This is a genomic window from Mucilaginibacter sp. (assembly GCF_039207105.1).
Taxonomy (GTDB): Bacteria; Bacteroidota; Bacteroidia; order Sphingobacteriales; family Sphingobacteriaceae; genus Mucilaginibacter.
Map to the genome: position 1 here is coordinate 1 of NZ_JBCECK010000010.1, position 56,459 is coordinate 56,459.

Consider the following 56,459-nt stretch of genomic DNA (forward strand, 5'->3'; position numbering starts at 1 on the left):
CGTTAACACCTATGCAGCGCTCAACCATCATTAAAGGTGCATCAGAACTGGAACTGGTAAACTCCGGACTGGAAGATACCATGATCCGCTCATACCACGAGATCAGGGAGATCTATAAAAACAATCCTAAGATTGATACCCTGCGCAGCGCAGCTATGGTAGGTGCTATCAACAAAATAGCGGTATCGTACCAGAATTTGGGTATCTGGCCGTAAGTAAAAATAAAAACCTGTCATTGCGAAGAACGAAGCAATCGGGAGGAGTACAATTCTCTCTGTAAAGTTTGCTATTGCCACGCTATCGCTCGCAATGACAAAAGTTTATAAAACAGGGTTGGGTTCATTAAACCCAACCCTGTTTTTTTTATTATGTAAATAAAAAGACTGTCATTTGTATCCCTTATTTTAAAAATGAATCGGTTAATAGAGCAAAAAAATAAAAATCGCCAGGAACGGAAAAAGCAACAAGCCAGGAGACCCTGGTTAATATTGATTCAAATAAGTTTGTGGGTATTAGGAATAATTTCTTTCTTTTATGTGCTCTGCGAATTGAATAATATCTTGATAAGTAACAAGATACCTTTATTACTGGGTGGGCTTTTCGGTTTAGCAGTGGCTGTTTTTATTATAAAGGATCGGGATTTGTATGTGGTGGCAGTTCTTTGTTTTGGTAGTTTATTTATAGCAGTTCCTTTGTTGATCAATGACGTTTTTGCCGATGCTAAAGTTGAGGAAATGAAACAAATGATTAATGTCAAAAATCATTCTCATCGTAAATCGGGCCCATCTGTTGAGATTAGGTACAACGACCTGGAGAAGAAAATTGATATTAACGAGAATGAAGAATTACAAATGGACAGCGCCTCCTACATCGTTTTAAAGGTCAATAAAGGACTTTTGGGCTATTATATTATAAGAGACAAAAAACTGGTTAGGGAATAGTTAAAATTTCCCCCACCATTGCAAACGTCTCTTTTGTGGTAATTTAATTGTTTGCCCGTTTTTTGCTCTTTAACGCAAACCCTCCCTTTGATATCAATAAGCTTTTATATATCAAATCAGAGTTCCTGTGGGTAACTGCTGCTTGCAAAGGCTCAGCAGGCTCCTTATCCTCTTTATACGCCTCAGGTACCCATTGCGGTCTGATCATCTTTTTATCGTTCATCACAAATAAATATACAAAAAAGTTCTTCATCTTTTGTCCCAAAGTCCAACGTCCAATAGTCTCCAAATCCACTAATCAAGAATAATTCTAAATAACACTTATGGCTTGCGATAAACTTTATTAGCCGTATGTTTTGTATTTTTGCTTTCTGATTTATAAATATATAAACCGCAGATGAAAAAAAGTGCAATTTTTGGTCTTGTTGTTATAGCGGTAGCTATAGCGGTTATCATTAGTGTTTACTCCAACTCAAGTACTTACGGCTCTTTTGATGATGCCCTGAAAACTAAAAGCGAACTTCATATTGTTGGTCATTTAAACAAATCAAAAGAGTTGTTTTATGATGCCACCAAGGATGCCAACTATTTTTCATTTTACATGAAAGATAATAATGGCGAGGAACGCAAAGTTGTTTTTACCGGTACCAAACCTGAAGATTTTGAGCGTTCTGAGCAATTGGTACTTACTGGTACTATGGTTGGCAATGAGTTTCATGCCAAAAAAATACTCATGAAATGTCCGTCGAAATACACGCAGGATAAGTTAGAAGTTACAGAAGCTACGGCCAAACAAGCCAGCATATAATCATTTTGATGGATACAGTTTTTAAAGGTGAACACCTTTTGCCCGGGCAAATTGGCCAGTTTTTTATCGTACTTTCATTTGGAGCCGCCCTATTATCATTCCTGAGTTATTACTTTGCAACCAAAGATGATGCTGGTAAAGCTGATAGCAGCTGGCAGCTTTGGGGGCGTATCGGGTTTTTCATCAGCTCAATATCTATACTGGGTATGGGCGTGTGCCTGTTTTATGTAATATACAATCACTACTTTGAATATCATTATGCCTGGGCTTATACCTCACGTTCGTTACCGGTTTATTATATAGTTTCCGGTTTTTGGAACGGACAGGAGGGAGGCTTCCTGCTGTGGAGTTTCTGGCAGGCGGTTTTAGGTAATATACTCATCTGGCGTGCAAAATCATGGGAGCGCCCGGTAATGACCTTTGTGACCTTATCGCAGGTAGCGTTAGGAACAATGGTTTTAGGCGTGGAGATATTTGGCGTTAGGATAGGCAGTTCGCCGTTCTTACTGTTAAGGAACGCGCTGGAGGGCCCTATCTTTTCAAACCCAGATTACCTGTCGTTCATAAAAGACGGTCAGGGTATGAACCCATCCCTGCAAAACTACTGGATGATCATTCACCCGCCAACCTTGTTTTTGGGCTTTGCATCAATGGTGGTACCATTTGCTTACGCGATGGCTGGCCTTTGGCAAAAAAAATATAAAGAGTGGGTTCCACAGGCTATTCCGTACGCCCTGTTTGCTTGTATGATATTGGGTACCGGTGTTATCATGGGCTCGTTCTGGGCCTATGAGTCGCTTAACTTTGATGGTTTCTGGGCCTGGGATCCGGTAGAGAACGCCTCCATCTTCCCGTGGATCACGATGGTGGCTGCGGTACACGTACTTGTTGTTTATAAAAATACAGGTCACTCTTATTTTACCGCTACCTTCTTGGTGCTCGTAAGCTTTGTACTGGTTTGGTATTCATCTTTCTTATCGCGCAGCGGTATCCTGGGTGACACTTCTGTACACTCCTTTACAGATAACGGTATGTTCTGGCAACTGGTAATAAGCGTGCTGCTGTTCTTGGTACTGTCTGTAGTGCCGTTAGTAGCCCGCTGGAAAGAACTACCAATAACCAAAAAAGACGAAGAAACTTACTCACGCGAGTTCTGGATGTTTGTTGGCGCCGTATTTTTAGGCTTATCATGTTTTCACCTGGTGGTGGTAACCTCGGTGCCGGTTTGGAACGCCATGTTTAAAACCAAGATAGCGCCGCCATCAAATATTATTAAACATTATAACGTAATACAATCGTCGTTTGCTTTTATAATAACGATACTTACTGGCGTAGCCCAGTTTTTAAAATACAAAAAAACAGATGTTACCCGCTTTTTTATTACCACAGGTATCTACCTGCTTTTTGCTGCTTTAGTTACCGCGCTGGTAGTTTATGCTACAGGTATTTATAAGCTCAATTTTATATTTGTGCTGGTGATGTGGGGATCGGTATACTCAGTTATCGCTAACGGTAAAATACTGGCCGACGCGTTTAAAGGTCAGGTGAAACTGGCTGGATCGGCGGTAGCACATATTGGTTTTGGTTTGCTGTTGGTAGGCGCGCTGATAGCGGCCGGTACTACTAATGTTATCTCGATCAACAACACCGGCGAAGGTTTTTCGCCTGAGTTTGCTAAGGAGCAAAATCCGCGTGAAAACATATTGGTTTATCAGAACCAGTCGGTAAAAATGGGTGACTATCTGGTAACCTACACCGGAGATTCCATATCTACCCCAAACATTTATTTCAAAGTAGATTACAAAAAGCTTGATGCCGCTGGAAAGGTAGAGAACGAGTTTGTATTAAAGCCTAAAGCGCTCATCAACCGCGGACAAATGTCGGCCTCGCCGGATACCAAGCATTATCTGCTGCATGATATGTATACACACATCACCATGTTTTACCCGGTGCCACCTGCTTTGGGCGGACCTAATGGTGGTGCAGAATCTGCTCATGATGAGGCCGATGATGATAAAAACTATGATGCTCCCGTAAGTCATGAGGTTGCCCCTGGCGATACCATTAAATACCGCGATGGTTATATTTTACTGAAAAGTCTGAATAAAGAAGCCAAAGTGCAGAATATCCCGCTTACCGATAGCGATGTAGCCATCGGCGCCAAGCTCGAAGTTGTAACGCATGGTAAAACATATGAAGCCACCCCGGTTTACATGATCAAGAACGGCAACGTATTTGATTTTGCCCGCAAGGTTGAAGATGCCGGCTTAAAATTGCGTTTCAGCAAGGTGATACCTGAAAATAAAAAGGTGGAGATCATTGTTTACCAGCAACCTGAAAGCAAAAAGAAATTTATTGTAATGAAGGCCATCCAGTTCCCTTACATCAACTTCTTCTGGTCGGGAACCATTATCATGGTGATCGGTTTCTTCCTGTCAATCAGGCGCCGGAAAAAAGAGGTGAAGGTGGTATAAGAGAATAACTTCAGATTATTCCTGTTTTTACGAATATATAAGACTTACGAAGTTTTTAAAACTTCGTAAGTCTTCCCGTTTCTCGCAATGATGTGTTTAAGATATTCCATATCATAAAACACTATTCCTGTTTTACGCTCTACATCAATTAAATTTTTTCTCTTTATCATTGTAGCTGCAAATACCAGAATACATGCGCATAACTATTATAGGATCGGGAAATGTGGCTACTCATATGGCTGCCGCGTTTAAAAATGCAGGTCATCGCATTATTCAGGTTTATAGTCGTCAAATTCAACATGCTGCTATGCTGGCCTATCATGTAGGGGCAGAGGCTACAGACGATTTAGAAGCCATTTTCCCCGATACCGATATATTTATTATTTCGATTAAGGATGATGCCATTGCCGGCATGGTTGAGGCTTTAATCAAACATCAAAAACTTATTGTGCATACCTCCGGTGCTACAGGACTAAGTACTGTGCGCGCTTTTACAGATTATGCCGGGGTTTTATATCCGCTGCAAACCTTTAGCAAAAGCAAAGAGGTTGACTTTTTTACCGTTCCATTGTGTATTGAAGGTGCTGATGAAAGCATCACTAAGCTGTTAAAAGAGCTGGCAGCCACTATTAGTAATAATGTGTATGTCGTAAGCTCGGCCGATCGTAAAATATTGCACCTGGCAGCTGTATTTGCCTGTAATTTCCCAAATTATTTATACGGTATAGCCCAGCAGTTGCTGGCTGATCATGGTATGGATTTTAACATGCTCAGGCCGCTGATCATGGAAACAGCGCAAAAGGTACAGACGCAGTTACCGGCATTAGTACAAACGGGCCCGGCAGTGCGTAACGACCGTGTTACGATGGATGCGCACCTGCAATTGCTTAGCAATCAGCCGCAATTACAGGAGATATATACCTTGTTAAGTCAAGCTATTATCAAAAACAATAATGAACCGCACAGGGACAAGTAATTTTGTTACTTTTGCCTAAATGAACATTTTTAAAGTAAAGATAAATTTTGAGGAAAAAGGGCACGAAAGTATTGAACTGCCTATAGCCGAAGGTGAATCTGTATTGGATGTGTGCCTGGAAAATGGTATCGAATTGCAGCATAACTGCGGCGGTGTTTGCGGATGCAGTACCTGCCATGTTTATGTAAACAAGGGGATGGATAACATTCAGGAGATAGCCGATAAAGAGGAAGATTTTATTGACAGGGCTGTAAACCCACGCATCAATTCAAGACTTGGCTGCCAGTGTGTAATTATCAATGGTGATATCGAGGTAACATTACCTGACCAGTCGCAATTTTTGGGACACTAATGAGGGTTTTACGTTTAACGTGATACGTTCTACGTGAAAAACAACAACTAAAAATAAAAACGTACTACGTAAAACTTATTACGTACAACATACCAATATGACAGACAATAAATTTGCCTTACCGATTCACTGGAACGACTACGAAGATATTGCTATTGAACTTTATGAAAAGTTTGGCGACGATTTTGACGAATCGAAAATATACCGTATCCGCTTTACCGAATTGTTGGAGTGGGTATTAAGCCTGCCAAATTTTGCCGGTACCAAGGCAGAGTCAAACGAAGGTCATCTGGAGCAGATCCAATCGGCCTGGGTTTATGAATGGCGCGATAATCAATAATTGGCAGTTAGCTGTTTTCAGTAGTCGGTTTATATTTAAGCTGACTAATTCTAATCATTCACTAACTCACTAATTAAATTAGCTCAGTGGAATCATTTCTACATAAATTAAAAGATATTACCACACTTATTTTTGATGTGGACGGCGTGCTGACCGATGGTTCTGTTTTTGTGACGGATAAAGGAGAGCAAAGCCGGGCCTTTAACATTAAAGACGGCTATGCTCTGCAGTTGGCCGTAAAGTGTGGTTATAATGTTTGCGCTATATCTGGCAGCCGCTCAAAAAGTGCCATGTACCGCCTAAACAGCCTGGGTATACAGGATGTTTATATGGGTACTCACACCAAATCGCAGCGTTTCAAATTATATCTGGAAGAAAAAGCCATTATTGCCACTAATGTACTATACATGGGCGATGATATTCCCGATCTGGAAGTAATGAAACTTGCTGGTCTGCCCGTTTGCCCAGCCGACGCGGTTGAGGAAATAAAAGCCGTAAGCGCCTATGTATCGCCTTATGGTGGTGGCAAAGGCTGCGCCCGCGATATCATTGAAAAAGTACTTAAAGTACAAGATAAATGGATGAGCAAACAGGCCTATAGTTGGTAGGTCAAGGGTATAAGTCAAAATTCAAAAGTTAAAATTCAAAATCTTATCTTTTGTCCCTAAGTCCATCGTCTAATAGTCCCCAAGTCATAAAAAATATGCATAACAACATCCCCAAGATCATTCTGGCATCAAAATCACCGAGGAGACAAGAGCTGCTCAGGCTTATGGATATGGAGTTTGAAGTTGTTTTAAAAGATGTGGACGAATCATATCCCGAAGGTTTATCCCCGCAGGAGGTTGCTGTATACATAGCCCGCAAAAAGGCCGAAGCCTTTGATCAAACTGTAGGAGATGATGTTGTGGTACTAACAGCTGATACCATTGTTTGCATAGATGGGCTGATATTGGGTAAACCGGAAAGCCCGGAGCATGCGGTCGAAATGCTGAAAATGTTATCTGGCAAGGTACACCAGGTTATTACCGGGGTTTGTCTGCTGAATAAACAGTATTATAATAACTTTTTTGATGTATCGGAAGTGTTTTTCCGTAACCTCACTGATCATGAGATCAGGAGTTATGTAGAAGAGTATAATCCGCTTGATAAAGCTGGTTCATATGGCATCCAGGAACGCATCGGATTAATAGGTATTCAACGTATAAACGGCTCTTATACCAACGTGGTAGGTCTGCCTACCGAAAAGTTATATGCCCAGCTCATTAATTTGAATAAATAATTATTTAAATTAAACCTTTCTTTATTATATAGTCTAATATAATAAATTATAAAGGGAGTTAATTGATCATGAAAAGAGCTATCTATACGGGGCTGGCAATATTGCTGGTTTCAGCCCTGTCTGCTTGCAGCAGCTACAATTATTACACAGCAGCCCGAAACAAAACCGATCTTTCCTCTTACCGCACATTTGCCTGGTTAGCACCCGAAGCGAGCAACAGAGCCGGTGGCGTCGTGAAAAAAGAAGTTGCCGACGAGCGCGTGAAAGAAGCGGCCATTGCGGCCCTACAAACCAAAGGTTTACGCTTACAGGAAAACAATCCCGATTTACTGGTGAGTTATTCTACCGTAACAGGTCGTGGTATGAAAACTGAATTTTACCCCTCTTACTATGGCGGCTTCGGTTGGGGTGGCTGGGGAGGCTGGGGCTGGGGTTGGGGCTATGGATATCGCCCATTTTATGGCGGCTTCTACGGTGGTTGGGGCGGCTGGGGTGGTTGGGGTTACCCATACGGCGGCGGTTATGCCCGTGTACCGTACAAGGAAGGTACGCTAATCATTGATATCATTGACAACAACACCCGCAGACTGGTGTGGAGAGGCTTCGGAGTAGGTGAACTACACAACCCAAAAAGAACACTTGACGAACTACCAAAAGTGGTTGATGGTGTGTTAAAACAACTTCAAATAAATCAACTAAGTCAATTACAGATCAAAAGAGGATAAGCTTTAATCTCCCTGCAAAGAAAAAAGATATCTCACAGATCCCTTCAACGCTCGTTAAGCCTGAAGGGATTTTTGTTTTTTACGAAGATGAAAAAAGGTAAAGGCGAGTGCGATTAGAACGAGGATGATTACCCAGGTATCGAGGGGGCAACCATCAGGTCCTCCATCATTACCATCACAAAGCCCACCGCCATCGGTAGGCACGCCCTGAGCAAAACAATCACTGACAATGAGTGAAAGACAAAATCCCAATAAAAAGTTATATTTGTTACTTACAAGTTTCATTTAAGTTATTGTTTAAAAAATTTAGCACTACCTATCTTTATCCCTGTAGCTTCGTCAATGGCTTCAACGATATAAAGTCCTTTAATTAAATTATCAACATTTTGTTGGATAGAATCAATATTGCTGGCGTTTATTGTTTTTACAAGTCCTCCTGATGCACTCACAATATTAACTTTTACGTTATTACTATAAGTTTTACCTAAATTAATATTAATACTTTGTGAAGTAGTACTGGGATAAACAATGAATTTTATAGCGCTTTCATTCAAATAGTTAAAAGCTAAATTGTTTGAAATGTTTATATCTCCTGTAACTAATTTTTGTACTAAACGATAAATGATATGCCCTTTGTCTGGAGCTATATCAACATAGCTATAATTCCCTTCACCGTTTGACTGAAGACTATCTATAGCAGTAAAAGAGGTACCATTGTTTATACTTTTTTCTAAAATAAATGTTGTGAAATTACTTTCGTTGTCAGCTTTCCATGTAAGTTGTATTCCAGAGGTTATTTTTTCTCCATTAAAACCTAATAATTTATATTTATTACCTGGGGTAATGCCAATACTTAAATAAAAGCGATCCGTGGCATAGCTTGCGGGAGTTGCAGAAACATTAAACGTGTATGTTAAATTATGTACGATGTCTAATGAATCGCCTGTAAATTTATCTTTTAAATATATAGTATAGCGCTCGTCAATGTTTTGTTTAATTGGCGATGTTAATTTATAGGTGCCAAATGTGGAAAAAGCTACAAAGAGATTTACCTTTTTTATTTTTTCAAGGCTTGCCGTATAATTTGCGAAACACCCAACAGAGTCTGCAGTTTGCGAGAAAAAGAAATTTCCTTGGCCAGATGATGCCAAATAAGGGGCATCTTCACCTGGAACGAAATTATTTTGAGCATTTTTATTAAAGTATATATCAGTAGTGCTGAAAGTGCTTGAATCCTGCATCATATCTAATCGCAACCAAGGTAAAGTATTAGTATTAGATGCTGCTGAAGTTTCAGCTTCGATATTTGTTGTTTGTTGAGTACTAATATTTCTATTTGAGTTTACCGTCATAGTCTTTACAGCGGCAGGGCCATCTTTTTTAATATTGAAAATTGGAGGTGTGGTATTAGTATAGGTTGTATACGGTACCTTTACGCCTTCATCAAATTTGATAGAGGTATTTGCAGCTGGCGCAACTACAAAAAAACCCTGCCCGGATAACACATATTGGCTACCGCCTGTACCAATGGTAGGTGTTGTTGTATTGGTTGTATTGCACAATACAAACCTTGTAGACGAACTGTTGGTACCCGTTGCCGCATTCTTAATAAGTAAATAATAAAATTTTAAGGATGTATTAAGTGCGCCAACTTTTGCTAAATCAATAACGGATGCATAAGGATTACCCACTAAATTATATCCTTTTTTTGAAGAAGCTGTACTTCGCCATGATAAAATAGTGGGGTAAGTTGTACCCGCTAACGGGTAAGTTGACGCGTCTGTTGAGGTCGTTATTGGTAAATTAATAATATTGGGTGTCATCGGAGAGTTTGTAGCTGTAGTGCCTTTAATAACCCCTCCAAAAAAGGTTAAGGTGGCATCATCGGCAGCTGGGAAGGGTCTTACAAAAGGTGCGCCGGTAGCCGTATTAATCATATCCCTGCTTCCCCTGAAATAAAGTAATATACCGTTACCCATTGGGATAGTTGCACTGGTATTCGTAAAGGCTTTGTACTCGTTTCCGGCAATTTGATTTTTATCAGTTGTTGAGGGGGCGGCTTCATTATACACAAAAACTGAAGGACTATTTCCTGTAGCCGGAGCATTATCAAAACCAGCTGCTGAGCCGTTTGGCCCAGTGACAATAGTGCTTAATTTCGATCCTGCTGCACCCGGCAGTATAATAGGCTTTAAGCTGTAACTATTTGATAGAGAGCTAATAGTAGCGTTTGTTGTATCAGCAACAGGCGATGAAATCAGCATATATCGCCGAGCCCCTCCTTTAATATAGCGCTGTACTTCAATTTTACCGGCAATACTACCAGCCGTAAGGTTGCCTATACTGGCGTCACCGGTTGCGTTTGAGATGAGTGTTAATGCAGATGTATAGGTGGCGGGTGTATTTTCAACAGTAAGGATACCTGAGTTAGTTACATTTAACGTATAAGTTGGATTAACAAAAAAGTTACTGCCCAATTTCATGCGTTTACTGGTTGCGCCTGTAGTCCCTGCCGAAAATGTTACATTGTTAAATTTTGTTCCTGCAGCAGTATTATCAATCAGTGTTTGTGCTGTTGTTCCATCAAATGTAATAAGTGCTGTTGTGTTAGGAGTAAATACACCAGTATTGGTATAATTTTTTGCAATAGTTAAGTCCCCTGTACCCATAGTCATGGTGCCTGCATTGCTCAAACTTCCATTAATATCCGTAGTTCCTTGTCCCCCGTTTACTGTGGTGCCGGAGTTGTTTGTCCAATCTGTACCTATGGTTGTAGTTGTGTTGTTTGCAAAAGAAACTATACCCGTTTTAATCGTTATAGCAGAGTCGGTCTTTAATACTCCTGTGCCTGTGCCGATAGTAGAAGTACCAGTAGCATTAATTGTTAAATTATCGTAGGTAGCGTTAGCAGCGTTAATAGTTCCACCTCCTGTGCCAAAGCCCTGAGTAGATGTAGTATATATTGTTGGATTAGACGCTGTATATACTACAGTTATTTTACCCCCGGATAAAGAAGTGCCATTGAAATTCACAGTAGATAAATTGCTGAGATTTGTTGTTGAAACTGTTAAAGGTAAGTTTCCTATGGCATTTGGATTGCTAAGAGTTAAAGTTACAGTGCTTTTGTTACCTGCTAAATTTTTTGCATCTATAGTAAAATAGCCTGAATTGAGTGCTGTAACACCACCTGTATTTTGAAATAATATTTGTCCAGCTATTGACATATTACCTTGCTGCAATCTAAATCCGCTTCCATTTGCAAGTGTTGAACGAAGATTAACATTAACGTTACCAGTTACATTCAAGTTGCTTACTTCAGAAAATAGGTAATAGTTTCTTGCAGCGGTTCCAGTGCCACCGCCTACGATAATATTACCGCCACAATTAATAGTTCCTGTACCTTTTAAATAATTAGATTGAGTTGCGTTAGTACCTCCACCAGTAAAAACATTTAAAGTAATATTGCCAGTTACAGTTAATGTTGCCCCAGTTACAGTCAATACAATTCCAGTGGGCGTACTTGTCGAGCTATAAACATTTGTTCCTAACGTAATTGAATTCCAAGTTGTATTTGAGGTGACCGTTGGAGCAAAGTTGTATGGGATGTTGCTCGGCAGTACATTTAGTGCACATAGTCCATTATTTACATTTAGAATTGAAGGAAAATATGTTGTGGCTACACCTATTCGGATATCGTCATCAGATCCGGGAACATCAGGGCATTTAGGAAATAAAGCACCGGGTTGTAACAATGACCAATTCCGCGCATCATTAACATCAGAACTAACAGCCCCCAACCAATCATAAGTATCCGCCTTCACGCTACTCCCCAGACAGTAGATCATTAAAAATAGCAAGCCAAATTTTTGTAAATGTGTTTTCATATTTTGGGAAAGCTGGTTATAGGTGAGAGTAAAAATATTATCATAAATGGTATTTACAGATTGCTAATAATTATTGATTCATAGTAGACAAATCATAAATATCAAACCATGAATCAGAAATTATCAATGATTTTTACGTGTTTTTTCGCTTTTTGTTTCAATAACTGGCTGTAGTTGGTGATATATTCACTTTATTTATTTATAATAAAAGCGCACAATATTAGTAAGTTAAGCTTTTTAAATACAGCATATTAGCAAACGTTGATGGGTGTATAACAATGAATAAACTGAATGAAAAACGCATCAAGTTTATCTAAAACGAAGCCGTTTAACTAACCACTTTCCCTTTATCCAGCCTTAATACTTTGTTAACGCTGTTGGGTATTTCGTGTTGGTAGTGAGTAACGTAAATGAGGGTCACGTTGCTGAGGCTGCAGATGGTGTCAACCAGATTTTTGAAATGCAGTTGTTGGTGGTCGTCCATGCCCTGGCAGGGCTCATCAAATATGAGCAGTGATGGGTTTTTGATCAGGGCGCGAGCCAGCAGACATAAGCGCTGAGCACTGGCCGGAATGTTTTTAAGTAAGGTGCGTGCGTAACGATCAATTTCAAGAGCTTTCATCCAGCGCAGGGCAATCTCGGCTCGGTCTTTATTGCTGGGCCTGAAAAGGCCAAGGGTGTCATAATAGCCCGATTCTATTACCTGTAGGCAGCTGTTGTCGGTTGGGAAGTATTGATGTAGTTCTGGTGATACAAAACCAATTTTCTTTTTTATATCCCAGATACTTTCGCCGGTGCCTCGTTTTTTATCAAACAAAACAATGTTGTTGGCATAGGCTTGCGGATTATCGCCGTTGATTAAGCTTAGCAAGGTTGATTTTCCTGCTCCATTAGGGCCAAGCAGGGCCCAGCGTTCACCTGTTTTTATCTGCCAGTTTACATGGTCAAGTATGGTTTTATCACCGTATTTGATATGTACGGAGTCCATATATACAATCTGGTTGTACTTAATTGGGTTCTTATCAATATTTAGCAAGTTGCTGAGTTCGACAGTGTCTATGCTATCATCAACATTGGGTTTAAATAGGGCAGGGGTAAATTCAGCTTTGGGTATGTGATGTATAATTTCACCTTGTTTAAGCACCGCAATGTGGGTAATAATATCCGGTATCTCATGAACAGAGGTAGCTATGATGAGGCTGATACCTGAATCATTAATTTGTTTAATAATACCATTAAACTCTTCGCGGGTTTTAACATCAAGGCCGGTTAGCGGGTTGTCTAACAATAATAACACCGGATTTTTAAGCAGGGCGGCTGCCAGCATAAGTCGTTTGGTTTCGCCATTTGATAATTTAATGAGCTGTTTATCACGCAGGTGATGCAGGTTCAATAGTGCAAGTGCTTTATCAAAGGTCCAATATAAGTTTGGCCGGGGAAGACTTTTAATGGTTTGTAAATAATCGTCGACGGTCAACGCATCCTCAGAATCCGACGAATTATAACGTTGCTGGTAATAAAAATCGGTGGTGTTTGATAGATTACGGAAGTGGTGTCTGGGTTCAACAAGGGCAATCAGCTTATTGTTTATGCCAATGGATTCATTGACATTTGCTGAATAATTGAATTCCTCATGTAAATAATAGTTAACCGAGCCTCCGGTTATGTTAAACCGCCCGGCTATAGTTTGTAACAAGGCACTCTTACCCGATCCGCTTTCGCCTATCAAAGCCCAGTTTTCGCCTTGGTTTATTTTAAATGTAAGATTTTTAAACAAGGTGTTGGTCAAAAATCTTACAGTAGCATTATTTATAGAAAAAAGTGTGTTTGACATATCTTTACTGTAGCTGGTAAAAATAATCATCTGCTACAAAAAAGGTTTACACTTTATGGTAACATTTTAGTAAGGAAAACTAAGCTGTTTTCTTGAAATCTTGTTTTTGGTTTAAACTGGTATTGGGTTTATTAATTTTATTCCAGCCCTCTATGTTTACAAGCTCCCCCTTTACAAAGTTTTTGCAGTCTTTATTGGGACAGGTAACTATCCAGAATTTTTTTTGTTGCTCAACGTGTGGACGACGACCACATTTGCTGCAATTTTCACAATGGATGTTCGGTTGTATTTCTAAAATCATACTGTAAAATATAAGATAGTGTAAAATTTGTAAAAATATATTGATACAATACTACGAAATTTTTTTTAGTATAAGTTAAATTTTATCAGATTCTGCACTATTAGTATGTATTTGTGAATTTTTTAACCTGTAAAATGTAAAATTCATAACAAACTACCCCATTGAACATTTAATATTTTTAAATGTTTTAATGGCTTATGATAAAATCATCAATGAATGAAATGGATATTTAACTAATACGAAATTATTGGGGTTCAAATACGAAAATTAAATTCTTTATTCATATCGAAATACAGCGTATTATATAGTTTGCTTTTCAAATGATGTATAATTTATTCACAACATGTAAATATGTAGTAAACATTATTTATTAAAAGCTAAAACATCACCATGTAGGTGGTGTTCAATAACTATCTACTTAAAAGAGAAATTATTATGAAAAAAGTACATCTGTTATTAATTGCTTTAGCCTGGTTCACGTTTACCATGAGCGGTTGTTCTGTAATTACCGGTATATTTAAGGCAGGGGCTGCCGTAGGCATTATATCGGTTATTGTTGTTATACTCATTATCATCTGGATCATTTCCATGTTTAGGGGGAAATAGGTTTTGTAATTGGGATTGTTTATAAATAAGATAATTTTTAATTTTTAAATTAAACAATTTATTTTTACTGCTGTTGCTTTTATATAAATCATACAACTATGGAAAATACACAAGCAACAGCAGAAGTACTAAACGACCTGGTACAGATCAATAATGATCGGATAGAAGGATATGAGCGGGCTTTGAAAGATTTAAGAGATGATAACACTGATCTTAAATCGTTATTTACTACCCTAATTGGCGATAGCCACCGGTATAAGTTGGAACTGGGAACCGAAATAGGAGCTTTAGGAAAGGATATAGAAACCGGCACAACCACCAGTGGTAAAATACACCGCGCCTGGCTTGATGTTAAAGCCGCCTTTACCTCACACGATGCTCATAATATATTAGAAGAGTGTGAATTTGGGGAGGATGCCATACTAAAGGCCTATAAGGAAGCTTTAGAAGAAGAATATCTTCCCGCTTATCTGCGTGATTTAATTACCAGGCAGCAAAATGAATTGCTTGACGCGCATGATGAAATAAAAGCACTGCGTGATAGCGTTCATTAAGCCAAAAGCCTATAAACAAAGAAGGGCAGCTGTTTACAGCTGCCCTTCTTTGTTTATAGAATGGATCACTTAATTTTTTAAAGATATATTCACCGACTCAACCTTCCAGCTTGTTTTTTCAGACCAATCTCCGCCGGTATAGTGCATGTTGATCACCCAATCAGCTTTTTCCATTTTTCCATCGGCATTTATGGCTTTTACAGTTGATTGTAGTTGGTAACTATTTTGAGCGGTATCAATGGCGGGTTTAAAGTTATGATCTGGAAATACCGCTGTTGAAGGCTGCTTTAAACGTTCCTTCACAAAAACTTTGGCTATGTTAAAAGCTTCCTGAGCAGTAGGTTTGCGGTTAAGGTGTACAGTAGTGTTCTTGCTGATGCCCAAAATTACAATAATAAACACTACTATAAAGGCAATAATAAATAAAGTAGCGGTTTTAATGTGTGGGTGCCGGTGCCAGCCTGCGGCTTTTCTATCCGCTTCATTTAGTGATTTCCAATCAGAATATTTCATATACGATATAACTTATACATTAAGCGATATCCATACAAATTGTTTGGGGAAACAACAGGATTAGGGGCAAAAAAAAACGTACCGGCAAAGCCGGTACGTTTTTTTATTACTGATAATAGTCAGATTACTTTTTAGTAGTGTCAGCTTTAGCTGAATCAGTTTTAGCTGAATCAACAGCAGCACCCATTTTAGAAGCAGTATCCATTTTAGCTGAGTCCATTTTAGCTGAATCCATTTTAGCTGAATCTGCGTTAGAAGCAGAAGAGTTACCTTTACAAGCTGCAAATGAAGTAGCCATAGCTAAGGCTAAAAAGCCAAGTTTGAATGAATTTTTCATGTTTAATTTTTAAAAGTGATTTAATAGTTTTTATGTTAATACCATAAACGAGAAAAGGTAACCCATAAATATTAAAATATATTTACGGGTTACCCTTTATAAATTAACGAATAACTAAAAAATCAATAAAAGGACATCAAAGTTTATACTTTTAATAACCTTTTACTATGCGTAGCAATTATTTTTTAGTTGTATCAGCTTTAGCTGAATCAACAGCAGCAGCGCCAGTTTTTGCAGTAGAATCAACTTTAGTAGCAGAATCAACTTTAGCTGAATCAACTTTTGCAGAATCAACTTTAGCTGAATCAGCAGCACCAGATTTTGCAGCACCACCGCAAGCAGAGAAAGAAACAGCAATAACTAAAGCTAATAAACCGGTTTTGAATGAATTTTTCATTTTGTAAGTTTTAAAATTTTTATTGTTTGTGATCGTTTTTCATGTCTTAATACAGCATACTTAAAAAGGTAACCCATGAAAATAATATTTTTTTAAAATTTCTATAGGCGTTGTAGTCTTTATAGCTGTAAGGAATGTTTTTTGAACCCGGCTTTTTGTTGCAGATTTGCGGCCGCGATAAAACAAGGGGTAACCTTGTTGGTTTGCTGTATACAAATGACATATTAATAATTATGATGTATAATTGTTGCATTGTATTACTTGGAGGTCAAAAAATGAATAATTTACTACCGGTAAATTATTTTTAATTAAATGGGTTACAATTTCGCATAAATAGTATTAAGAGTGAATAAAGAGTTAAAAGCTTCGGCGCCAACAGATAGCGAGATAGTTCTTGGTATACTTAACAATTCAGAAATTGTATTAAAAAAATTATATACCACTTATTTCCCGATGGTGTTACAGTTAATTATTAACAACAACGGGAATGAGGATGATGCCAAGGATATTTATCAGGAAGCCATCATAGTTCTTTATAATAAGGTTAAATCGGGCCAATTTGAATTAAGCAGCAAGCTTAAAACTTATATTTATTCGGTTTGCCGCAGGCTATGGCTCAAAAGGCTTAGCCAGCTGAACAGGTATGGAGGTGATATCAGGGATTTTGAGGAGTACCTGCCTGTTGATGACGAGATTGACAACCATAGTGAAAGGGATATACAATTTGATAAAATGGAAAACGCGCTCCAGTTATTAGGCGAGCCCTGTAAAACCATTATGGAAGATTTTTATATACATAACAGATCAATGCAGGATATCTGTGAGCGTTTTGGCTATACTAATGCGGATAATGCTAAAACACAAAAATATAAATGCCTGCAAAGGCTGAAAAAGCTGTTTTTTCAGCAATAATAAGGAGTGAAAAAGAGATGAGTGATAACCAACTTACAGAATTAATTGAACGTTACCTTAATGACGAAATGAGTCATGATGAGCGTATACAGTTTGAACTGCTCCGCAAAAATGATGCAGCTGTTGATAGCCGGGTCACCGAGCATAAACAGTTTATTGGTTTGCTGAAGCAATATGGCGAACGTTTGGAGCTGCAAAAGCGCCTGGATGCCATCCATAATGAAATTGACGTACATGCCTTAAAAGAAGAAGTAACTATTCATCCTGCCTGGATCGTGCAGCTATGGAGGCATCACCACTCCAAAATATCGGTTGCGGCTTCTATTGCCATATTTGCCATATTGAGCACCTTGTTTTTTACAGGTAAGCTTAATAGCCATGATTCGCGCTTTGTAGAATTGAGGGATGAGGTAAACAGGATCAAAGTTTCAAATGATCAGCTTAAAAAAACGGTTAATACCAGTCTTATAGTAGCTAAGCCAAGCAAGCCAAAGCCATCTAACCCGGGTAATTTCAGGGGGACAGGTTTCGCGCTGTCATCAAACGGGTATATAGTTACCAATTACCATGTAATTAAGGATGCCGATTCGGTATATGTGCAAAATGCTATGGGCGAATCTTTCCATAGCAAGGTGATCTATACCGAGCCTCAAAATGATATTGCCATACTGGAGATCAATGATTCGACCTTTAAAAACTTAGGTGCAGTACCTTACAACTTCAAAAAATCGTCAAGCGACCTTGGTGAGAATGTGTTTACATTCGGCTATCCGGGCGGCGAGGTTGTTTTTGGACAGGGTACGCTGGCCTCAGCAAATGGTTACCAGGGCGATACTACCGAGTACCAGGTTTCTGTACCGGTTAATCCGGGCAATAGCGGTGGTCCGCTGCTTGATGATAAAGGAAATGTGATCGGTATCATTAACGGGAAGCAAACCCAGGTTGCAGGCGCTGCCTTCGCGGTAAAATCAAGCTACCTGTTAAAGGCGATACAGAATATCCCTTCAGACTCATTAAGTAAAGCATTAATATTAAATAGCAAGAACACGCTGGCTGGCCTGAGCCGCCCGCAACAACTCAAAAAACTTAAAAACTATGTTTTCATGGTTAAAGTTTATAATCAATAATTTGCCCAACCAATAAAAATTAATAATTGAAGGAGCTACCGTAATGGTGGCTCTTTTTTTGTGCCCCATTGTAAGGGACAAAGTAGTATCTTAAAATTGACGTAATAAAAAATATGTCATTGCGAGGAGGAACGACGAAGCAATCGCGAATTGTGCAAGTTTCCGCTGTACAGTTCGCGATTGCCACGCTACGCTCGCAATGACAAAAAATCGGATCATTGCTTCATTCTCGCAGTAACAACGCATGGAAAGATGAAGATAATTAATCAGAAACGAAAGCTACCTATCCACCTCTCCCAAAACAAAATCGATAGAACCAACAATAGCTATCAGATCGGCAATGAGTACGCCTTTAGAAATTTCGGGTAGAACAGAAAGATTATTAAAGCTTGGTCCGCGTGATTTTACGCGTGTTGGTATCTCCGATTTACCATCGGCCATAAAGTAAAAGCCAAGCTCCCCTTTGGCACCTTCACAACGTACGTAATAATCCTGAGCTTTGGGGATGGTTTTGCGGGGCATTTTGGCGCGAGGATCAAAGTCGGGTGTGCGTTTCAGTTCTTTTTGCAGGCGGTCAAGGCATTGTTCAACCATTTTTAATGATTGTTCAATTTCATCCACACGCACTTTATATCGATCCCAGCAATCACCTACGGTACCCATAAGTCCTCTGCCAACCGGGATTTCAAAATCAAGCTCAGGGTAGGCCGAATAATTGTCTATACGCCGCAAGTCCCATTTTAGGCCAGATGCACGCAGCATAGGGCCCGAGCAGCCGTAATTGATAGCCACATCAAGCGGTAATACGCCAACATTGGCCGTGCGCGATATAAACACCTGGTTATCGGTAAGCAGCTGGTTAAGCTCCACCATTTTGGGTTTAAAGTATTCCACAAAATCGCGACAACGCTCTTCAAAACCTACCGGCAGATCATAGAACAAACCGCCAACCCAAATATAGTTATACAGCATGCGCGATCCCGAGGCCCACTCCAGCATGCCCATAATATGCTCACGATCTCTAAAACACCATAAAAATGGGGTAAAGGCCCCAATATCAATGCCATAAGTGCCAATAGCAATCAGGTGTGATGCAATGCGGTTTAGCTCGCACATTAGCACACGTATGTATTCTACCCGTTTGGGGATATCCTTATCAATGCCCATCATACGTTCAACACCCATTACAAAAGCATGGCTGTTGTTCATGGATGCCAGGTAATCCAGCCTGTCGGTAAAGGGGATGGTTTGCTGATAGGTTAACGATTCGGCATGTTTTTCAAAACAGCGGTGCAGGTAGCCAATATGGGGGATAACCTCCTTTACAATTTCGCCATCGGTTATCAACTCCAAACGTAAAACACCGTGGGTAGATGGATGCTGCGGCCCCATATTGAGCACCATATCCTCTACGCTGGCCTCAGCAATCTTTTTATTATAGTTATTAAGCGCCTGTTCGTATTTAGAATTTGTGATAACCAATGTTGTATGCTGTTTTTAGTAGATTTCAAAAATCAACATTTTTTTGTTTTATCAGGCCAAATAGATGTAAAAATCTATAAAAATTGTAGTCTTTAGGTTACTCACCCGCCCATTGCTTCGCTTGGGCACCCTCTCTCCGGCTTTGCCGTAAAGAGGGGCTTGGAAAGTTTGTTATTTTCCGGCCCTCTTTCCAGCGAAGCTGAAGAGAGGGCCGACGAGCGAAGCGTTGTTGGGGTGAGTAAAATTCTATTTTCCCCTCAAAGCTTCGCTTATTTTTGAGGTTTGGGTTGCTACTGCGGCGTAGGCATACATGGCCACTGCTTTTAATTTACTGTCGCGGCTTTTAAAGGTCCACACATCCTTCATAAACTCTTTGTGATTTTTGCTGTTCAGGGTATCAAAAGCAACAGAGATGGTTGGCGTTAATGAATATGCTGTGTGCCAGGTGCCAAAAGGAATAAACAAAGTTTCGCCGGGGCCTACTACAAAATTAATGGGAGTGGCGTCTTTAAACAGTGGATACTTTTCATAATCGGGTTCAAAAACATTCAGTTCAGAGCGCCACGGGTCATCGGGACGCGGGTAAAGCATATGCTCCTGTCCGCGTGGGAAAACGGTGAAACGTTTTTGACCGTATAGCTGGGTTATCCAGGCATTAAGGTGATAATAATCAATGTGCATGTACGGGAATTTGCCGCCCGGGCCGCCCACAAACATTTCTGTTGCGCCTCCCCATTTACCCATCCTGAACTTTTTATGTTTAAGCCAGTTGGGCGATGAGTAATTCAGATCAAGCGGATCAAGCAGAGGTAACAGCTCGGGTATGGTAGTCGGGATATCATAAATGATAGGATATGGCGCCGGGGCATCTTCCGTAGCGGCTTCAACCATATCCATTACCTGTTTCATAGTATAAGTGTTGCCACGGCACTCAGTTTTGCGGTCTGGATAGTTTTTCCTGAACCAATCGGGAGTAAAAAGGCCGTTAGCTTTCCAAACTTTGGCGGCATTGGTAAAAACCAGCGGAATACCGGGTTTATAATGCTCCTCCATAAATTCGTCGTAGGTAATGTTGTCTCTTCTAATGATGTCCAAGTTAAAAAATAGGGGTAAGGTGTTTTGGGGTTTATAATCAATAATTGGTTAATAGAGGCTTATATTTAACGTTTTACGCAAAACATCAAAACAAAGGTTGCAATGCACTATGAATTTTAAGTGAGAATTTGCGGTTTCACTAAAAGTAATAATTTTAGCATCATAACAAATGCTTAATGCGCAAATGTGTTGATGCGGTTTGTACAAAATAAATACCTTTGGCTTAATGAAAGTATCCGGATTTACCTTTATCAGAAACGCTGTTAAAAACGATTATCCCATTGTTGAAGCCATTACTTCCATTTTGCCGCTGTGCGATGAATTTATAGTAATGGCTGGTAACTCTGACGATGGCACCCGCCAGCTCATTGAAGCTATAGGTTCACCTAAAATAAAGATCATTGATTCTGTTTGGGACGATACCCTGAAAGATGGCGGCCGTGTTTTCGCGGTAGAAACGGATAAGGCATTTGCGGCCATATCGCCGGATAGCGATTGGGCTTTTTACATTCAGGGCGATGAGGCCGTGCATGAAAAATATCATCCGCTCATTAAAAAAGAAATGGAGCAGGCGCTAAGCAAACCCAATATTGAAGGCTTGTTGTTTAAATACCTGCATTTTTACGGCTCTTATGATTACTATGGCGATTCCAGGCGCTGGTATCGCCGGGAGATCCGTTTGCTTAAAAACATCAAAGGCATCAAAGCCTATCGTGATGCACAAGGTTTCAGGCTTGACGACCGTAAGATCAAAGTAAAGCTGATTGATGCCTACATATATCACTACGGCTGGGCAAAACCGCCACAGGGTCTTAACAACAAAGTGCGCAACTTTAACCGGTTTTACCATGACGATGCCTGGATGGAACAAAATCTGCCCGAAACATATGAGTTTGATTATGGCAATGCCGATAAACTGGTGCACTTTACCAGTACGCATCCGGCCCCTATGCAAAAGCGTATAGCCGCTACCAATTGGAAAATTGATTTCAGCACCAAAAAGCTTCGCAAAAATATGACCTTTAGGCGCAAATTTTTGCAAAGGGTTGAGCAGCTTACCGGCTGGCGCATTGGCGAATACCGCAACTATGAAATTGTAGAACGATAGAATATATAATAATGAGCCCAATATCAGTTGATATTACCAACCGAACCTTGCTCCGAGAGCAATTACTGTCACTTGATCCGGATACTGCGCCACTTTGGGGCAACATGAAGGCCCGCCAAATGGTTGAACATCTGGTTGACCAGGTAGAATGGACAAACGGTAAAAAAACACCTACCTGCGACAGACCCGCCGAGGAAGCCCACCAGCGTAAAATGCTGATGATTTACAGCGACACGCCGATACCGCAAAATATATTTTCTGGTCACTTACCCGAAAACTATCAATTCCCGAGCATGGCTGCCGCTATCAACGCACTGGTGCAGGAACTGAATGCTTTCGACAAATATTTCCTTCAACCCGGTGCAATAGCTATTCACGGTGGTTTTGGCCCAATGAATCATCAGGAATGGTTGATGTGGCACGGCAAGCACTTTGCGCATCATTTTAAACAGTTTGGGTTGATAGGGGAGTAAAAGAAATATAATCCTTGCGCTCGTTTGTAACGAGCGCTTAACATGGTAATTGCGTTTCAAACGCAACTTACCTAAAAGATAAAAGCGATACAATCGCTACCCAGTTTTAAGCGCTCGTTGCAAACGAGCGCAAGTGGAAATCCTTTAATCCAATAATCTGTTTAATCGTGGTTCAGACAAAAAATCACAAATTCTGTGCGATGACAAAACCGCTGGCCCAGGCCCATTGAAAGTTGTAGCCACCCAGCCAGCCGGTAACATCTACGCACTCGCCACCAAAAAACATACCGGGGACTTTCTTTGCTTCTAAAGTTTTTGACGACAACTCATCGGTTGATACACCGCCGCGCATTACTTCAGCCTTATCATAGCCCTTATCGCCCGCAGGTTTTACCTTAAATTCATGAATCAATTGGCTAATGTTCTCGATATCGGTTTTGGTAAGCGATGCCAGGTTTTTCTCTACCGGGAGTTTATCACTCAAAGCCTCAGCAAATTTTCGGGTGTAGAGGTTGGCCAAATATGCCAGCAACATTTTTTTACCGTTGACTTCCTTTTCCTGGTGTATAAGGTCGGCTATGTTTTGAATAGGTAACAGATCGATATTAATGTATTCGCCCGGTTTCCAGTAGGAGGATATCTGTAATATAGCCGGGCCGCTCAATCCCCAATGGGTGAATAAGATGTTCTCTTCAAAGCTGATCCTATCGTTCCAAACGCGGCAAAAAATACTGTTACCGCTGAGCTGCTCATACCAGGGTTGGTCTTTACCGGTAATGGTAAGCGGTACCAGGGCTGGGGCAGTATCCACAATTTGCAGGTCGAATTTACGGGCGGTGCGCAGGCCAAAATCAGTAGCCCCCATTTTGGGTATCGGCAAACCGCCGGCAGCAATAACTACGCTCGGGGCGCTGATGTACTCCTGGCTGCCATCAATTTCAACACGAACGGTAAAACCATCGTCAGTTTTTTCAACCATTTTTACCTCGGCATTGCACCAGATCTCCTGGTCAAGATCATCACAAAGGTTGGTGAAAACCTGCACCACATCTTTAGCCTTGTCGCTCTCCGGGAATAATTGGCCCAGTGTTTTTTCTTTACCTACAATGCCGTAAGTTTCAAAAAAACTAACGGTATCGTCAACCGTCCACTGCGAAAATGCTGATTTACAGAAGTGTGGGTTTTGCGAGATGAATTGCTGATCGGTAGCATACAAATTGGTGTAATTGCACCTGCCACCCCCACTGATGAGGATCTTGGCACCTACACGGTCGGCTTTTTCCAGAATAAGCGTGCGTTTGCCTAAAAAGCCGGCTTGCACGGCGCACATAAGTCCGCAGGCGCCGCCGCCAATAATTATTGCATCAAAATGGGTTTGTTTTGTTAAATTTGTAGTCATGACCGATGTATCGCAAATATCAGAATTTGGAAAGATACTTATCTTTCTGATTACCGGAATAATAATGGTATGCGTTATATTTTTTGTTAACCGCCTGCTTGCACCAAATAATCCTAATCATGAGAAGCTAACTTCCTATGAATGTGGCGAAGAACCAACCGGCAATGCCTGGCTGCCGTTTAATTCCAGATTTTATGTGATAGCGCTTATATTTTTGTTGTTTGATGTAGAGATGGTATTCATTTTTCCGTGGGCAACAGTGTTTGGCAGTCATGAAATTATAGCGCAGGATGCCCGTTGGGGCTGGTTTTCGCTGGTTGAAATGTTTATTTTCCTGGGAATATTGATATTAGGCTTGGTTTATGTTTGGTGCAAAGGCGACCTGGAATGGATAAAAGCCAAGCCCGTGGTGCCTACTACCGATGTAGCTATTCCGGCTTCACTGTACGAGCAATTGAACATGGAACAAGGCAAATTTGTGGTAAAACCATTCAGCATGACCAACGAACCTGTTGTTGCTGAGACTGTTTTAGCCGAAATAACACCTGTCGAAGCGCCTGCTGTGCGTAAGCCTATGTTTAAACCCACTTTTAAAAAGCCTGCAAATGAGTAGTGATGTAACGAGTGAAAGCGGTGGTGTAGTTGTCACCAAAATGAACGATCTGCTTAACTGGGCGCGTTTATCATCCCTGTGGCCGTTGAGCTTTGGTATAGCTTGCTGTGCCATTGAAATGATGGGTTCTATGGCATCTACCTATGATCTGGACCGGTTTGGTGTTTTTCCGCGCCCATCCGCCCGCCAGGCTGATGTAATTATCATTGCCGGAACGGTTACCTTTAAAATGGCCGAACGTATTAAACGCCTGTACGAGCAAATGCCGGACCCTAAATACGTGATATCAATGGGATCATGCTCCAACTGCGGCGGCCCATACTGGCAGCATGGCTACCACGTAGTAAAAGGGGTTGACAGGGTAATACCTGTTGACGTGTATGTACAGGGCTGCCCTCCGCGTCCAGAATCATTGATAGGCGCCATCCTGGAACTGCAAAAGAAAATTGAAGGCGAAAGTTTGGTAAGAGGGTAGGTGGAAGCGTTTGGAGTAAGTAAAGATTGTCATTTCGATGAGCAAAGGAGGAATATGTGAGGGTGCGAAGAGAAATCTTATACGACTAATTTACCAGCTAAATTGCTTTTCATATAGTACAAGATTTCTCTGTCGCTCAACGCTCGGACCTACCCATGCTCCCTCGAAATGACAATATTGAACGTCGTTATTGCAACACTTTTCTCTCTTCAACAATTTTTCTGATCAGGGCTTGTAGCACAACCGCGTTCCAATCTTTAGCAAATGTTTTGCTTTTGTTTTGCTTTTTATTGTTGCAGTTATATATCATGAAGTAATTGTAATAATTACTAATGCAGATCAGGTTCCAGGGCAGAATGTTGTTTGCATCCCAACCTATGCCGCCAAAGTGAAACTTGATGCCGCAAAGCTCGAATGTTTGGTGAATGTTGTACAGATCATAGTAATAATTATACAGGTTAACAAAGTAATTATGCCATAGCTGGTGTATTATTTCAGACCATAAGCTGCCATATAATCTTTTGCGGATGCCGTAATAACTACCCAGTCTTATACGGATTGTTTTTTGCTGTTCGGTTTGAATATCAATAAAATACTGGCGGCCAATGGTAAAGGCATACCCGTTGATCCAGCTGACACCATATCTGAAACCAGTGATACTTTCGGCAGCGATAATTTCGGGCGCAGCAAAGCCCGACGGTTTTTCAATAATCAAGCCTTCCGTTTTAAACGTCAGTATTTTGCTTGTTTTATTGTTCAACAGTGCCGGAATCTCAATAAGGCAGGTATCTTCATTCATCCGGTATAAAAATAAGCATCTGTAACAATAATTTATTTATAAGCAATAAATTAATTGAATATTACAAAACGCGATTTTTATAAAAAACATAACTTTACCGCTTAACTCTGCCTTATGCATAAAAAAGCGCCACGTAAAAATAATGTTATATTGCATATTCTTTGGATCGGTTTATTGACCGGTACCCTTGATGGTCTTGCGGCGCTTATGTTAAATTACAAAATACATCCTGCGGTAATTTTTAAATTTATTGCGAGCGCGGTATTTGGCAAAGCGGCTTTTAAAGGCGGCGCCGAAATGGTTGTTGCCGGAGTGGTGTTCCATTACCTGATAGCCATTTTATTTACCAACGCCTTTTATTTGCTGTACCCGTTTTTTAAAAAAGTATTAAAAAACGTTTATCTGATAGCCTTGCTTTACGGTACAACCGCGTGGCTCATCATGAATCTGGTGGTTATCCCCATTACTCAAAAGGCGTTTCCGGTTATTAAGGCACAGGTTATTTTGATGGGTATAGCTATTTTATTTGTTTGCCTGGGGCTGCCTATAGCTCTTATCGCCGACAGGCACCTGAAAGAGGGGAAGTTCAACATTGAGCCTAAGCGATAGTTAAGCCTGTATAAAAAAAGAGCCCGGTACTTGCTATCAGGCCCTCTTTAAGGATTTAAAATTAAACAAACATACAATTAATTATTGAGGCATCAATACCCCATTTAAACCGTGTACAACACCGTTGGTAGCCATGAGGTCAAACGCTATTACCAGCGCGGCATTCCCTTTGGCATCGGTGATCTGCAGGTTACTTTTATCATTAACCGATAGGGTTAACGATTCGCCATCAACAGTTTTTAATATGGCTTTGCCTTTTCCGGCACCTAAAGCCTTGATAATATCGGCTTTGGTGTATTTACCGGCTACTACGTGATACTTGAGTACTTTGGCCAGCTTGGCGTGGTCTTTTGTCAACTCATCCATAGTTGGTTTGGGTACTTTACTAAAAGCTACATCATTTGGCGCAAATATGGTAAACGGTCCGGCACCTTTTAAGGTAGTTTCCAGATCTGCATTTTTGATGGCCAATGCAAGTGGGGCATACTCTGTAGTACTTGCAAGTACGCCAACTACATCGCCCGAAGCGGCAGATGGTGCAGTAGTACCGGCAGGAGCTGTTTTATTAGTTGTATCGCGTTTAGTAGTGTCTTGTTGTTGTGTTTGGGCAATTGCATTGTTTGATAAAAATCCAATAGTCAGGGATGCAATGGCAATTAAAACTGATCTTTTCATGTTCATCTTTCTTTTTGATTTTAGTTCGTAATAGAATGTAAAGTGTATCAGTTTTTCGTATAAAATTTCCTTTTAAAATAATTGTACTTGTTATTTGATGTAGAGTTATAACCTATAATTACATTAAATAGTTTTTAATTAATTGAAAAATGAGGTTAAACATCTAAGAGAGAAGGGATGATAATGCATATTTTCTATCCGTATATCGTAGGATTTAACAGCCACCGCAACCAATTTGTGACATTAAGATTAGGGCTTTTTGGCCTTTGATGAGTTTATTTGTACCTTCAAAGTTCATGCCCCTATAGGGCATGTTTTATATAAAAATAATCCATGAAGGCACTCGCACGGCAACTCTTTAAAACCTTTTTATTTGCAGCTATCATATCCATCGCGGCAAACTGTATTTATTACTCGGTTACCCAAAAAGGAGTTGATTACGACAAGGCATTACCTAAAATAATTGAGGGTATAGTTTTGCTGAACATTATTGTGTTTGTGATGTCGTTACCATCATTATTTCTGGTTAACCTGGCTTACTGGAATAATTTGGCGGTAAGGCTCATCCTTTATTTCTCTGGGTCAATCGTATTTTTAATTACCTCTTTGCTTCTGCACCTGCCGCCTCAATCAAAAGTAGTTTATCTGCTCACAGGAGGTATTTTCCTGGCGGTGCATGCCGTTTTTTACTATTTGTGGGTAAAAAAGCGCGCATGATCTGTTGATGTTTAAGCATTTTATGGCTTTTTGAAAGATTTCAGGTAAACTTGCAACATTAACATGAAAGCATTTTACGGAGATTTAAAATTAGGTATTCTGGGTGGCGGCCAATTAGGCCGTATGCTCATACAACAAGCTATAAATTATAATGTTACGGTTAAGGTTTTAGACCCCGACAGGGAAGCCCCATGCCGCAAACTATGCGATGAATTTACAGTAGGTTCGCTCGGCGATTATGAAACCGTGTACAACTTTGGCAAAAACGTTGACCTGCTTACCATTGAAATAGAGAAGGTAAATGTTGACGCGCTGGAACAACTGGAAAAGGAAGGCGTGTTGGTATACCCGCAATCGCGCATTATCCGTTTGATACAGGATAAGGGCCTTCAAAAACAGTTTTTTAAAGAAAACGATATACCCACTGCCGATTTTCAGATCATATCAACACCACAGCAATTACAGCAAAGCTTTATCCCTTTCCCCTATATTCAAAAGCTGCGTAAGGATGGCTATGATGGTAAGGGTGTTTATAAAGTAGTTGATGAAAGCTATTTGCAGGGTGCATTTAAAGAACCCAGTCTGATTGAAAAATGGATAGATTTTGAAAAGGAAATAGCCGTTATAGTAGCCCGCAATGAAAAAGGCGACATCAGCACATTTCCGCTGGTGGAAATGGAGTTTAACCCCGAAGCCAATCTGGTTGAGTTTTTAATATCGCCATCAACACTATCATTTGAGATACAACAGAAAGCCGAGCAAATTGCTAAAAAAATTGCTGAAAGCCTTAAGATAGTAGGCTTATTGGCTGTTGAAATGTTTTTGGATAAACATGGAAAGATACTGGTTAATGAGTTAGCTCCACGTCCACACAACAGCGGTCACCAAAGTATTGAGGGTAACGTAGTATCACAGTTTGAACAGCATCTGCGGGCTATATTTAACCAGCCTTTAGGTGATACCGCCTGCCTGAACAATGCCATTATGGTAAACGTTTTAGGCGAAGCAGGGCACGAAGGACCAGCCGTTTATCAGGGTATTGAAAAGATATTGAACGTACCGGGAGTATATGTACACCTTTACGGCAAAGCGCTTACCAAGCCTTTCCGCAAAATGGGCCACGTTACCATTGTAGACGTTGACCGCGAGAAAGCCATTGAAAAAGCACGGTTTGTACAGAAAACGCTGAAGGTGGTTAGTTGATACCAATCATAACCTTGTCATCCTGAGGAACGAAGGATCTATCGCAGATTTGCAAGTTGTACAATAGATGCTTCACTGCATTCAGCATGACAAATTTTATAATATAAATTTAAACACGCGTCATTGCGAGGAACGAAGCAATTCCCGATTAGCAGAGTCTCTCTGTAAGGTATAGAGATTGCTTCGTTCCTCGCAATGACGCTCACATAGAACCATCAACTATGAGCAATAAAGAGCCAAAAGTAGCCATCATTATGGGCAGCAAATCAGACCTGAATGTGATGCAGGATGCCGCCGATGTTTTAAAAGAATTAGGTGTTGAATACGAAATTACCGTGGTATCCGCCCACCGCACGCCTGATCGTATGTTCAGCTATGCCCGTGCAGCTGCCGATCGGGGTATTAAAGTAATTATTGCCGGGGCAGGCGGTGCCGCGCATTTGCCGGGTATGGTAGCCTCATTAACCCATTTGCCGGTGATAGGGGTTCCCGTAAAATCAAGCAATTCAATTGACGGCTGGGATTCTATACTATCTATATTACAGATGCCTAATGGTATTCCGGTTGCTACAGTGGCCCTAAATGCCGCTAAAAATGCGGGTATCCTCGCAGCACAGATACTATCAACCGCCGACGAATACCTGGTTCAAAACCTCATCAACTTTAAAGAAGACCTTAAAAAGAAGGTAGAAGATTCCGCGAAGGAAATGGAGGGGTAGTACCCGTTGCAAGTTTTTTAGGTTTTACGTATTACGTTGTACGTTTGAAGTTTTTGAATTTTTAAAAACGTATAACGTAATACGTCCAACGTAAAACCTTTTCACTGTAAGAACTCAATTCAACGCCGGGTTCTCGGGGAAGTTAGCTATGTGGGCATAGCGCTGACCCATGCCTATAACCACCTCTTTCCACAGGTTTTGCTCGTTGGTGAACAGGTTGGCTGATTTAAAATTATCGGCTACTATCCAGCTGTCCTGCATAATTTCTTCATCAAGCTGCTGAGGTGTCCAGCCAGAGTATCCGGCAAAAAATTTTATTTCGCTTTCGTTTAATGTGTAGTTAGATACCAGTTCCTTAACCTGGTCAAAATCTCCGCCCCAGAATACGCCATTTGCTATTTCAATTCCGCCATCAATCTTTTCAGGGCAGCAGTGTATAAAGTGCAGTGTGTTTTTGGCTACTGGTCCGCCGTCATAAACCGGCATTTCCGAGTAGGATACATCGGGCAAAACATCGCCCAGCATATATTCACTGGGGTGATTCAGGATAAAACCCATAGCTCCGTCGGCAGAGTACTCTGTTAGTATGATCACCGATCTTTTAAAGTTCGGATCCATCATAAAGGGTTCCGAAATTAGTAAATGCCCTACGGCAGCCGATATTGAACTTAGCATAAGGTTAGTATTTATTTAACATAACAAGCATAATAAAAATATGTTCAATTTTTCAATTAAATGTATAATCAAACGGTTAGTATCAGGTATCAGTACTTTTGAATAGTTATTATACAGTAGAGCTTTGTGAAACTGTACTGATACTTGATACTAAAACTTGGTTTCTATATTTGTAAGTTTGCAGTAAATGAATCAGCAGGAATTACAAAATTTAAGGCAGGATTACACTGCCGCTACATTATCTGAAAATGATACCAAAGGTGATCCGATAAACCAGTTCGACCAATGGTTTAACGAAGCTTTGGCTGCAAAATTGCATGAGCCCAACGCCATGACGCTTGCTACAGCTACCGCGAACGGAAAGCCATCGGCCCGTATTGTGCTGTTGAAAGGCTTTAATCAGCATGGTTTTATATTTTATACTAACTATTTAAGTCGTAAGGGGAAAGAGATCACTAAAAACCCGCAAGGGGCTATAACTTTTTTCTGGGGCGAACTGCAACGCCAGGTGCGCATTGAAGGTACTATCGAGAAACTGAGCAAAGAAGATTCTGAAAAATATTTTCATTCGCGCCCTAAAGGCAGCCAGATTGCCGCGGTAGTTTCTCCGCAAAGCCAGGAAATTGAAAACCGCGACGGTTTTGAGAAAAAGTGGACTGAGCTCGAGGCTGAGTATGAAGGCAAGGAAGTGCCTAAGCCATCATTTTGGGGCGGTTATATTTTAAACCCGCAACTGGTTGAGTTTTGGCAAGGTAGATCAAGCCGTTTGCACGACCGTATTTTGTACAAAAAAGTTGATAAAAAAAGCTGGAAAAAAGTACGTTTGGCACCATGATGTTTAACGATATTAAAATATTACTCACCGAGAAATTTGGTGACACCGTGATTGTGGGCGAGGAAACAGGCGGGCTGCAACCCGCACTGCTCATTAATCCTGATGATATTACGGCAGTATGCCTGGAATTGCGTAACAATCCTAAAACCTATTTTGATTTCCTGTCGAGCCTGAGCGGGGTGCATTATAATGATGAGGACAATCGTTATGGAGTAGTGTATCACCTGGCATCCATACCCTATAAAACGCAGCTTACATTAAAGGTAAGCAAGCCCCATGATCGTGAAAGTAATGAACTGCCCGAGTTTAAAAGTGTTGTAAGTGTTTATCGTACTGCCGACTGGCACGAACGCGAGACTTATGACCTTTTCGGGATATTTTTTGAAGGGCACCCCGATCTACGCCGGATATTATTACCCGATGATTGGGAAGGTTTTCCGTTGCGAAAAGATTATAAATCTGCTGAATATTATAAGGGGATTAAGGTGGATTAGCCCCCAGGCCCCCTAACCCCCTAAAGGGGGAACAGATTTGTAGATTTCAGATGTGCAGATATGCAAATGACTCTATACAAAGAAGCCCTGTTTAATCAAACAGGGCTTCTTTATTTTTACAATATCCGCACACCAAAAAGCTCCCCCTTTAGGGGGTCGGGGGGCTCTTGAAATAAGCTATCAGCTTTTCAATATTCTTTAAAGTATATTGGTGGGCATGTATTTTTTCTACCACATCAGGTTCGTCGCCCATAATATCGGTCATGATGTCCTCAAAGTTTTCGTCGGTAAGTTGTTTCATATCTGCGGTATTGGAACCGTAGTAATAAATAGTTTTGCCGCCGCCTCTGCCGCCACGGCCGCCTCCAAGAGAAATACCAATGCCGCCGCCTACACCGCCGCCGTATCCGCCGGTGCCATAACCCAGCCCAACTCCGGGTGAAATTCCAAAACCGCTGCCGCCTCCACCTTTACCGCCTTGGGCCACATAAAGCTTAGTAGGTTCATCCAGTACAACCTTTACAAAATCGGTTTCCTCTTTACCCCATGATGAATTTTGAGGAGCATGTGCAACTACAAAGCTATCTTTTCCGACTACAAAAGAGCGCAGGTCGCTGGCGCTTAGTTTATAGGGATTGGCTTTCTGATCTTCCCTAAACTCAATAAAGCCTTCGTCTTTTATAGGCGCCTTACCCGATGGATTTACCCTGATCAGGCCGGTTTCGCGGTTGCCCTTTACATCGGTAAAGTTGCCCGGCTGCCATTTTTGGGCCTGTACAGCAGTATAGCCCAGCAAAAAGAATAGTAGGATTACAATTGAGCGCATAACATGTTTAAAACACAAAGAACGTAATTTTTGAACATTTAATATGTAACGGATGCTTTATGCCTGGAGAATTGCTATTTAAATAGGAGGCTCCTACAGAGCCGTTAAAATACATGTTACCTACTACTATAAACAGGTAGTTCCTCCGGAACTATAGTTCTTTTGATTTCGGGACTCCGACGGAGTCATCTGTTTATAGCTTAAATCAAATTAGTAAATGGCTCCGCAGGTGCCTCCTAATGACCGCTAAGTTAAAGGCGATTTTTCCTGGTTTACGCCATGTTATAAACGACACTTAAAATCATACCAAGTGGTAACATATAAAATACATAATAATGGTAAAACTGAGCACAGAAGCATTTAGATTTGGAGCATCTAAATAGCCATATAAATTATTATGCAATTAACTGTTGATTTACGCAGCGATACCGTTACCAAGCCAACTCCGGGTATGCTGGAGGCCATGTGGAGCGCCAAAGTAGGGGATGATGTTTTTGGAGAAGACGAAACCGTTAACGCCCTTGAGCAAAAGGCTGCTGCCATTTTTGGTATGGAAGCCGGTTTGTTTTGCCCATCGGGTACCATGACCAACCAGATAGCCATTAAATGCTTTACCCAGCCGCTTGATGAGCTCATTGCCGACCAAACCGCGCATGTGTATCGTTACGAGGGCGGAGGAATAGCTTTTAACTCAGGCGTATCAACCCGTTTGTTGAATGGCTACCGCGGTATCATTACCGCCGAAATGATTGAGCCTGAAATTAATGCCGAAAATATCCACTTCCCACATACCAGCCTGGTTGTGCTTGAAAATACGGTTAATAAAGGTGGGGGCAGCTGCTATACCCTGGCCGATATTAAACCTATTGCAGAGTTGTGCAAGGCTAAAGGATTAAAACTTCACCTGGATGGTGCACGCATATTTAACGCGCTAAGCCATACAGGCGATAAAGCTGCCGATTATGGCCAATACTTTAAGGGGATATCTGTTTGTTTGTCAAAAGGTTTGGGGGCGCCTGTAGGCTCGGTATTGTTAGCCGATAAGGAAATCATTAAGTACGCCCGCCGCATCCGTAAAGTTTTGGGCGGGGGGATGCGCCAGGCAGGCTTTTTGGCCGCGGCAGGCATTTATGCCTTAGATCATCATGTAGAACGCCTGAAGGTTGACCATAGCCATGCCCGTATCCTGGGCGAAGAATTGGGCAAGCTTGATTGGGTAAGTAATGTATTACCTGTTGAAACCAATATAGTACTGTTTGATACCGTTCAGCCTGCCAAAGAGGTGCTTGCCAAGCTGGCTGCTCATGGCATTAAAGCCGGAGATACTGATAAACACCGTATACGTTTTGTAACTCATTTGGATGTGCATGCCGAGCAGATCGAGTATCTGGTAAAAATACTTAGAGATGAGTTTTAATAATTAGATAAACACGCTACTCATAAATTACAAAGGCCCTTAGTTACATACAACTAAGGGCCTTTGCTTTAAAACTCAAACTTATTAAACAGACTATCCTTTGGTTACCGGAACATTTAAAGAGATATCCAGAAAATCGGGCGCGCCATTTTTGGTGATACCAAAATCTTTGGTAATCACTTTAAAAGTGCCTTTAAAAACACCTTCATTACCTTTATCATCAAATGTAAAATGGATGGTCATGGGTTTGGTAACACCTTTTAACGTTAGTTTGCCGTTGGCATCATAACCGGCACTGGTTTTACTTACTGCTGTTGAAGTAAAGGTGATGGTAGGGTAATGGTCAACATCTATAGCATCTTTAGAATGGTTGGTTTTGATGAAAAAACCGGTACTTAAGGTTGTAGCATCAATAGTAGCCGAAATTTTAGCTTCTTCAGGGTGCGCCTTGTCAAACTGTATATTAGCTTTTAATCCCTGAAATTCACCGTGAATTTTTCCGTTGGCGAACTTTACTTCATAAGGGTCTTTTACTTTCCAATCAATTGCAGCGGCAAAAGCGGTAACAGCAATAAATAATGCTATCAGTGCCGGGTACATTATTTTTTTCATAACATTTATTTTTTTCATGGTTAATTGTTTACACGTCAATTAAGTGATATGTAAAAAATACGGCTATGTGATGCCGTGGGTTGCCTGCATATAGAAATATTGTACTGTAATTCTTATCGATGCCTATTTATGGTGGCTGCGTTAAAATAAACTCAGAGGGCAGGCAACCAATTGAAAACTATTACAGTAATATCTAATATAAATATTGTCACAAAATTCACAACAGATGAAAAAACTATTAAAACTTGGGGCGTTAGCGTTTATAGCAGCTGCCTTATTTTTTACTACAGATGTAAAAGCTCAAACTACACCAGCCAATGCTTTCACTTTAGGCTTAGGCATTGAAACAGGAAACCCATTGGGTCAGGCACGTCTTGGTTCGCACTTTACTTTAGGCGGAACAGCCCGTTTACAATATGGTATCACTAATGATCTGGCCGCTACATTGACTGCAGGTGGTTATCACTTTTTCCCGATAAAAATACCCGGACAAGATGTTAGGTACCAAAGTTTTGGAGAGATACCGGTAAAAGTTGGTTTAAAAGAATTCTTTTTGCCAAATATATATGTTGCCGGCGAAGTTGGTGTTGCATGGGAGAAACTGGAAAAAGGTTGGGGCCCGCACAGACTTGATCTGTCGCCAGGTGTAGGTTATGCTAACAAGCACTGGGATTTTAGCTTCCGCTATGAAAACTTCTCCAACTCGGTTGATCATTTTGGCCTGCTTGGCTTACGCGTAGGCTACGGCTTTGGCCTATAATAACCTAATGATATTGGTGCCTGCTCTGTTTTCTTCATAACAATAATAACAGGTGCGGGCACCTAAAACTTAATGCGGTTGGTGTTTGTTGTTGAAACATGAACCGATTACTGCAAAAGCTCGAAAAAATAGGCCGCGACCCCAAAGTTACCGCGAAGGCTGTTGGGTTAAGATACGTATCAGATGCGTCGCCGGGGTACACCCGGAAAAAGAGCGGAACGGGCTGGAGCTTTTACGACTCCGATGGTAAGTTGGTAAAAGATAAGGAACTGATTAACCGGTTTAAAAAGCTGGTGATCCCACCCGCGTATACCAACGTTTGGATTTCTCCATATGATAATGGCCATCTGCAGTTTACCGGTATAGATGCCGCAGGGCGCAAACAATACCGCTATCATGCGGGCTGGAACCAGATTCGCAATCAATCAAAATATCATCGTTTGCAAACATTTGCCGCTCATTTACCCGCCATACGCGAGCAGGTGGACAAAGATCTGGCGCGCCGCAATCTTGATCACGAAAAAGTGGTGGCACTTGTAGTGCGGTTAATGGAGCTTACCGGCATCCGTATCGGGAACGAATCGTACAAAAAATTATATGGTTCCTTTGGCCTAACCACCCTGCAAAACCGGCATATTAAAATTGAAGGCTCCAAGCTGCAGTTTGAATTTAAAGGAAAAAAGGGTGTACAGCATAAAATAGCCCTGCAAAGCAAAAAGCTGGCAAGGCTGGTAAAACAATGCCGGGACATCCCCGGCAAAGAGCTTTTTCAATATTATAATGAAGCAGGTGAGCGCTGCAGCATAGGTTCGGGCGATATTAACGACTACCTGAAAAACATTACCGGCGAAGATTTTACCGCCAAGGATTTCCGTACCTGGAGCGGCAGTGTAAGCGCCTTGTATGCCTTTAAAGAAGCAGGAGAGTTTACCAACATCACCGAGTGCCGAAAAAAAATTGTAAACGTGCTTGATGAGGTTGCTATTAACCTGGGCAATACCCGCTCGGTTTGCAAAAAATATTATGTGCACCCAACGGTAATTAAAAGTTATGAGGAGGGTACCATATTCAAATACATTGATAAGCTTGATGAAAGCCGTGATATTGAAGCCGCTGAACTAAACCTGGCCGAAAAAGCTTTGTTAACCCTGCTTGAAACAGAAAAACTGGCCGCAGCCAGTTAATTCTTAGCCTTTTTGGTTTTAATGATGATGACCCCGTCTTTAGCTTTTTCACCGTATTTTTTTACCAGACTGGGTTCTTCGTTTTTAAAAACATTCATGCTTTCAATAGTTTTGGGATCTATTTTCTTCAAATCTGCTTCAGACATTTCTTTATCATCTACCAAAATTAAAGGCTTGTTACCTTCTGAATTGGTAATATTTACGCCTTTGTCATTGCTGGATACACCTAATGTTTCTACTTTTTTGCCATCGGTAGTTACTATAACTTCTGAAATGCGTCCATTGCCCTTGACAGATTTGATACTATCAATCATTATTACTTTAGGGTATGTTCCTGTAACAGTGTGTGTTATAACTGGTTGAACGTTTACCTGATTATTTACGGACACATTGCTATTTATATTGTTAGTCACTTGTGAATTGGCTGATACTTTATTACTGATAGCAATTTTAGGGCTAATACGAATTCGTTTTACCGAATCTTTGGTAATAACTCTAATAATTCCAATGTTTTTACTTTTGTTTCCATCAGCATAAGTGTCGCCCTTTGATATATCTACAGTTTCTATACTGTTGGGATCAATTTTATTCAAATCACCTTTTGTTCCATCAATATAAGTGATTACTGAATCCATATGGCGTTTATTGGTCGTAACCACCTTTTTAACGGTGTCAACTTTTTGTATTGCCTTCAATGTGGTAACCTTTGATGTAGCCATTTTTGTTTTTGCTATAACAGGTTTTGCAGCTATAGACTCATCATTATTTACATGCATGATTTTGGCCAGCGCCGGGGCCGAGTAAATGAGTTTTACACGTATTGGTTTGGCAAAATCGGCTTTTGAAATACTAAACACCAGTAATAAGGCAATTAGCACAGGTACCATAAAGGCGTACCGGGTAAGGTTTATGCGGGATGATCTTTTAGCGTTCATCATGATAATTCGTTTTTTAATGGTTGATAAATTGAAGTGATTAACTATACTATGCCCGGTGTGATTGAGGCTTACCGATAGCAAGCTGTACTGATAGGTTTTACTGTCAATACCTTTGCTGAGTATTTTACGGTCGGTTATAAATTCAACGTTTTCTTTGATGGCTCTTTTGATGAGCCATATACCCGGGTTAAACCAATAAAAAATAGTGCTCAGTTCGGCTAATAAGATATCGGCGGTGTGCCATTGATTCACATGCACCTGTTCGTGCAGTAATATAGCTTTCAGATCGACAGGTTCATGTTTCGCCGGGTTAACAAAAATGCTTTGCCAAAATGAGAAGGGGGCTGTATCCTTGTCAGTAACCCGCACTTGATGATCATTAATCACAGCAGGTTTTGAGCTCTTATACAATTGGTACAAAGAAAACAGCTGGATGGCTAATCGTATAGCTAAAACATACGCTCCTAACCAAAAAATAATTTCGGCCCAGTGCCAATAGTCAGGCGAGTTTGTTAATCCTTGCGCAGGCAATTGCCAGTTAATCACTACCTGTTCCATTGGTTTGGCAAGGGCTTCATGGTTTTGCAAAAAGGGCAGCAGGTTAATTTCCGGATAAACCGAAGCAAACAAAATGGCAGCAAGCAGATAAACCCGGTTAAGGGTGTAAAAGGTAAGATGCCTAAGTACCAGATAATAGCCCGCGCAAAACAGCAGCAGGGCAATATTTACTTTTAATAAAAAAACAAACAGAACTGGCATAGTTTTAAAGTTTATTGTTTTTCAATCAGTTTAATGATCTCCTGGAGCTCGCTGGCGCTTATTTTTTTCTCGTTGGCAAAAAACGTAACCAGATCTTTGTAGGAGTTTTGGAAATAATCGCTCACAAAGCCGTTCATAAAGCGTTTCTTATATTCTTCTTCCTGTATGGCCGGGATGTAACGCCAGGAGTTGCCCATCTTTTCGCTTTTTAAAAAGCCTTTGCGCTCCAGGTTCTTGATGGTTGATGCCAGGGTAGTATAGGGCGGTTTGGGCTCAGGCAGCTGGTCTAAAAAATCTTTAATAAAGCCCGATCCACATTGCCATACCGCCTGCATGGCTTCCTCTTCCTGTTTAGATAATTTTTCCATTGATTTACGATTGTTTCGTAAATCTACGAAAGTTTCGTAATAAAGCAAATTTATTTTTATTTCAGATTATGCATTACTTATGGTTTGTAATACTGTTGTTAATTTCTCCTGCATCTTAACAAGGTATCCGCTAAAACAGGTTATCTTACGCTTTAAATAAAAAGGGTAGGAGCATGGCTTTAAAAACAACCGTTATTACAGGTGCAACATCAGGTATTGGACAGGAAACAGCTATCGCTTTGGCAAAGCAGGGGCATGCGCTGCACTTATTGGTCCGTAATATTCCTAAAGGCGATCGGCTGAAACAACTGATAGCCGATAAAACCGGTAATAAGGAAGTGTATGTAGTGTACTGCGACCTGGCCGACCTGCAAAGCGTTCGTGAAGCAGCAGAGGAATTATCGGGAAAGCTGTTTGCCATTAATACACTTATTAATAATGCCGGTGGGATATTTGAAACGCGGCAATTAAGTAAGAATGGGTTCGAGATGACACTGGCTACCAACCACCTGGGGCATTTTCTGTTAACACAGCACCTGATGCCTTTGCTCGAAAAAGGGCAGGCCCGTATCATTAATGTAAGTTCTGAGGCGCATAAAATAGGTAAACCCCTGTTTGATGATCTGCAATGGACAAATGTATACAGTGCCTTTAAGGCTTATGGCATGAGCAAATTGTTTAATATTTATTTTACCCAATCATTGGCAGAGAAATACGGCAGCAAAGGTATTTTGGCCTTTTCATTGCATCCGGGAACCGTTAAAACAGCGTTTGGTAGCACGCTTCAGGGTTTGGAAAAAATGCTCATGAAGCTTGCCCGGCCATTCATGCTCAGCCCTGAGCAGGGTGCCGAAACCACCATATTCCTGGCCACAGCGCCAAGGCTTGATCAATATAACGGCGCATACTTTAAAAAGAAAAAGAAGGCTAAAACATCAGCTGTGGCCACCGACTCAGAATCGCGCAATAAGCTTTGGACAATCAGCGAAAAACTGCTTTCGCGCTACCTGGTATGGCCCCAGGTTTAAGTCTTTCCTGTATCTGAAAAATTACCATTGCTGTAGGCATTAAAAGTTGTAACATTAAAAGTTATTGGCTATTTTAGATTACTTAATATGACAATAATGCCTTTGAATAAAAAATTTATAGCTACACTCGGTTTATTATCGGTTGTGGTACTTGGAGCCATGACATCCATGACTACTAAGAAACCTCAGGATGAAGGTTTTAAAAACCTCAAGGTACTACCTAAGAATATCTCGAACGATAATCTCCATAAGATTATGGAAGAGTGGGAGCATTCATTAGGTGTTCATTGTAACTTTTGCCACGTACGTAACGAAGAAACCAAAAAAATGGATTGGGCAAATGATACCAAGCCAGAGAAAGAAATGGCGCGTGATATGTTTAAAATGATGAATAAAATAAATCAAAAATATTTCAGCGCTAAAAAAGATTCATTAGGTATGATCATGCAATCAGGTGTTAATTGTAATACCTGTCACCGTGGTAGCGCCCACCCAGAAGTTGTAGTACCTGAAGGACATGGCCCCGGAGCTGCTCCGGCACCAGCGCCAGCCCCAGCTGGTGCTCCTGCACAAAGCAATTAAGATTGGTAAAACATAACATACACCTCTGACCAAAAATCAGGGGTGTTTTAATTTATAAGCGATATGGCGAGTGTAGTAAATATCAGAAACGCACAGGAAGACGATCTTTTATCCATACTCCATATTTACAATGATGCCATACTGAATACCACTTCTGTTTACAGCGAAGAACCTCATACTATTGAAATGCGCCAGGCCTGGTATCAGGAACGCCTGAATAATGGTTTCCCGGTTTTGGTTGCCGAAGCGGCAGGTAAAGTTGTTGGGTTTTGTTCATACGGGCATTTCCGTGCGTGGCCGTGTTACCGTTTTACCATTGAACATTCTGTATATGTAGATCCTGAGTTCAGGGGGCAAGGTATCAGCAAGCTTCTGCTCAGGCCGCTTATACATATGGCTCAACAAAATAACATCCATGCCATGATAGCCGGTATTGATAGCGAAAATCAGGTGAGCTATCATTTGCACCAATCGCTTGGCTTTAGGCAGGTGGCCCATTTTAAGGAGGTCGGTTTCAAGTTTAACCGCTGGCTCGATCTGCTTTTTATGGAATTGCTGCTTGACGAATGAGGTTAACCTTTTATTAAGTAATATACTTAACCGTCACTTCCCCTTAAAAATCATCAAAACTTCATTGTTTTCCCATACTTTAGTAAGGATAATTTAAAAAATTAATTTTTTACTTAATAAATTAGTAAATTTAACTATAAATGTTAATTGCTGTTTTATTAGTTCATTGTTATTTAAAGATCCCCTTAAATTACATTAACCATGACTACTGACATTGCAGACAAGGCTATCACATCGGCAGCAAAAAGAAAGGAAGTTAATACAACATTCCAGGGCCCGCTTTGCAAACGTTGCCATAAGGCCAGTTTGAGCCGTATTCATCGGAGCCCATTTGTAAAAATGTTTTTGTTCTTTCTGCCCCTTAAAAGATATATCTGTTATCGTTGCCATCGTAAAACTTACCGTTGGGACAAAAGGCCGGATGCCTAAAAGATTTACCTGGAATAAATTTTGCCACCGCCAAAAATTGCCGACGGGCAATAGGCAAATCTGTTACATTTGTTAAATGCAAAAGATACTGATTGCCAACCGCGGCGAAATTGCCCTAAGAGTTATGCGGTCTGCCCGTGAAATGGGTATTAAAACAGTTGCCGTATATTCTGACGCCGACCGTAATGCCCTGCATGTACGCTATGCGGATGAAGCAGTTCACATAGGCGAGGCTCCCTCGGCCCAATCATATCTTAATGCCGAAAAAATTATAGGTGCCTGCCGCAAAACAGGTGCTACGGCCATACATCCCGGCTATGGTTTTTTAAGCGAGAATGCTGCCTTTGCCAGGCTGGTACGTGAGGCCGGATTGGTGCTCATCGGGCCATCGCCAGAGGCTATGGAGGTAATGGGTAACAAGCTGTCGGCTAAAGCTGCTGCTTTAAAATACAATATCCCGATGGTTCCGGGTACCGAAGAGGCTATTACCGATGTTGCAGAAGCCAAAAGGCGAGCTGTGGAGGTAGGTTTCCCTATACTCATTAAAGCCGCTGCTGGCGGTGGCGGTAAAGGCATGCGCATAGTTGAGGGTGAAGCTGATTTTGAAGAACAAATGCAGTTGGCCGTATCTGAGGCCACATCGGCCTTTGGGGATGGTTCTGTTTTTATAGAAAGATATGTATCATCGCCACGGCATATTGAAATACAGGTTTTGGGCGATACGCACGGAAACATAGTTCACTTGTTTGAACGTGATTGCTCTGTGCAGCGCCGCCACCAGAAGGTAATTGAAGAGGCCCCCTCAATGGTGCTTACCCCGCAGATCAGGGAGCAGATGGGCAAATGCGCGGTTGATGTGGCCCGCTCTGTAAACTATACCGGCGCAGGTACAGTAGAGTTTATTATGGATGATAACCTCAATTTTTATTTCCTGGAAATGAATACCCGGCTACAGGTTGAGCACCCGGTAACTGAACTGATAACCGGTATTGACCTTGTAAAGGAGCAAATTAATATAGCCCGCGGCCATGCCATTAGTTTTAAGCAGGAAGACCTGGAAATAAGGGGGCATGCTATGGAATTAAGGGTATATGCGGAGGATCCTTCTAATAACTTTTTACCCGATATAGGTACGCTGCAAACTTACATTACACCAAAAGGAGCAGGTGTAAGGATTGACGATGGTTTTGAACAGGGCATGGAAATCCCTATTTATTATGACCCTATGATAGCCAAGCTGATAACCTACGGTAAAAACCGTGCAGAAGCTATTGAACGCATGATAAGGGCAATTGATGAGTATCAGATAACCGGGATAGTTACTACACTGGGCTTTGGAAAATATGTAATGCAGCACGAGGCTTTTACCTCAGGTAATTTTGATACTCACTTTGTTAAAAAGTATTTTACTCCTGATGTACTGCAAGCCTATGACGATAACGAAGCCAAAGTTGCTGCCATTATCATGGAAAAATTACTCAGCCAAACAAAAGTAATAACCGCCTCAACAGAAAATGTGGAAACGAGCAATTGGGTAAAAAACCGCAGCAGGTTATAAAATTTCGGTAAGCTGGCTAAAGCTGTTAACAGTAGCTACCATGCCATTGGGCACGGATCCGAAACCATAGCTGGCAAAAATGAAAGGTACACCGGCTTCTGTAGCCGCGTTATAATCGCCCATAGTATCGCCCACATAAACCGGGGCTTTAAGTTGGTGGTCGTTTACAATATCCTTAATGTTATCGGCTTTGGGTTTACCTTTGGTGCCAAAACATTGATGCGCCAAAAAGTGCGTATGCATATCATTCAAATCCAAAAACAACTCGATATAACCACTTTGGCAATTGCTCACTATATACAGTTTATACTTAGTTCCCAACTGCTTTAGGGTTTCGCCCAGTTTAGGGTAAAGTTCACCGCCTTTACTATGCAATATTTCCAGTTCGCTTATGCCGCAAAGAGTTTGTACTTCTTTGCGTTGCTGAGTATCAAGGTTTGGGAATAGCTTATCAAAAATGGCATCATAGGTCATGCCGGTAATTGATCTTACACGTTCTACGGTCATTTCCTCATCAATATAATCAACCTGTGCAATTGCTGCCTGCCAGGCCAGGGCCACATTGGCAGTGCTATCCCAAAGGGTGCCGTCAAGGTCAAAAATTATACTGTCGAATTGATTGTGTAATGAAGTTTCCATAGCGTGGGCAAAAGTAATAAAAATAGATGATTGAGCGATAAAGACCGATATAAGGTAACCCGGTGTCAATAGAGATATACGAATGTGTACATATAGAATGCGTAAAATTACGTATGCTAATGGGTGCTATCCCTCATGTATTTCGTTTTAGCAAGGCTTAACTTTGAGTCAATATTTAATCCGTTACCTGTTATATTTTTAAGCAATACCATGAAACTCTTTTATCACTTTTTAATTTTTGTTTTCGTATCGCTCTTGTTAATTGCCTGCGCAAACCTGTTTACTACCGATCGCGAAAAAGAGCTCAATCAAGTTCCATCAGGTTCAAAGCATAGCCATAGTAGCCGGTTAGATAGTTCGGTAAAAACAGATAAACAGAATAATACCCCTTACATCATAACCAGCTTTAATTATAAAAACTTTTTAAAAGGCAGAAGGTGGACAGATAAACAATGCAATATAATTGCCGGTTTAAAAAGCCACATCTGGTAGTTGTAATAGCTGTACCAAATTGGGCAGAATTGTGAATAAGAATTTTGTTTAGTTTAATTAGTTAGGGATCAGTTGGCAAGCAGTCATTACAGCAATGTAATGGCTGTCTTGTTTTTAGGGGATGTAAAACTTACGGGGCTAAGTCCCGTAAGTTTTTTTAATATAGTCATTTATACAATGGAAAATGCCCGAATGAGAATAGCAAGGCAAACATGGGTATGGCTAACAAAATGTACACGCGGGCCAGTTGCCTGTCATCGGCATTGCCCATTACAAATACATTATACAGGTCTTTTTTTATGGTGATCAATTTGGTTTTCATAGGTCAAAAAATTAATGTTATAAACTTTAAGCTTTATATAATTATGACCGAAAGCGTTAATTAAGGTTTAATGTGCATAAAAAAACGCTTGCGGTTTTTACGCCGCAAACGTCCATCATCATCATCAAAAAGAAACAAAAAGATCAGTCAATTTTGTCCTGGCTCAGCTCAGGGTGATAGTGAAGGCCCGGGGTAAGCCAGTGCAACAATATTACCCTTGAATATCTGAAGTTGAAGGGCGATAGTATTACCGCTACTCCTAATATTATGGAAACATACAACCACGGGTTTCTGCTGCCGGTTAACACGCTGATTGCAACGGCAATGGTTACCATTTCGGCTACGTTAAACGCATAGCTCACAAACATGGCCACATAAAAATAACCGGGTTCCCGTTCAAACACCAAACCGCAATGTGAACAGGTGGTATTCATTACCTGGCCTTTAAAGCCGTACATGCCGTTGGCAAAGAGTTTACCACGCCTGCAACGCGGGCATTTAGCGTGTACAATGGCGGGCCAGGCGGCTAATTTGTATTGTTTATTTTCCATGATCGTATATTAATTTTTTTCTGAATTCTTCGGGAGTGGTTTCTTCCAGCTTTTTAAAAAACTTGGTGAAATAAGAGTTGTCGCTAAAATTTAATTTGAGTGATATCTCATTGATACTTAGCTTAGGGTTGGTAAGCATACGTTTGGCTTCCAGCAATACCCTGTTCCTGATCATTTCGCCAGCAGATATACCCATAATATCTTTGCAAACCGCGTTAAGATGATTAGGGGTAATATACAGCATGGCTGCATAATCTTTAGGTAACTTGATATCGCTGTAATGATGCTCTATTAAGTTTTTAAAACTCTTGAGCAGCGTTTGGTTGTACGATGAATTACCTCCCGAAACCGGGTTTATGCAAAGCCTGTTAACCTTGATAAATATCTGTAGCATTAAAAGCCTAACCATATCGCTGGCTGATGCAGAGGGCGCTTCATACTCGGCTATAATAGTTTCAAATAAAGCTTTAACAGTCTTATAAGTTTCATCAGGTAAGTTGATCACCGCGTCGGCCAGGTTACCGCTGAAAAATGAAAAGTTATCAAGGTATCCCTGCTGCAACAAAAATGATTGTAAAAATGAAGTTGAAAAATTGATGATATAGCCGTCTGTATGACCACTGAAACTCCAGGAATGTACCTGGCCGGGTGTCATAAAATAAATTTGACCAGGCCTGGCTTCAAAGTTTTCAAAATCGATAGTGTGTGTGCCGCCAGCCTCTGTAAATAACACCACATGGTAAAATGAATGGCGGTGGGTGGTCAGCAGGTTTTTATGGGTATCCAGGTATGGCGCAAAACGGCTTATAAGTATATCGTCCTGATCTATATCAGATAGGGAGCAGATATCATATAGTGGTATGTTTTGTATCATGAAACAAATTTACACACCAAACTACCACTTATAATGGTACTATTTTATTTTTTAATGGTACTATTTAAGGATAATTGAATAGTACCATTAAAAAATGTTTTATTTAGTATGCGCTTGCTGTATTAAGCGTTTCAATAGCTTCAGTGCTTAATTGAAGGGATGCTGCTTGCGTAAGTTCATGAAGCTGAGCTAAGGAGGTAGCACTTACTATAGGCGCGGTTATGCCGGGCCTTGCAATTAACCATGCTAAAGCTATAACTGCGGGCTTTGAGTTGTATTGAGCAGCTACCTCATCCAAGGCTTTTAATATATTGAATCCCCTTTCTGTTAAATATTTTTTAACCAAACCAGCCCTGCTGCGTCCCTCCAGATCATCTAACGAGCGATATTTGCCGCTCAAAAAGCCGCTTGCCAACGAAAAGTAGCTGATAACACCAATGTTCTGCTCCCTGATAAAAGGCTCAAAAACAGTTTCGTATTGCTGGCGGTCAAATAAATTATATTCAGGCTGCAGGGTTTGGTAAGCAGCCAATCCCTTTTCGCGGCTTGCTTTAAGTGACTCGTGCAAGCGCTCTACCGAAAAATTAGATGCGCCAATGGCCCGCACCTTACCATCTTTAATCAATTGATCGTAGGCGCTCAAGGTTTCCTCAACCGGGGTAGCGGCATCATCATAATGCGATTGGTACAGGTCAATATAATCTGTTTGCAGCCTGCTTAACGAATCTTCAGCGGCTTTAATGATGTAATCCTTTTTAAGCCCTTTCTTATCGGGGCCAAGTTCGGCACCTACTTTGGTGGCAATAATTACCTTATCGCGTTTGCCGCCTTGTTTAAGCCATTTGCCAATTTCAGTTTCAGAATCTCCACCTTTATTGCCCGGAACCCATGCCGAGTAAACATCGGCAGTATCAACCGTATTAAATCCGGCATCTAAAAATGCATCCAATAAAACGGCATTATCATTGCCTTTAACGGTCCAGCCAAATACATTACCTCCAAAAACCAGTGGGGCGGTTTTTAAGCCGGATTTACCTAATTCACGTTTTTCCATAGTGTTTAAATAAGATATCCAAGTTCATTATAAAAGTTATGGCAAGCGTCAATTGTTTGTCAGCAAATTGAAATTGGTGGTCAGGTAAAGGTAATGTTACGAGAGGCGTAAAACGAGTTTGCAAAAGTTAATGCCCAATAAATTATACCATATTAATTGGTGTTATACGCATATTTTTAAGGTGTTATACACATATTTTTATTTTATAACCGTAGTGACATTTGATAAAAAAATATCACATGAATAAGAAACTCCTGGTGGTTTGCATAATAAGTTTATTATCTGCCACAGCTACCTATGCCTATACCGGGCCAAAATCTGATGGGGATTATAAAGTGGTGATCAATGATTTTATTGATAGCCACGTAAACTCCGATTATAAAAAACTTAAAAATATAATGGACGATAACTCCAGCTTAAACATACCACGTGGTAATAAAGTTATCAAACAAGATAAATCAAGCCTGGTGGAGAGCCTGAGGAACAATTCGGGCACTAAACAAAACTGTGAGTCAGATTACCAGGTACTTGCCAAGAGTGATGCCTTAGTAATAGCCCGGGTCGATTTCAGTTATCATGATACTATTCAGCATAACTACCTGATAGTTGAAAAAGACGATAATGAACAATGGAAAATTGCACAGGTTTATAAGATGTTTGATGATATAGAAGCACCGGTTAATAATGAACGGGTAACAGCTAAAAAAGAATTTAAAAACTGATCTTATTAATCAATTAACTGAATGGGGCAGCCAGACAGGTTGCCCTCGTAATATCGAATCACCCCAAAAGGGGGATTTTTTTTATTTTATTTAGCTTTAATTTGAATTTAATTGTGTTGATACTTAGGGCTATTAATTTGTGTGTAATTGAATAAGCGGTTTATATATATAACAAGGGTATTTGTGTGCGCGATATTCCTTTGTTTATTGCAGGGAAGATTGGTGCTGGCCCAGAAATACACCTTTGCCCACTATGATATTGAGAATGGGTTGATACAATCGCAGGTGAATAAGTTATTTATGGATAATGAACACCGCCTTTGGATTGCTACTTTGGGAGGTGTTTGCCGTTTTGACGGGAAAGATTTTGTAAGTTATAACAGGCAGGATGGACTCCCGAGTAACTTTGTAAAAACTGTTTTTGTTGATAAAGCAGGCCGTACATGGTTTGGTACGCTAAACGGATTGGCCGTACTTGACAACAATAAGATTAAAACTATAGTAGCTGATACGGAGCAAAAAAACAATATGGTTACCAATATTGCTCAGGATGGTAATGGAACCATATGGGTAATTATGGCAGGCGATCTGTTCAGGATCAGCGGTGATAAAATGGTCCAAACCTCGCCCTTGAACGGGTTTAAGGTTACCGCTTTAACAGTAAACAAGGGTAAATTATATGTAGCCGTTTATCAAAAAGGCTTGTATAGCTTAACCGGTAATAAATGGACCTTTTCTACAGCATTTGATACCCGGTATGGATCGGTGCCGGTCCGGAAAATTTTGTTCGACAAGTTTGACAGCCAAAGAATATTCATTTTGGCGTGGGACGGTTTGTTTTACATTGATAGCAATAATCAACTTCAGCCTTTTGCACCTAAACAAACGGCAACCATAAAGGGGCAAATGCTTAGCCTGGAGCAGGATAATTATAAAGCCTTATGGGTAGGTACAGATAATGGCGCCTATTGTATACCTAATGAAAGCGAGGTGATACACTATAATTCGGCAAAAGGATTAAGTGATAACTCAATAGAAGATATATACTGCGATGCTGATCATAATTTGTGGCTGGCAAGCGGAGGTAACGGCGTGTACCGGTGCGAGGGTAACGGATATGTAACCTTTGATATATCGCAAGGTTTGTCCAACTCAAAAATTGCTATGGCTATTACAACAGATTGGAATAACCATGTTTTATTAGGCATTGATGGTGGTGGCCTGCTCAGGTATGACGGGCAAAAATTAACTGAGGTAGCTACGCCTGTTAAACCGAAATATTTAAAAGGGGTACAATGTTTATATACCGACAAAAATAAAACTACCTGGATTGGTACAGATCAGACTGGTTTATGGCAATATGATCAAAAGGGTTTCAGGCAGGTAAAAGGCAGCGAGGACTTAGCCTTTCATTGTATTACAGCTAATAGTGATGGGATAATATGGATGGCTACTTCAATGGGATGCTATTATTATGAAAGCGGCCAGCTAAAGCATTTAGAAAAAAGTACAGATTTCTCGGCATCGCTGGTAGCAACCGGCCGCGACTCGGTGTTTATCGGTACGCAAAATGGTATTGTGCTGGCGGTGAATAAAAAAATAGTGAATACTTTCTCTAACCAGAAACTGCTTAAAAACTCAGCCATACTTTGCATGTTCCGGTATAAAGATCAGATGCTTATTGGTACCGATGATAGTGGTATGTTCACCTGGGATATCAAGAGCGGTCATTTAAAGGCATATACTGTGAATGATGGCCTCAAGGCCAATGCTGTTTACAGCATCATGGCCGATGACCTGGGTAAAATTTGGATAGGTACAGGCCGCGGGGTTAGCCGCATGCAGTATGACCCCGTTAAACAGCAATTTTTAGTAATTGATAATACCGGCACCAAAGAGCCTGTTTTTGAAACCAACCAAAACGCTATAATTTATAGAGATCATCAAATTTGGGTTGGCACCACCAAATCGGTCATGGTTTATAATACACGTGTAAAGGCCCAGCCCTTATCGCCACCCCACATCCTGATTGAAAATGTTAAGCTTATGCCCCACGTTGGCAGAAACACCGATACCAATTATACTTACTTAAACAATAATTCGGAACTCAGTTACAGGCAAAACCATTTAGCCATTTCATTTACCGGAGTATATTTAAAAAATCCGGAAGGGGTGTCATACCGGTATAAACTGGTCGGGCTGGACAGCGCATTTTGCGCGCCGGTAAAAAATAATGTAGTCGATTATCCTATGCTGCCTCCCGGCAAATACACTTTCAAGGTAAAAGCTATCAGTCCCGAAGGAAAAATATCTGCAAACACGGCTAATTTTAGCTTTGAAATTGTGCCTCCGTTTTATCAAACACTAACTTTTCAAATATCGGCAGTGTTGTTTTTTGTTTTAATAGGTTTTGGATTGCAGAATATATGGCATCATAGCAAAATACAGCGCCAGCAGGTAATTGAAGCTATGAAGCAGGAAGAGAAAATTAAAATAAGGCAACAAACCGCCGAAGATTTTCATGATGACCTGGGTAATAAATTAACGCGCATATCTATCCTCTCCGAAATTTTAAATGCCAAAATTGAGCATCACCAAACAGATCAGCTTACTTTGGTTGATCAGATCAAGCAGAATGCGGCCGCGCTTTATAATGGCACCAAAGATATTTTATGGGCGCTTGACCCCAAAAGCGATAATTTATACGAAACCCTGATGCATATTAAAGGTATAGGCATTGAGCTTTTTCAGGATGTACCAACCGATTTTATATTTGAAGGGATAGAGGAGAGCCTGCAGCAAATTAAGCTGCCAATGGAGTATAGCCGCAATATTACCATGATATATAAAGAGCTGCTAAACAATGTACTTAAACATGCTGATGCTAAACGTGTTGTATTACAATGGGCCTACTTTGATAAATATGAGATAAATTTGCGCCTTACCGATGATGGTAAAGGGTTTAGTATGGATACTATAACCAAAGGGCACGGATTAAATAATATTAAAGCCAGGGCAAAACGGATAAATGCCGAACTCGTTATTGTTTCGGAAGAGGGAAAGGGAACGGCTGTTGAATTAAGGTTCAGGAAAAACGTTGCCGCTTAATTATATAAGAGCTATGAATCGTAACATAAAAATAAGCATTATTGAGGATGATGATACTATAAGGAATGGTTATGCCTATTTAATTGGTGCCACAGAAGGCTATGATGTGGTGAGCACCTATTGTTCATTTGATGAAGCTGTTAAAAAAATAGCAGTCGATCATCCGGAGGTTATATTGCTGGATATTGAATTGCCGGGTACTAATGGCATTGATGCTATACCCAAATTAAAAAAGCTATTGCCTCAGTGTTATATATTGATACTAACTGTTTACGAATCAGAAAAATTGATATTTAACGCATTGGCGAATGGAGCATCAGGCTATTTGACTAAGAATACACCTTCGGCTAAAATAATTGAATCAATTAAAGAAGTAAAAGAGGGTGGAGGGCCCATGAGCATCAATATAGCCAAGCTGGTTATACGCTCGTTTCAAAAGAATCAGGAGTCGCCCTTGTCCAAACGCGAAACCCAGATCCTGGAATTAATAGGTGAGGGGAAAAGCCGGAGTCAGATAGCTAAGGAGTTGTTTATCGACCTTGAAACAGTGCGCAGCCATATCAAAAATATATATAACAAGCTTGATGTTAATTCACGTGCCGATGCCATAAAAATGGCAAAGCAAAATAAACTGATCTAAAATACTCCGGGAAACGTACAACTGTTCCGATTTATACAATTTTAAAATTTGTAGTCCTGTTACCTTTGGTAATAAGTTATCGTAAATTATTTTTAGAGAGATACTTAGCATTACTTGAAATTTGATCAAAGTATAAAAAGCAGGTTCGGTTATTGTTAGTATCTGGTTTTAATAGGTTGATAATTAGTTTCTTGTATATGATGGTGCAAAATGAAGCTTAATACACTTTGACTACATAAAATCCCCCAAATAGGGGGATAGGTTACTCATTAGTTAAGCCTATCTTTGATATGTACGGAAGTTTTAACTGATCGGCTACTGTAACTCGCATTAATTATCATCTCAATAATTAAGAGAGCTTATCCTGCAGTTTTTAAATAACTATTGCATCGTGAAACGGAGAAGTAATTCTGTTTATTGATGATAATAATGTTTTAAAAATTAAGCCATATGAATAGCTGCCATCTTATATGGTCAACTGTCTATAATGGTAGTCAGGTGTCTGAAGGTAATAGGGTGTTGCCGAACAAATAAAACACAGGGAATAATAAATTTTATGTTATGGATTATTCAAAAACTTTAAGAAATAATAATAAAATATACAGCCGTACAAGCAGTCAGGGTCAGAATCTGCAATATAGTTCAGACTTTAGCCTGCGCTTTGTTTTTGCCGGTAATGAACGCTATGATATCGGCCGAAGAAATTTATCTATATATCCCGACTCGTTTTTAATACTCAACAGAGGTACACAGTTTTCAACTGATACCGATTCAGATATTCCGGTACAATCATTTAGTATTCATTTTGATGAGCAGTTTTTAAATGATTTAAAAGATAGCTGGTCTTTTAGTGGCAGCCACTTGCTGGGCCGGAGCGCCTTTAAGACAAAACACTTGTTTGAATTTGATGAAACTATTTATCCACTCAGCGGCGATCTGATGTACAATGTATATCACCTTAAGCAATATTTGGATAGTGGATTAGAGGATGAATTACTGATTAACGAATACTTGCATCACTGCCTGGTTAATTACTTCAATATTTATGATGAAGAGATAATTAACAAAGCTGACAGGCTCCATTTTTTAAATCAAAATACTAAAATGGAGATATTGCGAAGGCTTAACCTGGCTAAAGAATACCTTTATAGTAATTATAATCAAAATATAAGCCTGGAAGATCTGGCAGAACATTCCTGTCTTTCTGTGAATCATTTGCTTCGTACGTTTAAACAGGCATTTAATTTAACACCGCATCAGTTTTTAATACAACTGCGTTTAAGAAGGGCCCAACTTTTATTGAGGAACACTTCATATCCAATTAACGAAGTTGTAAACTTAATTGGTTTTGAGTGCCCAAGCTCTTTTATCAGGTTATTTAAAAATCACTATAAGATTACTCCTTTGAAATACAGGCAGATAGCTTAGTTTGCCTGTATTTTATTCTTCAGAGCTAAAAAAGCAATGCCACAAGTGATCCCAAAAACTTGTGAAACTAATGTGTGAAAATTGTGAAAATGGTGATTCTCGCACATTGGGCTATAATCTCATATGTTATTATTGTGTTTTGTATAAGTAAAGTAGGCTTTAACTTTAGCCGCTATTGATTAACGATAAACACATATATATGGTAACAAACCCTACTTAAATTTAATATTCATTTTATTATACAGGCATAACCAAAATGCATGTAAATACCAGAATATCAATTGGCTCCCCTTCAGTTGATAGGTCTGATCATTTTAATAAGTTGTACAGGCTATTTGACAACTGGGATTGAAATTTTTTTAGCTAATAAGATATCTGTTTGTTCTTTGTAGTTTTGATGGTGAAGGTTTTTTTAAGGATGGGGTAAGATGATTAATTAATGGTTTAAACCTTCGCTAAACTGTATTTAACAGTACTACAATCAATTAAATGCCCAAATCCTTGTCTGGCATTTAAATTCTTATTAAATTTAAAAGCATAAAATAATAATACATATTTAATAATTAATTTAAAAAGCATGAAACAAAAATTACTCAAAATTTTCATGATTTGTTTATGCATGGTCACTACGGCCTATGCGCAAAACAGAACCGTTACCGGTACAGTAACCGCTAAGGAAGATGGTTTACCTATGCCTGGTGTAACTGTAAAAATAAAAGGTACACAAGTTGGTACCCAAACCAATACAAATGGTAAATACTCACTTAGTGTGCCTGCGGGCTCAACATTGGTATTTTCATTTATCGTATACGCCCCGCAGGAAGTTGTAGTTGGCGATAGAAAAGAGATAAACGTAGTGCTGGTGCAAAGCAACCAACAACTGAATGAGGTAGTTGTAACCGCGTTAGGCGTTAAGAAAAGTGAGCGGTCTATAGGTTACTCTGTATCTACTGTGAAGGGCGACGACCTGGTTAAATCTGGTGAGTCTAACATAGTTGAAGGTTTGGCTGCAAAAGCAACAGGTGTATCGGTAGTTTCATCAAGCGGTACCCCGGGTGCTTCATCAAAAGTTATTTTACGTGGCCCTGCAACATTCCAAGGAGACAATCAACCGCTTATCGTCGTTGACGGTGTGCCGATTAACAATGATGTAAATTATGTTAACGCAGGTGATAACCCTTACGACAACAGGTTGGCTGGTGCACAGCTTTCAAATAGGGCCATTGATATAAACCCAGATGATATTGAATCGGTAAGTATCCTTAAAGGCCCGGCAGCTGCGGCTTTGTACGGACAATCTGCAGGTAACGGAGCTATAATTTACACTACTAAAAGGGGAAAATCAAAAAATGGCATAGGTGTAACATTTAACAGCAGTGCTCAATTTGATAAGGTTAGCAAATTGCCTAAGTTACAAAACCGTTATGGTCAGGGTTCAGGCGGTGTGTTTTCAAGCGGAACAGCTAACAGTTTTGGGCAGGATCTGATTGCTAATAAAATCCCAACGTTTGATAACGTAGGTAATTTCTTTAAAACAGGTTCTACACTTACCAATAACGTTGCAATTAACGGTGGTAATGATAAAACTACCTTTAGGATGGCTGTAGGAAGCTCTAATATCAAAGGTATTATTCCTTCATCTTTTTTAAACAGGTATAATGTGCGTTTAACTGCCGATAGCAAACTAAACGACTATATTACTGTAGGTGGAACCATGAACTACACCAATACTAATAGCGAATCTCCTTCGGGCGGTTCAGATTTGTCAGGTGTGATGCTTGCATTATTAAGAATGCCGGTTGAATTTGATGGCAGGAATTACATCAATAAGGATGGTACCCAAAACACTTATTTTGGATCATATGATAACCCATTCTTCTCTGCACGTTATAACCCTTTTACCGAAGAAAATAACAGGTTGGTAGGCAATGGATATGTAGATGCCAAACTGAGCAAAATATTTACCTTATCATTTAAAGTAGGTGTAGACTCATATCACACATCAGATGAAAAAGATTATGCAGTTTCATCTGTAGGAAATGATGCAGCAGACGGTACAGGTCAGGTTAACAGGATAAATGTTGATTTCCGTAGCTTATACTCTGATTTATTATTGAAGTTCAACAAATCATTTGGTGCCAATAAATACTTTACCTTAAGCGGTTTAGTAGGTGCTAACTATAACTATTCACAATCTACAAGCTCTTTTGAGCGTGGCAGGGTTTTATCAATTCCCAACTTTTACAACTTTAGTAATGCTGCTGAGCTTTATGTTAGCAATGATGCATCATATCAGAACAGCAAAGCGGTGTTAGCTGATGTTACCTTAGATTACAGAAGCCAAATATTCTTGACTTTAACCGGTAGAAATGAATGGTCAACAACATTTGGTCCGGATTCAAAAGGTTTCTTTTATCCTAAAGCAGATATATCTTATGTATTCTCAAGTTTGCTAAAAGATCAAAAAACAATCAGCTACGGAAAAATAAGATTTGCTTATTCAAATGTAGGTATCTCTCCGGGTGTTTATAGAACTAAAACATACTTCACAGTTCCAACAATTGCCGATGGTTTCACCAATGGTTTAAGTTTCCCTTATCCGGATGCTGATGGTGTTAATCATAATGGTTATGCGATTTCTGCTACAGTACCTTCAGAGTTTTTAAAACCGGAAAGAAACCAGGGCCTTGAGGCTGGTTTGGAAATGAAGTTTTTTGATAACCGTTTAGGTTTTGATGCAACTTTATATCAACAAACTTCTCATGACCTGTTAATTTCTCAGCCTGTTGCCCCAACTTCTGGCTTCCAATACTTTTTCCACAATATTGCACAGATCAGAAACAGAGGTATTGAGATCGGTGTAACCGGTACTCCTGTTAAAACAGAAAATTTCAGGTGGGATGTTACCGCTAACTGGTCAAAAAACAACAACGTTGTTCAAAAACTGGCTCCGGGTGTAACCGAGTTTGCCGTGGGTAACTTCTTCTCACAACCACAATCATTTGCTATTGTAGGCAAGCCATTCGGCGCATTATATGGTTATGCCTTCCAGAGAGATAGTAAAGGTAGTGTACTGATAAGCCCTGATACCGGCTTACCACTTATTGCTACTGAACAAAGCCAGTTGGGTAATCCAAACCCTACCTGGTTAGGGAACATAACTAACGAGTTTACTTATAAAGCGTTCTCTTTCTCATTCCTTTGGGATTTCAGAAAAGGCGGAACTTTATGGAACGGTACATGGCAGAACCTGAACTTCAGAGGTAAATCAATCGAATCTGAAGACAGGAACAGAACCTATGTTATTCCTGGTGTTGTAGCCAGCGGACCAAATGCAGGTCAGCCAAATACCAAAGAAATTTCTGGAACTTCTTATATTACCAACTACCTTGGTGGTGGCGGTCAAACCAACGAGTTATCTATGCAGTCAGGTTCATGGATCAGGTTAAGATCTGTTAATTTTGCATACAGATTAAATCTGGCTAAAAACAATCCTAAAACACCTGTTCAGTACGTTGAGTTTGGTTTAGCGCTAAGGAACATTTTCCTATCTACTCCTTACAAAGGTGTTGACCCTGAAACCGGTTTAACTGGTGCATCGGCAAATGCTACAGGTTATGATTATTACAATAACCCAGGTACAAAATCAGGATCAGTTTCTGTTAAAGTTGGTTTTTAATCTTTTAAACATTATTAAAATGAAAAATAAAAAATATTTTGCGATGCTTGCTCTTGTTTTGGTAAGCGCTTGTAAAAAAGGAGATGTGCTGTATACGAGCCCTAATGATCCGTTAAATGTGACGCCTGCTGTATTATTAACCGCACTTGAGGTTAATACTATTCAAAATACCGAAGGTGATTTGG

General features: G+C 40.3%; 61 protein-coding genes and 1 pseudogene (1 of these 62 running past the window's edge). 39 read left to right on the forward strand and 23 right to left on the reverse strand.

Translation table 11 applies throughout. From position 1 onward, the window contains the following. Together AAGC65_RS03530 and AAGC65_RS03535 are read left to right on the forward strand one after the other, a co-directional pair. Positions 1-215 (forward strand): annotated as a pseudogene (locus AAGC65_RS03530) (Glu/Leu/Phe/Val dehydrogenase); the annotation flags it as partial. 195 nt (positions 216-410) lie between these two features. Further along, positions 411-941 carry a hypothetical protein gene (locus AAGC65_RS03535; RefSeq protein WP_343111027.1) on the forward strand — a complete coding sequence of 177 codons (531 nt, stop codon included), beginning with the start codon at positions 411-413 and terminating at the stop codon, positions 939-941. 43 nt (positions 942-984) lie between these two features. On the opposite strand, the gene AAGC65_RS03540 is transcribed toward AAGC65_RS03535, so the two are convergent. Continuing rightward, a complete protein-coding gene (locus AAGC65_RS03540; RefSeq protein WP_343111028.1) occupies positions 985-1,194 on the reverse strand; it encodes a hypothetical protein in 210 nt (69 codons plus the stop codon). Between the two features lie 144 nt (positions 1,195-1,338). Here AAGC65_RS03540 and AAGC65_RS03545 point away from each other — a divergent pair, with 144 nt between their 5' ends. The 8 genes from AAGC65_RS03545 (at position 1,339) to AAGC65_RS03580 (ending at position 7,898) form a co-directional block, all read left to right on the forward strand. Beyond that, positions 1,339-1,749 carry a cytochrome c maturation protein CcmE gene (locus AAGC65_RS03545; protein WP_343111029.1) on the forward strand — a complete coding sequence of 137 codons (411 nt, stop codon included), beginning with the start codon at positions 1,339-1,341 and terminating at the stop codon, positions 1,747-1,749. Between the two features lie 8 nt (positions 1,750-1,757). Continuing rightward, a complete protein-coding gene (ccsA, locus tag AAGC65_RS03550) occupies positions 1,758-4,223 on the forward strand; it encodes a cytochrome c biogenesis protein CcsA (protein WP_343111030.1) in 2,466 nt (821 codons plus the stop codon). A 193-nt stretch (positions 4,224-4,416) separates the two neighbouring features. Then, positions 4,417-5,199 (forward strand): DUF2520 domain-containing protein, encoded by a 783-nt coding sequence (locus AAGC65_RS03555; protein WP_343111031.1) that lies wholly within the window; start codon positions 4,417-4,419, stop codon positions 5,197-5,199. A 19-nt stretch (positions 5,200-5,218) separates the two neighbouring features. Continuing rightward, the gene (locus AAGC65_RS03560) at positions 5,219-5,551 is read left to right on the forward strand and encodes a 2Fe-2S iron-sulfur cluster-binding protein (protein WP_343111032.1); all 333 of its coding nucleotides are present in this window, start codon (positions 5,219-5,221) and stop codon (positions 5,549-5,551) included. Positions 5,552-5,648: 97 nt separating this feature from the next. Further along, entirely contained in the window at positions 5,649-5,891 is a 243-nt protein-coding gene (gene iscX / locus AAGC65_RS03565; protein ID WP_290321592.1) for a Fe-S cluster assembly protein IscX, read from the forward strand. An 86-nt stretch (positions 5,892-5,977) separates the two neighbouring features. Next, positions 5,978-6,499 carry an HAD-IIIA family hydrolase gene (locus AAGC65_RS03570; RefSeq protein ID WP_343111033.1) on the forward strand — a complete coding sequence of 174 codons (522 nt, stop codon included), beginning with the start codon at positions 5,978-5,980 and terminating at the stop codon, positions 6,497-6,499. A 95-nt stretch (positions 6,500-6,594) separates the two neighbouring features. Further along, positions 6,595-7,173: a Maf family nucleotide pyrophosphatase gene (locus tag AAGC65_RS03575; RefSeq protein WP_343111034.1), complete on the forward strand. Its 579-nt coding sequence runs from the start codon at positions 6,595-6,597 to the stop codon at positions 7,171-7,173. Between the two features lie 68 nt (positions 7,174-7,241). Continuing rightward, on the forward strand, positions 7,242-7,898 hold the full coding sequence (locus AAGC65_RS03580) for a DUF4136 domain-containing protein (RefSeq protein WP_343111035.1): 657 nt from the start codon (positions 7,242-7,244) through the stop codon (positions 7,896-7,898). Between the two features lie 54 nt (positions 7,899-7,952). Here the strand turns inward: AAGC65_RS03580 and AAGC65_RS03585 are convergent, their stop codons facing one another. The 4 genes from AAGC65_RS03585 to AAGC65_RS03600 all read right to left on the reverse strand — a co-directional run bounded on the left by AAGC65_RS03585 (position 7,953) and on the right by AAGC65_RS03600 (position 13,917). Then, the gene (locus tag AAGC65_RS03585) at positions 7,953-8,183 is read right to left on the reverse strand and encodes a hypothetical protein (protein ID WP_343111036.1); all 231 of its coding nucleotides are present in this window, start codon (positions 8,181-8,183) and stop codon (positions 7,953-7,955) included. Positions 8,184-8,188: 5 nt separating this feature from the next. Beyond that, the gene (locus tag AAGC65_RS03590; RefSeq protein ID WP_343111037.1) at positions 8,189-11,782 is read right to left on the reverse strand and encodes a hypothetical protein; all 3,594 of its coding nucleotides are present in this window, start codon (positions 11,780-11,782) and stop codon (positions 8,189-8,191) included. Between the two features lie 328 nt (positions 11,783-12,110). Next, positions 12,111-13,616, reverse strand: a complete 1,506-nt coding sequence (locus AAGC65_RS03595) for an ATP-binding cassette domain-containing protein (RefSeq protein ID WP_343111038.1) — start codon at positions 13,614-13,616, stop codon at positions 12,111-12,113. 79 nt (positions 13,617-13,695) lie between these two features. Further along, a complete protein-coding gene (locus AAGC65_RS03600; protein WP_343111039.1) occupies positions 13,696-13,917 on the reverse strand; it encodes a hypothetical protein in 222 nt (73 codons plus the stop codon). A gap of 435 nt (positions 13,918-14,352) precedes the next feature. Between AAGC65_RS03600 and AAGC65_RS03605 the strand changes: the two genes are divergently transcribed. Continuing rightward, on the forward strand, positions 14,353-14,523 hold the full coding sequence (locus AAGC65_RS03605; protein ID WP_343111040.1) for a hypothetical protein: 171 nt from the start codon (positions 14,353-14,355) through the stop codon (positions 14,521-14,523). Between the two features lie 98 nt (positions 14,524-14,621). After that, positions 14,622-15,077 (forward strand): PA2169 family four-helix-bundle protein, encoded by a 456-nt coding sequence (locus AAGC65_RS03610; protein WP_343111041.1) that lies wholly within the window; start codon positions 14,622-14,624, stop codon positions 15,075-15,077. 69 nt (positions 15,078-15,146) lie between these two features. Here AAGC65_RS03610 and AAGC65_RS03615 read toward each other — a convergent pair whose 3' ends face one another. The 3 genes from AAGC65_RS03615 to AAGC65_RS03625 form a co-directional block, all read right to left on the reverse strand. Beyond that, entirely contained in the window at positions 15,147-15,590 is a 444-nt protein-coding gene (locus AAGC65_RS03615) for a hypothetical protein (protein WP_343111042.1), read from the reverse strand. A 124-nt stretch (positions 15,591-15,714) separates the two neighbouring features. Further along, on the reverse strand, positions 15,715-15,927 hold the full coding sequence (locus AAGC65_RS03620; RefSeq protein ID WP_343111043.1) for a hypothetical protein: 213 nt from the start codon (positions 15,925-15,927) through the stop codon (positions 15,715-15,717). A 178-nt stretch (positions 15,928-16,105) separates the two neighbouring features. Continuing rightward, a complete protein-coding gene (locus AAGC65_RS03625) occupies positions 16,106-16,324 on the reverse strand; it encodes a hypothetical protein (protein WP_343111044.1) in 219 nt (72 codons plus the stop codon). 345 nt (positions 16,325-16,669) lie between these two features. Between AAGC65_RS03625 and AAGC65_RS03630 the strand changes: the two genes are divergently transcribed. After that, entirely contained in the window at positions 16,670-17,236 is a 567-nt protein-coding gene (locus AAGC65_RS03630; RefSeq protein WP_343111045.1) for a sigma-70 family RNA polymerase sigma factor, read from the forward strand. Continuing rightward, positions 17,197-18,363 (forward strand): serine protease, encoded by a 1,167-nt coding sequence (locus tag AAGC65_RS03635; protein ID WP_343111046.1) that lies wholly within the window; start codon positions 17,197-17,199, stop codon positions 18,361-18,363. Before AAGC65_RS03630 ends, AAGC65_RS03635 begins: the two co-directional genes overlap by 40 nt. Before the next feature lie 279 nt (positions 18,364-18,642). On the opposite strand, the gene AAGC65_RS03640 is transcribed toward AAGC65_RS03635, so the two are convergent. Next, positions 18,643-19,839: an NADH-quinone oxidoreductase subunit D gene (locus tag AAGC65_RS03640; RefSeq protein WP_343111108.1), complete on the reverse strand. Its 1,197-nt coding sequence runs from the start codon at positions 19,837-19,839 to the stop codon at positions 18,643-18,645. A gap of 252 nt (positions 19,840-20,091) precedes the next feature. Beyond that, positions 20,092-20,940 carry a cupin-like domain-containing protein gene (locus AAGC65_RS03645; protein ID WP_343111047.1) on the reverse strand — a complete coding sequence of 283 codons (849 nt, stop codon included), beginning with the start codon at positions 20,938-20,940 and terminating at the stop codon, positions 20,092-20,094. Between the two features lie 226 nt (positions 20,941-21,166). Here AAGC65_RS03645 and AAGC65_RS03650 point away from each other — a divergent pair, with 226 nt between their 5' ends. Together AAGC65_RS03650 and AAGC65_RS03655 are read left to right on the forward strand one after the other, a co-directional pair. Beyond that, a complete protein-coding gene (locus AAGC65_RS03650) occupies positions 21,167-22,048 on the forward strand; it encodes a glycosyltransferase family 2 protein (protein WP_343111048.1) in 882 nt (293 codons plus the stop codon). An 11-nt stretch (positions 22,049-22,059) separates the two neighbouring features. Beyond that, positions 22,060-22,521: a hypothetical protein gene (locus tag AAGC65_RS03655; protein WP_343111049.1), complete on the forward strand. Its 462-nt coding sequence runs from the start codon at positions 22,060-22,062 to the stop codon at positions 22,519-22,521. 184 nt (positions 22,522-22,705) lie between these two features. On the opposite strand, the gene AAGC65_RS03660 is transcribed toward AAGC65_RS03655, so the two are convergent. Beyond that, the gene (locus AAGC65_RS03660) at positions 22,706-23,920 is read right to left on the reverse strand and encodes an NAD(P)/FAD-dependent oxidoreductase (RefSeq protein WP_343111050.1); all 1,215 of its coding nucleotides are present in this window, start codon (positions 23,918-23,920) and stop codon (positions 22,706-22,708) included. Between AAGC65_RS03660 and AAGC65_RS03665 the strand changes: the two genes are divergently transcribed. Both AAGC65_RS03665 and AAGC65_RS03670 read left to right on the forward strand, forming a co-directional pair. Continuing rightward, the gene (locus AAGC65_RS03665) at positions 23,919-24,533 is read left to right on the forward strand and encodes an NADH-quinone oxidoreductase subunit A (protein ID WP_343111051.1); all 615 of its coding nucleotides are present in this window, start codon (positions 23,919-23,921) and stop codon (positions 24,531-24,533) included. The genes AAGC65_RS03660 and AAGC65_RS03665 overlap by 2 nt on opposite strands. Next, positions 24,526-25,008, forward strand: coding sequence for an NADH-quinone oxidoreductase subunit B family protein (locus tag AAGC65_RS03670; RefSeq protein ID WP_343111052.1), 483 nt, complete (start codon positions 24,526-24,528; stop codon positions 25,006-25,008). The genes AAGC65_RS03665 and AAGC65_RS03670 overlap by 8 nt, the downstream gene beginning before the upstream one ends. 187 nt (positions 25,009-25,195) lie before the next feature. Here the strand turns inward: AAGC65_RS03670 and AAGC65_RS03675 are convergent, their stop codons facing one another. Next, positions 25,196-25,807 (reverse strand): hypothetical protein, encoded by a 612-nt coding sequence (locus AAGC65_RS03675; protein WP_343111053.1) that lies wholly within the window; start codon positions 25,805-25,807, stop codon positions 25,196-25,198. A gap of 114 nt (positions 25,808-25,921) precedes the next feature. Here AAGC65_RS03675 and AAGC65_RS03680 point away from each other — a divergent pair, with 114 nt between their 5' ends. Then, the gene (locus tag AAGC65_RS03680) at positions 25,922-26,416 is read left to right on the forward strand and encodes a hypothetical protein (protein WP_343111054.1); all 495 of its coding nucleotides are present in this window, start codon (positions 25,922-25,924) and stop codon (positions 26,414-26,416) included. Positions 26,417-26,497: 81 nt separating this feature from the next. Here AAGC65_RS03680 and AAGC65_RS03685 read toward each other — a convergent pair whose 3' ends face one another. Then, positions 26,498-27,091, reverse strand: coding sequence for a fasciclin domain-containing protein (locus tag AAGC65_RS03685; protein WP_343111055.1), 594 nt, complete (start codon positions 27,089-27,091; stop codon positions 26,498-26,500). Between the two features lie 333 nt (positions 27,092-27,424). On the opposite strand from AAGC65_RS03685, the gene AAGC65_RS03690 reads away from it, so the two are divergent. The 3 genes from AAGC65_RS03690 (at position 27,425) to purE (ending at position 29,730) form a co-directional block, all read left to right on the forward strand. Next, entirely contained in the window at positions 27,425-27,808 is a 384-nt protein-coding gene (locus AAGC65_RS03690) for a hypothetical protein (RefSeq protein ID WP_343111056.1), read from the forward strand. A 63-nt stretch (positions 27,809-27,871) separates the two neighbouring features. Further along, on the forward strand, positions 27,872-29,011 hold the full coding sequence (locus AAGC65_RS03695; RefSeq protein ID WP_343111057.1) for a 5-(carboxyamino)imidazole ribonucleotide synthase: 1,140 nt from the start codon (positions 27,872-27,874) through the stop codon (positions 29,009-29,011). 221 nt (positions 29,012-29,232) lie between these two features. Continuing rightward, a complete protein-coding gene (gene purE, locus AAGC65_RS03700; RefSeq protein WP_343111058.1) occupies positions 29,233-29,730 on the forward strand; it encodes a 5-(carboxyamino)imidazole ribonucleotide mutase in 498 nt (165 codons plus the stop codon). Positions 29,731-29,844: 114 nt separating this feature from the next. Here the strand turns inward: purE and AAGC65_RS03705 are convergent, their stop codons facing one another. Further along, positions 29,845-30,405, reverse strand: coding sequence for a YqgE/AlgH family protein (locus AAGC65_RS03705; protein WP_343111059.1), 561 nt, complete (start codon positions 30,403-30,405; stop codon positions 29,845-29,847). Between the two features lie 187 nt (positions 30,406-30,592). Between AAGC65_RS03705 and pdxH the strand changes: the two genes are divergently transcribed. Both pdxH and AAGC65_RS03715 read left to right on the forward strand, forming a co-directional pair. Continuing rightward, positions 30,593-31,240, forward strand: coding sequence for a pyridoxamine 5'-phosphate oxidase (pdxH, locus tag AAGC65_RS03710; RefSeq protein ID WP_343111060.1), 648 nt, complete (start codon positions 30,593-30,595; stop codon positions 31,238-31,240). Continuing rightward, positions 31,237-31,734 carry an NADH-quinone oxidoreductase subunit C gene (locus AAGC65_RS03715; RefSeq protein WP_343111061.1) on the forward strand — a complete coding sequence of 166 codons (498 nt, stop codon included), beginning with the start codon at positions 31,237-31,239 and terminating at the stop codon, positions 31,732-31,734. The genes pdxH and AAGC65_RS03715 overlap by 4 nt, the downstream gene beginning before the upstream one ends. Positions 31,735-31,882: 148 nt before the next feature. Here AAGC65_RS03715 and AAGC65_RS03720 read toward each other — a convergent pair whose 3' ends face one another. Beyond that, the gene (locus AAGC65_RS03720; protein ID WP_343111062.1) at positions 31,883-32,560 is read right to left on the reverse strand and encodes a hypothetical protein; all 678 of its coding nucleotides are present in this window, start codon (positions 32,558-32,560) and stop codon (positions 31,883-31,885) included. A 397-nt stretch (positions 32,561-32,957) separates the two neighbouring features. Between AAGC65_RS03720 and AAGC65_RS03725 the strand changes: the two genes are divergently transcribed. Further along, positions 32,958-33,977, forward strand: a complete 1,020-nt coding sequence (locus AAGC65_RS03725; RefSeq protein WP_343111063.1) for a GntG family PLP-dependent aldolase — start codon at positions 32,958-32,960, stop codon at positions 33,975-33,977. Between the two features lie 93 nt (positions 33,978-34,070). Here the strand turns inward: AAGC65_RS03725 and AAGC65_RS03730 are convergent, their stop codons facing one another. Continuing rightward, positions 34,071-34,589 (reverse strand): YceI family protein, encoded by a 519-nt coding sequence (locus tag AAGC65_RS03730; protein ID WP_343111064.1) that lies wholly within the window; start codon positions 34,587-34,589, stop codon positions 34,071-34,073. Between the two features lie 226 nt (positions 34,590-34,815). Between AAGC65_RS03730 and AAGC65_RS03735 the strand changes: the two genes are divergently transcribed. Together AAGC65_RS03735 and AAGC65_RS03740 are read left to right on the forward strand one after the other, a co-directional pair. After that, positions 34,816-35,349, forward strand: coding sequence for a hypothetical protein (locus AAGC65_RS03735; RefSeq protein ID WP_343111065.1), 534 nt, complete (start codon positions 34,816-34,818; stop codon positions 35,347-35,349). A 98-nt stretch (positions 35,350-35,447) separates the two neighbouring features. Next, on the forward strand, positions 35,448-36,533 hold the full coding sequence (locus AAGC65_RS03740) for a DNA topoisomerase IB (protein WP_343111066.1): 1,086 nt from the start codon (positions 35,448-35,450) through the stop codon (positions 36,531-36,533). On the opposite strand, the gene AAGC65_RS03745 is transcribed toward AAGC65_RS03740, so the two are convergent. Continuing rightward, on the reverse strand, positions 36,530-38,230 hold the full coding sequence (locus AAGC65_RS03745; protein ID WP_343111067.1) for a M56 family metallopeptidase: 1,701 nt from the start codon (positions 38,228-38,230) through the stop codon (positions 36,530-36,532). The two genes, AAGC65_RS03740 and AAGC65_RS03745, sit on opposite strands and share 4 nt — an antisense overlap. Before the next feature lie 11 nt (positions 38,231-38,241). Next, positions 38,242-38,598: a BlaI/MecI/CopY family transcriptional regulator gene (locus tag AAGC65_RS03750; RefSeq protein WP_343111068.1), complete on the reverse strand. Its 357-nt coding sequence runs from the start codon at positions 38,596-38,598 to the stop codon at positions 38,242-38,244. 173 nt (positions 38,599-38,771) lie between these two features. On the opposite strand from AAGC65_RS03750, the gene AAGC65_RS03755 reads away from it, so the two are divergent. From AAGC65_RS03755 to accC, 5 genes are all read left to right on the forward strand, one after another. After that, positions 38,772-39,626: an SDR family oxidoreductase gene (locus AAGC65_RS03755; protein ID WP_343111069.1), complete on the forward strand. Its 855-nt coding sequence runs from the start codon at positions 38,772-38,774 to the stop codon at positions 39,624-39,626. A 96-nt stretch (positions 39,627-39,722) separates the two neighbouring features. Further along, positions 39,723-40,208 (forward strand): c-type cytochrome, encoded by a 486-nt coding sequence (locus tag AAGC65_RS03760; RefSeq protein ID WP_343111070.1) that lies wholly within the window; start codon positions 39,723-39,725, stop codon positions 40,206-40,208. A gap of 63 nt (positions 40,209-40,271) precedes the next feature. Beyond that, entirely contained in the window at positions 40,272-40,778 is a 507-nt protein-coding gene (locus AAGC65_RS03765) for an N-acetyltransferase family protein (RefSeq protein ID WP_343111071.1), read from the forward strand. 201 nt (positions 40,779-40,979) lie between these two features. Beyond that, entirely contained in the window at positions 40,980-41,207 is a 228-nt protein-coding gene (locus AAGC65_RS03770) for a hypothetical protein (protein ID WP_343111072.1), read from the forward strand. A gap of 76 nt (positions 41,208-41,283) precedes the next feature. Beyond that, positions 41,284-42,765 (forward strand): acetyl-CoA carboxylase biotin carboxylase subunit, encoded by a 1,482-nt coding sequence (accC, locus tag AAGC65_RS03775; RefSeq protein WP_343111073.1) that lies wholly within the window; start codon positions 41,284-41,286, stop codon positions 42,763-42,765. On the opposite strand, the gene AAGC65_RS03780 is transcribed toward accC, so the two are convergent. After that, complete coding sequence (locus AAGC65_RS03780; protein ID WP_343111074.1) at positions 42,760-43,404, reverse strand: HAD family hydrolase; 645 nt, start codon at positions 43,402-43,404, stop codon at positions 42,760-42,762. The genes accC and AAGC65_RS03780 overlap by 6 nt on opposite strands. 210 nt (positions 43,405-43,614) lie before the next feature. Between AAGC65_RS03780 and AAGC65_RS03785 the strand changes: the two genes are divergently transcribed. Further along, entirely contained in the window at positions 43,615-43,896 is a 282-nt protein-coding gene (locus AAGC65_RS03785; protein ID WP_343111075.1) for a hypothetical protein, read from the forward strand. Between the two features lie 166 nt (positions 43,897-44,062). Here AAGC65_RS03785 and AAGC65_RS03790 read toward each other — a convergent pair whose 3' ends face one another. The 4 genes from AAGC65_RS03790 to AAGC65_RS03805 form a co-directional block, all read right to left on the reverse strand. Then, the gene (locus tag AAGC65_RS03790; RefSeq protein WP_343111076.1) at positions 44,063-44,218 is read right to left on the reverse strand and encodes a hypothetical protein; all 156 of its coding nucleotides are present in this window, start codon (positions 44,216-44,218) and stop codon (positions 44,063-44,065) included. 143 nt (positions 44,219-44,361) lie between these two features. Next, the gene (locus AAGC65_RS03795; protein ID WP_343111077.1) at positions 44,362-44,769 is read right to left on the reverse strand and encodes a DUF983 domain-containing protein; all 408 of its coding nucleotides are present in this window, start codon (positions 44,767-44,769) and stop codon (positions 44,362-44,364) included. Further along, a complete protein-coding gene (locus tag AAGC65_RS03800) occupies positions 44,759-45,643 on the reverse strand; it encodes a helix-turn-helix transcriptional regulator (RefSeq protein ID WP_343111078.1) in 885 nt (294 codons plus the stop codon). Before AAGC65_RS03800 ends, AAGC65_RS03795 begins: the two co-directional genes overlap by 11 nt. A gap of 103 nt (positions 45,644-45,746) precedes the next feature. Next, on the reverse strand, positions 45,747-46,697 hold the full coding sequence (locus AAGC65_RS03805) for an aldo/keto reductase (RefSeq protein ID WP_343111079.1): 951 nt from the start codon (positions 46,695-46,697) through the stop codon (positions 45,747-45,749). A 239-nt stretch (positions 46,698-46,936) separates the two neighbouring features. Here AAGC65_RS03805 and AAGC65_RS03810 point away from each other — a divergent pair, with 239 nt between their 5' ends. The 6 genes from AAGC65_RS03810 to AAGC65_RS03835 all read left to right on the forward strand — a co-directional run. Then, positions 46,937-47,419, forward strand: coding sequence for a hypothetical protein (locus AAGC65_RS03810; RefSeq protein WP_343111080.1), 483 nt, complete (start codon positions 46,937-46,939; stop codon positions 47,417-47,419). A 183-nt stretch (positions 47,420-47,602) separates the two neighbouring features. Next, positions 47,603-50,527, forward strand: a complete 2,925-nt coding sequence (locus tag AAGC65_RS03815; RefSeq protein WP_343111081.1) for a two-component regulator propeller domain-containing protein — start codon at positions 47,603-47,605, stop codon at positions 50,525-50,527. Positions 50,528-50,540: 13 nt separating this feature from the next. Then, the gene (locus AAGC65_RS03820) at positions 50,541-51,167 is read left to right on the forward strand and encodes a response regulator transcription factor (protein ID WP_343111082.1); all 627 of its coding nucleotides are present in this window, start codon (positions 50,541-50,543) and stop codon (positions 51,165-51,167) included. 561 nt (positions 51,168-51,728) lie between these two features. Continuing rightward, positions 51,729-52,595, forward strand: coding sequence for an AraC family transcriptional regulator (locus AAGC65_RS03825; RefSeq protein ID WP_343111083.1), 867 nt, complete (start codon positions 51,729-51,731; stop codon positions 52,593-52,595). Positions 52,596-53,172: 577 nt separating this feature from the next. Beyond that, positions 53,173-56,274 (forward strand): SusC/RagA family TonB-linked outer membrane protein, encoded by a 3,102-nt coding sequence (locus AAGC65_RS03830; RefSeq protein ID WP_343111084.1) that lies wholly within the window; start codon positions 53,173-53,175, stop codon positions 56,272-56,274. A 19-nt stretch (positions 56,275-56,293) separates the two neighbouring features. After that, positions 56,294-56,459, forward strand: partial view of a SusD/RagB family nutrient-binding outer membrane lipoprotein gene (locus AAGC65_RS03835; RefSeq protein WP_343111085.1) — the 5' end (the start) only. 1,220 nt of this gene lie beyond the right edge of the window; 166 of the gene's 1,386 nt are visible here — the first part of the coding sequence; its start codon is at positions 56,294-56,296; its stop codon lies beyond the right edge, outside the window.

Excerpts from the sequence above, each read along its gene's own strand:
- AAGC65_RS03680 (WP_343111054.1), top strand. The coding sequence starts at position 25,922 with ATGCATAAAAAAGCGCCACGTAAAAATAATGTTATATTGCATATTCTT.
- AAGC65_RS03610 (WP_343111041.1), top strand. The coding sequence starts at position 14,622 with ATGGAAAATACACAAGCAACAGCAGAAGTACTAAACGACCTGGTACAG.
- AAGC65_RS03575 (WP_343111034.1), top strand. The coding sequence starts at position 6,595 with ATGCATAACAACATCCCCAAGATCATTCTGGCATCAAAATCACCGAGG.
- AAGC65_RS03600 (WP_343111039.1), bottom strand. The coding sequence starts at position 13,917 with ATGATTTTAGAAATACAACCGAACATCCATTGTGAAAATTGCAGCAAA.
- AAGC65_RS03785 (WP_343111075.1), top strand. The coding sequence starts at position 43,615 with ATGAAACTCTTTTATCACTTTTTAATTTTTGTTTTCGTATCGCTCTTG.
- iscX (WP_290321592.1), top strand. The coding sequence starts at position 5,649 with ATGACAGACAATAAATTTGCCTTACCGATTCACTGGAACGACTACGAA.
- AAGC65_RS03580 (WP_343111035.1), top strand. The coding sequence starts at position 7,242 with ATGAAAAGAGCTATCTATACGGGGCTGGCAATATTGCTGGTTTCAGCC.
- ccsA (WP_343111030.1), top strand. The coding sequence starts at position 1,758 with ATGGATACAGTTTTTAAAGGTGAACACCTTTTGCCCGGGCAAATTGGC.
- AAGC65_RS03615 (WP_343111042.1), bottom strand. The coding sequence starts at position 15,590 with ATGAAATATTCTGATTGGAAATCACTAAATGAAGCGGATAGAAAAGCC.
- AAGC65_RS03800 (WP_343111078.1), bottom strand. The coding sequence starts at position 45,643 with ATGATACAAAACATACCACTATATGATATCTGCTCCCTATCTGATATA.
- AAGC65_RS03765 (WP_343111071.1), top strand. The coding sequence starts at position 40,272 with ATGGCGAGTGTAGTAAATATCAGAAACGCACAGGAAGACGATCTTTTA.
- AAGC65_RS03655 (WP_343111049.1), top strand. The coding sequence starts at position 22,060 with ATGAGCCCAATATCAGTTGATATTACCAACCGAACCTTGCTCCGAGAG.
- AAGC65_RS03555 (WP_343111031.1), top strand. The coding sequence starts at position 4,417 with ATGCGCATAACTATTATAGGATCGGGAAATGTGGCTACTCATATGGCT.
- AAGC65_RS03755 (WP_343111069.1), top strand. The coding sequence starts at position 38,772 with ATGGCTTTAAAAACAACCGTTATTACAGGTGCAACATCAGGTATTGGA.
- AAGC65_RS03810 (WP_343111080.1), top strand. The coding sequence starts at position 46,937 with ATGAATAAGAAACTCCTGGTGGTTTGCATAATAAGTTTATTATCTGCC.
- AAGC65_RS03770 (WP_343111072.1), top strand. The coding sequence starts at position 40,980 with ATGACTACTGACATTGCAGACAAGGCTATCACATCGGCAGCAAAAAGA.
- AAGC65_RS03745 (WP_343111067.1), bottom strand. The coding sequence starts at position 38,230 with ATGCCAGTTCTGTTTGTTTTTTTATTAAAAGTAAATATTGCCCTGCTG.
- pdxH (WP_343111060.1), top strand. The coding sequence starts at position 30,593 with ATGAATCAGCAGGAATTACAAAATTTAAGGCAGGATTACACTGCCGCT.
- AAGC65_RS03605 (WP_343111040.1), top strand. The coding sequence starts at position 14,353 with ATGAAAAAAGTACATCTGTTATTAATTGCTTTAGCCTGGTTCACGTTT.
- AAGC65_RS03635 (WP_343111046.1), top strand. The coding sequence starts at position 17,197 with ATGCCTGCAAAGGCTGAAAAAGCTGTTTTTTCAGCAATAATAAGGAGT.
- AAGC65_RS03725 (WP_343111063.1), top strand. The coding sequence starts at position 32,958 with ATGCAATTAACTGTTGATTTACGCAGCGATACCGTTACCAAGCCAACT.
- AAGC65_RS03830 (WP_343111084.1), top strand. The coding sequence starts at position 53,173 with ATGAAACAAAAATTACTCAAAATTTTCATGATTTGTTTATGCATGGTC.
- AAGC65_RS03715 (WP_343111061.1), top strand. The coding sequence starts at position 31,237 with ATGATGTTTAACGATATTAAAATATTACTCACCGAGAAATTTGGTGAC.
- AAGC65_RS03685 (WP_343111055.1), bottom strand. The coding sequence starts at position 27,091 with ATGAAAAGATCAGTTTTAATTGCCATTGCATCCCTGACTATTGGATTT.
- AAGC65_RS03820 (WP_343111082.1), top strand. The coding sequence starts at position 50,541 with ATGAATCGTAACATAAAAATAAGCATTATTGAGGATGATGATACTATA.
- AAGC65_RS03625 (WP_343111044.1), bottom strand. The coding sequence starts at position 16,324 with ATGAAAAATTCATTCAAAACCGGTTTATTAGCTTTAGTTATTGCTGTT.
- AAGC65_RS03695 (WP_343111057.1), top strand. The coding sequence starts at position 27,872 with ATGAAAGCATTTTACGGAGATTTAAAATTAGGTATTCTGGGTGGCGGC.
- AAGC65_RS03545 (WP_343111029.1), top strand. The coding sequence starts at position 1,339 with ATGAAAAAAAGTGCAATTTTTGGTCTTGTTGTTATAGCGGTAGCTATA.
- AAGC65_RS03560 (WP_343111032.1), top strand. The coding sequence starts at position 5,219 with ATGAACATTTTTAAAGTAAAGATAAATTTTGAGGAAAAAGGGCACGAA.
- AAGC65_RS03660 (WP_343111050.1), bottom strand. The coding sequence starts at position 23,920 with ATGACTACAAATTTAACAAAACAAACCCATTTTGATGCAATAATTATT.
- AAGC65_RS03760 (WP_343111070.1), top strand. The coding sequence starts at position 39,723 with ATGCCTTTGAATAAAAAATTTATAGCTACACTCGGTTTATTATCGGTT.
- accC (WP_343111073.1), top strand. The coding sequence starts at position 41,284 with ATGCAAAAGATACTGATTGCCAACCGCGGCGAAATTGCCCTAAGAGTT.
- AAGC65_RS03540 (WP_343111028.1), bottom strand. The coding sequence starts at position 1,194 with ATGAAGAACTTTTTTGTATATTTATTTGTGATGAACGATAAAAAGATG.
- AAGC65_RS03585 (WP_343111036.1), bottom strand. The coding sequence starts at position 8,183 with ATGAAACTTGTAAGTAACAAATATAACTTTTTATTGGGATTTTGTCTT.
- AAGC65_RS03780 (WP_343111074.1), bottom strand. The coding sequence starts at position 43,404 with ATGGAAACTTCATTACACAATCAATTCGACAGTATAATTTTTGACCTT.
- AAGC65_RS03535 (WP_343111027.1), top strand. The coding sequence starts at position 411 with ATGAATCGGTTAATAGAGCAAAAAAATAAAAATCGCCAGGAACGGAAA.
- AAGC65_RS03720 (WP_343111062.1), bottom strand. The coding sequence starts at position 32,560 with ATGCGCTCAATTGTAATCCTACTATTCTTTTTGCTGGGCTATACTGCT.
- AAGC65_RS03595 (WP_343111038.1), bottom strand. The coding sequence starts at position 13,616 with ATGTCAAACACACTTTTTTCTATAAATAATGCTACTGTAAGATTTTTG.
- AAGC65_RS03650 (WP_343111048.1), top strand. The coding sequence starts at position 21,167 with ATGAAAGTATCCGGATTTACCTTTATCAGAAACGCTGTTAAAAACGAT.
- AAGC65_RS03805 (WP_343111079.1), bottom strand. The coding sequence starts at position 46,697 with ATGGAAAAACGTGAATTAGGTAAATCCGGCTTAAAAACCGCCCCACTG.
- AAGC65_RS03790 (WP_343111076.1), bottom strand. The coding sequence starts at position 44,218 with ATGAAAACCAAATTGATCACCATAAAAAAAGACCTGTATAATGTATTT.
- AAGC65_RS03740 (WP_343111066.1), top strand. The coding sequence starts at position 35,448 with ATGAACCGATTACTGCAAAAGCTCGAAAAAATAGGCCGCGACCCCAAA.
- purE (WP_343111058.1), top strand. The coding sequence starts at position 29,233 with ATGAGCAATAAAGAGCCAAAAGTAGCCATCATTATGGGCAGCAAATCA.
- AAGC65_RS03590 (WP_343111037.1), bottom strand. The coding sequence starts at position 11,782 with ATGAAAACACATTTACAAAAATTTGGCTTGCTATTTTTAATGATCTAC.
- AAGC65_RS03620 (WP_343111043.1), bottom strand. The coding sequence starts at position 15,927 with ATGAAAAATTCATTCAAACTTGGCTTTTTAGCCTTAGCTATGGCTACT.
- AAGC65_RS03735 (WP_343111065.1), top strand. The coding sequence starts at position 34,816 with ATGAAAAAACTATTAAAACTTGGGGCGTTAGCGTTTATAGCAGCTGCC.
- AAGC65_RS03675 (WP_343111053.1), bottom strand. The coding sequence starts at position 25,807 with ATGAATGAAGATACCTGCCTTATTGAGATTCCGGCACTGTTGAACAAT.
- AAGC65_RS03665 (WP_343111051.1), top strand. The coding sequence starts at position 23,919 with ATGACCGATGTATCGCAAATATCAGAATTTGGAAAGATACTTATCTTT.
- AAGC65_RS03750 (WP_343111068.1), bottom strand. The coding sequence starts at position 38,598 with ATGGAAAAATTATCTAAACAGGAAGAGGAAGCCATGCAGGCGGTATGG.
- AAGC65_RS03730 (WP_343111064.1), bottom strand. The coding sequence starts at position 34,589 with ATGAAAAAAATAATGTACCCGGCACTGATAGCATTATTTATTGCTGTT.
- AAGC65_RS03690 (WP_343111056.1), top strand. The coding sequence starts at position 27,425 with ATGAAGGCACTCGCACGGCAACTCTTTAAAACCTTTTTATTTGCAGCT.
- AAGC65_RS03705 (WP_343111059.1), bottom strand. The coding sequence starts at position 30,405 with ATGCTAAGTTCAATATCGGCTGCCGTAGGGCATTTACTAATTTCGGAA.
- AAGC65_RS03825 (WP_343111083.1), top strand. The coding sequence starts at position 51,729 with ATGGATTATTCAAAAACTTTAAGAAATAATAATAAAATATACAGCCGT.
- AAGC65_RS03670 (WP_343111052.1), top strand. The coding sequence starts at position 24,526 with ATGAGTAGTGATGTAACGAGTGAAAGCGGTGGTGTAGTTGTCACCAAA.
- AAGC65_RS03795 (WP_343111077.1), bottom strand. The coding sequence starts at position 44,769 with ATGGAAAATAAACAATACAAATTAGCCGCCTGGCCCGCCATTGTACAC.